The following is a 55,248-nucleotide window of genomic DNA, read 5'->3' as shown; positions in this document are numbered from 1 at the left end:
AAGCGCTGCGAGCGTATTTTGGGAGGTGGTGGACTTGCCGATCCCCCCTTTGCCGTAAAATGCGATTTGACGCAAATCTGACATATCGCCTTCCTTCTTTCGTTCCATCCATCGCTGAGTAAAAGGCAGGCAGCTCGCGCCGCCTCGCATGGCAATCTTCAAAACCCGTGCCATGTGGGCAGCAGCATATAAAACAGTTGTTTTGCTGATCTTCAGCTATTTAATTCCAAACTTTCGAAGGCGGGATCGACAAACTCTTGTCTCGAAACCGCCAAACTGGATGAAGCGGCTGCGAGGTCTTGTCGGTTGGAAATCGCTTGCGTCAAAGATCAACAAATCTCGTCCGTATCCTTACATCTCAGGCGAGGGACAGAAGTAGTGTGGCAAGTCGTAGAGCCAAACAGATCGGCACCGCATTGACGGCCAATCGGCTTCGCACCGCGCGTCGGAATTAAGGCCGGATGATCAGCAGAACGCATATGAAGGCACAGTAGAGATTGTCGCTTACAACAAGCTCGCTGTTATGCTGTCTCCACGAACAAATAGGAGGAATGCCGACAGCTTGGCAGCTGAAGTCTTGCAGGCCCGGATTGTTCCGCCATTGGCGAGATTGACAACGGAGCCGGTTTCGATCGTCAGCGGGCCAAATTCTGGAGGAAATGCTCGAAGGCTACAGCAAAGATCGTGAGCAAGCTATCAAGTTAAAGCGCTAGTCGCGGATGCTTTTTTCCGGCCGCACGCTCAGCTCCGACAAATTGTAGATCGCGTAGTCGAATATGGCGAAGAGCTTAAGGCAATTTTAGTAGGCGCTATAGAATGGACCGATGATCATTATCCGACGACGACATCACCGCTCATATTTAGGAAAGCGACATTTGCGCGTGCCCGCACAGTCGCAACATCGGGAGCAATAATCCCCCGTATCGGTTCAACGTCGCCGGACAAGCCCGCCAAGATTGCATCTGTGGCCTTTACGTTTTCAAGATCTCGTGCCCGACGAACTCTGCCGCTCCAGAAAGACTTCCGCTTTCCTCAGGGAGAAAGCATTCATTAAAATCGCCGCATTCCTTGCAGCTGGGAGCGCTACAAAGGGAAAAGCCTTCAGCTTCGCAAATCTTGCGGTAGAAATATTTTTTCCACCTCATGTTGCAGGTGTTGCCTGCCGCCAGCGCCGGAAAATGCGCGAACAGCAATCTCCTAAGTTCGGCTTTGTCATGCAAGCCGAGATCCCGCCAGAGGTGGTCTTCACGCATGGAACGTCGCGCAATGATCTTAGCAAAACGCACGCCCTCAGGGTCGCCTGGCCGCACATGCGCTAGGAGCATGTCGCGCAACAGTTGCTCCTCCGCATCAGGCACGCAATCACTCGCCTCTTGCAGGGCAAAGGCGCGGATAAGCCTTGCTGGGAAACTGCGGGTTGTATCCCGCAGCTCCCTAAGCGAAAGGCCGGTTGCCTCGGTCGCGGTGGCAATCCCCATCTCAATTTCTTCAAGTGCGCGCGAAAAAAAGCGGAAGAGCACATAGTCATCAAATAACTTGAGACCCATCTGGCATGGTCGGCTGAAATAGAGTGTTTGGCAATCGTCGCAGTGGTCGACGGCTAGGCCGGTTTGACGTGCGGCGTCCACAGTTGGTACCGCTACCGTCAAGACCCCGATGTGATGCACATTTGGCATGCGCTTCGTCGCTTTCTCCAATAATCGAATTCAGTTGGCTGCTTTGGTCCCCGGAAGGCGAACATTCAAAGGTTGTGCCAACTTGAGCAAGTGACAATTGAAGCCGGCTTTTCAATCACTCGATCGCCTGTGCAGCGGGAGGCGATCCCGCCTCCCGCTGTCGTCAAACGGACAAACGCAGGCTTTCAATCTGCGGCGCCGATTGAGCAGTCTGAGTGCGGCAATCTGAGGGAAGATCGAAGATCAACTGCTGCGCAACGACGCCTTAGCCGTCGATGAGAGTTATCATATGTCTCTTCGATAGTCCTCAGAGTAGTTGGAGACCGGGCCTGTTCGCCACACTCCGAGGGCCGCCGCCATAGCGAGCAACATGGCGGCGGCAGTATCTCTCCGGGATACGCAATAAAATCTGCCGCTTCCTATCTATTGCATTTTTTACGTTTCTCCGCTGACGTCGCGATCACCTTGTTTGGTTAGACGCTTTGATCATGCACCAAGGTCGCTAATCAGGAAAAATAGATTGATTGGATGCCGTCATCCGCGTTTTGAATAGCACTAAAAACGCGGCACCAAAAACGCCTGGGGACCGAGCGCGAACTCGCGACCGCGGCACTCAGCACACTTTAAGTAAGCCAACAGTGAGCGCGGCTGTTGCCCCGGTTGCGCTAGCCAAATGTCGTGATGCTCGGATGGAACTTGCCGATTGCAAATTTTCTTTCTGCTTCAGCGTCGCAAGGGGTGCCTTGATAGAAGCTCCACTCGTCAGCTTCTCGCGTCTGCAGCATGGGAGATGATTTCCAATTCTGCCGGGGTATTCGTACAGCGTACAGCTCTCGTCAAACTTGGAACACGCACCCGTTTGCATAGCCTGCCCAAGGTCGGGATCCCGTTCCGCAAATTTGGGACAAATGTCGAGCCATACGAGCGGCGACGCCGATGGCCGCCACGTTCGATTGCTGAACTCGCCTTAGTCCACTGCGCGGCTGCTGGTATGGTCCAACATCGTCGCGTACATGTTTGGCGCGGAATTGGTATGGGGGCGCGCCGGAATAAAACCACGCGTATTCAAATATCTAAATAAAGTCAACGATATGGGCGACATTGGAGCGACACGTCCGGAGCGTGACTTGAATTGAACCGAACCGAATTGGCGCAGGACCATTTACACAGCACGCTGAATCTGCATATTGCCGCGCGTTGTCGCTATCCCGAGTTGATGCACGAGTCGCTTTCGCTCCCGTCAAAAGCAGCTGGGCACGGGCTCTTTTCAAGAATTTAGAAGGCAAGGATATGGAAAATTTTGTGTATCTGTTGGAGCCGGAAAGTGCGATCTTTCGCGCCGCTGAGCTCCCTGATCGCAACAGCATTGCATCGATCTCCGGTTTAATTGGCAGTGATCTTATTCAGATGATCCGCTTCGACGACATGCACTCGCTATTTGTTGGGGAAGAAGCTTTGCGAGTTGGGTTAACCGCCTTCACGATCTTTGACGGGTACCCGATCCCTCTTGCCGGGCAGATAGCGCTTTTGGGAGGCGACGGTAGTAAACCTTATCGTTCACCGTCAATAACGATGACGGAAGCCGCGCGACGTTTTGAATGTTGCCGGCCGGTGCTTGATCCTGTGTTTGCTCCGATGGACCGAGTGGCGAACAAGGGCCTCATCGTTGCGGGCGCACTGGAAAGCCTGCAAGTGCGTATTGATCGCCGCTCCCCGGTGCTCCTATGAGCGCAATGACGAATGATAGGATCCAGGTCGCGCCGATTCGCTCAGAGTCCGCGAGTGTGCCGACATGGGCTGGAGAAACGGAAAGCTGACGCCTCAAAGCGGCGTTCACTACGTTGCCGAAGGCCTCCCGTTCAACTGGACAAAGGTCAACACTGAAGGGCGGAAGACGTTCAGTGCATTTGCCGAGTTGGAAGCCGCGAAGGAAAAAGTCGCCATTTTGGCGTGTTCGCGCTGACCCGGCTTTTGGCAACCTATGGCACCAGCTGAATGCCGAAGTAGTTGATCGCTGTCGACGGCGCAACCCGCTTTGCATGCAGACGCTGTTTCAACGCCTGCTCTCGGCGAAGTCATGCACGTTCATAGCGTAGACGAACCGGGCGAAATCATCGGCGTCGACGCAGTTGAAACATTGGACGAACGAACGGGAGCAAGACCTTGCCCTTTAGAACCTTTTTTTGCATCCTGCTGCTGGTCACGTGCACCAGCGCTGTTTCGGCCTACGCCGCCTCGCTTTCCATCTTCAAAGCGTTCGCCGTAACCTTAGCGGCTTCGGTTTTCCTTCAGGTCGTTTATTTCTTGAGCCTGCTATTTATGTCCTTCCGGCCCACGCGCGAGAGCGACAGATCGATACATTCAGGAACTCGGCAGGCAGACCAGCCACAAAAACGTGATCGCGATAAAACAGAGCAGTCCAACGTCCCCAAGCTTGACCCAAGGCGTAAACGGCGCACCCCTTAGCGGTGTAGGTATTGACCGAATTCATCAGGCGTAAGCTCAATTCGATGTCATGGAACTATTCAACAACCTCCAGCAACCGAGGACCGCTTTTTTCACCACGGTGCGGCGGTCCATGAGATGCTGCATTGGTCTCCCGATTGCTTCATCTTCGGCATGGATCGGGCATCGTCTGGTTTAGAAGGTCTCCGACTAAGGCGACTGCTGCCGACCGCCGCTTCTGATTAGATGACATGTTTCCGGAAGAGAACATGCCTCGAAATTTGATCGTTTCCCGTTGCCTTTTAGACCTACGCCGATCGAGAAGCTCGACCGTCTCGGTAAGCGCGGGGGTGGAAACATTGAGAACAACGTCAACGAGATGACTGCAAGCTCGGAACTTGCATCTGGCGGAAATAAGCTCCGCAAACTTTATTACCGGAGGGTCGAGGCGGGTCCAGTCAGATTTGCCCAAAGCCGGCGCTTTTAACGCGGCGGCGCAGTCGACGACGTTCCCGCCCATGGGACGAAAACTGGCGGGGCAACTTCGACGTCGAAGATGGCGCGGATTGTTGCACGAAAGCTCGCCTCGGGGCATCCCATGCAGGTCGCCGACTGTCGGACGCAGACCGGCGTTAGATCAGGCTTTTGTCAGACATGTACTCCGCGGTTGTCGGCATTGAGACTGAATGGCGGGAGCTTGACACTACGCGCTGCTACGAAATGCCTGCTGAGCCCACGAATTCACTTCGGCACGCGATTTGCTCTGGTCACGGTATGTCGCCAATCGCAGCGCGATGGTCTTCGGGCGGCGCGTCGCTGTTCGCGTCTCGTGAGGTCCGATGGTTTGCTGTGGCAATGATAGTGGCTCGGTTGTGCGCCGGGAAAATGTGAGGAGTGTTGGATGCGATCTAGAGTTCTTCGTTTGCGAGCCACACACGTCGCGAGCGGTACAGCCAAAGCGGCGGACCTTGAGCCAGGCGGGAAACCGGGCGTGTGGGACTGGTTTGGAAGTTATGTTTGCGGACGGGTCGGTGGGCGGGTGGGGTCGAACCTGCTGCGCGAATTCCTACGGTCGGCCGACCTATGGCGTTACCGACATGTTCGATTTCAACCGGCTGCAAAACCCGCACCTGCCCCTCGGCCAGGGGCCGCATCTGTGCGTGGGCGCTGCGCTGGCGCGCCTGAAATTGGGACGTGCCTTCCCCCCGCCGTTCGTGCGGCCGGAGGATCTGGCGCTGGCAATCGCCAAGGAGGACGTCGTCTACACGCTGTCTTAACTCATTTGCTGCCCGCAGTCCGCCCGTCATCTTCCGCCCCTTCCGGGCTTAAAGAGTGAAGCGTCACCATGTCCGAACAATCCTTGCCGACGCTGCCGATGTGGCGGGTCGATCACATCGAGCCCTCGCCCGAGATGTTGGCGCTACGCGCCAAGGGTCCGATCCACCGCGTGCGCCTTCCGTCCGGGCACGAATGCTGGTGGGTGACAGGCTATGACGAGGCCAAGGCGGTGCTGTCTGACGCGGCATTCCGGCCCGCGGGAATGCCTCCGGCGGATTTCACCCCAGATTCGGTCATTCTCGGTTCGCCGGGATGGCTGGTCTCGCACGAAGGGGACGAGCATGCTCGGTTACGCACGATCGTGGCGCCGGCCTTCAGCAACAGCAGGGTGAAGCTGCTTACGCAGCAGGTCGAGGCGATCACCGTGCAGTTGTTCGATACGCTGGCGGTTCAGCCCCAGCCCGCGGACTTGCGACGCCATCTCTCCTTTCCGCTTCCGGCCAAGGTAATCAGCGCGCTGATGGGCGTGCCCTTCGAGGAACACGCCTTTTTCGCAGGGCTCTCCGACGAGGTGATGACGCACCAGCATGAAAGCGGCCCGCGCAGCGCGTCCGGCCTGGCCTGGGAAGAGCTCCGCGCCTACATCCACGGCAAAATACGGGGCAAGCGACAGGATCCGGGCGATAACCTGCTGACGGATCTGCTAGCCGCGGTCGACCAGGGCAAAGCGACCGAGGAAGAGGCGATCGGCCTCGCGGCGGGCGTGCTGGTGGCGGGGCACGAGAGCACCGTCGCGCAGATCGAATTCGGCCTGCTGGCCATGTTTCGCCATCCGCAACAGCGCGAACGCCTGGTCCGCGATCCTTCCCTGGTGGACAAGGCGGTGGAAGAAATACTGCGCATGTATTCGCCTGGCGCGGGGTGGGACGGCATCATGCGCTATCCCCGGACCGACGTTAACATCGCGGGCGTGCATATACCCGCGGAGAGCAAAGTACTGGTCGGCCTGCCGGCGACCTCGTTTGATCCGCGCCATTTCAAAGACCCGGAAGTCTTCGACATCGGACGCGACGCAAATCCCCACCTGGCGTTCTCCTACGGGCAGCACAATTGCATCGGGGCGGCGCTGGCGAGGCTGGAACTGAAGGCCATATTCGGTTCGATCTTCCAGCGCTTTCCCGCGTTGCGCCTGGCCGTGGCGCCCGAAGAACTGAAGTTGCGCAAGGAGATCATTACCGGCGGGTTCGAGGAGATGCCGGTGCTCTGGTGCGGACGCCCCCCGGCATCGCAATCTTCTCATTTGGCGGCGCCTGGCGCGCACCGGTCAGATCAGCCACTCGACAGGTAATCAAGATGGACGTGCAAGACACCACGGCAGCATGCCACGACGCCTTCGCCGAGCTGGCGTCGCCAGCATGCATCCAAGACCCGTACCCGTTCATGCGGTGGTTGCGAGAGCACGATCCGGTGCACCGCGCGGCGTCGGGCCTCTTTCTGTTGAGCCGCCACGCCGACATCTACTGGGCGTTCAAGGCTACGGGCGATGCGTTTCGGGGGCCGGCGCCATCCGAACTGGCGCGCTATTTCCCGCGTGCGGCGAGCAGCCTGTCGCTCAATCTGCTGGCGTCTACGCTAGCCATGAAGGAACCACCGACGCATACGCGTTTGCGCCGGCTGATTTCGCGCGATTTCACCGTGGGCCAGATCGACAACCTGCGGCCGAGCATCGCGCGCATCGTCGCAGCTCGCCTGGATGGCATGGCGCCCGCACTGGAGCGAGGAGAGGCGGTGGACCTGCATCGGGAATTCGCACTGGCCTTGCCCATGCTTGTCTTCGCTGAATTGTTCGGCATGCCCCAAGACGACGTTTTCGAGCTCTCAGCGATCGTCAGCGCCATTCTAGAAGGCCTGAGCCCGCACGCCAGCGATCCACACCTCGCCGCGGCGGACGTGGCCAGCGCCAGGGTGAAGGCCTATTTCGGCGACCTCATACTGCGCAAGCGCGCCGATCCCCGCCGCGACATCGTGTCGACACTGGTCGGCGCACACACCGACGACGCCGATACGCTCTCGGACGCGGAGTTGATCAGCATGCTGTGGGGCATGTTGCTGGGCGGCTTCGCCACCACTGCTGCGACTATCGACCATGCGGTGCTGGCGATGCTGGCCTACCCCGAGGAGCGGCACTGGCTGCAGGGAGACGCCGCAGGGGTGGAGGCATTTGTAGAAGAAGTACTGCGCTGCGAGGCGCCGGCCATGTTCAGCTCCATTCCGCGTATCGCCCAGCGCGACATCGAACTGCATGGCGTGGTGATCCCGAAGGACGCGGACGTGCGCGTGCTGATCGCGGCCGGCAATCGCGACCCGGACGCTTTCGCTGATCCCGACCGCTTCGATCCGGTGCGGTTCTACGGCACCAGGCCTGGCATGTCGAGCGACGGAAAGATTATGCTGAGCTTCGGCCACGGCATCCACTTCTGCCTAGGTGCTCAACTCGCCAGGGTGCAACTGGCCGAGAGCCTGCCGCAGATCCAGGCTCGCTTCCCCACGTTGGCCTTGGCCGAGCAGCCGACCCGGGAGCCCTCAGCGTTCCTTAGGACGTTCCGCGCGCTGCCGGTGCGGCTGCACGCGCAGGCGGCGGCTGAGGTTCGCGTCGTGGTCGACCAGGACCTGTGCGGAACCACTGGTCAGTGCGTGTTGACGCTGCCGGGCACCTTTCGTCAGCGGGAGCCGGACGGCGTGGCGGAAGTGTGCATGGCGACGGTCCCGCAGGCGCTGCACGCCGCCGTGCGCCTAGCAGCCAGCCAGTGCCCGGTCGCGGCCATTCGGGTGATCGAAAGCGAAGCCGGCGATGACCATTGCACCAACCCCGGCCCTACGCCCTCTCCGGCAGACGCTGAGCGACATGCAGCGAAAGACCTACGCAATCCAGGAGAACATGATGGAACGATTTAAAGGCAAGGTGGCCGTGGTGACCGGCGCCGGCGCCGGGATCGGCAAGGCATGCGCCCTCGCCATCGCGCGCGAGGGCGGCAGAGTGGTGGTGGCCGACATTGATGGCCCCGCTGCCATCGCCTGCACCGCACAGATCGCAGCCGAAGCGGGCCAAGCGCTGGCCGTGGCCATGGACATCGCAGATGCGCAGGCGGTGGCAGAGCTGTTCAAAACGGCGAAGCGGCGCTTCGGTGGGGTCGACGTGCTTGTGAACAATGCGAGCGCCATGCATTTGACTCCGCACGACCGCGCGATCCTCGACCTGGACGTGGCGGTCTGGGACCAGACCATGGCGACCAATTTGCGCGGCACGCTCCTTTGCTGCCGGCAGGCCATCCCACAAATGATCGGCCGTGGTGGTGGCGCGATCGTGAACATGTCATCGTGCCAAGGGCTCAGCGGCGACACCGCACTGACGTCATACGCCGCGTCGAAGGCCGCAATGAACATGCTGTCGGCCTCGCTTGCCACCCAATACGGACACGCGAAGATCCGCTGCAACGCGGTTGCGCCAGGTCTTGTCATGACTGAACGTCTCTTCGCCAAGCTGGACGAGTGCATGCAACGGCATCTACACCGGCACCAGCTCCTGCCGCACGTCGGCCGCCCCGAGGACGTAGCCGCGCTGGTCGCGTTCCTGCTCTCGGAGGAGGCTGCGTTCATCACCGGCCAGGTGGTGTGCATCGACGGCGGCATGTTGGCGCATGTTCCAACCTACGCCGACGGTGGCAACAGCGCGGCTCGGCCGGCCGGTGACGCCGCCGAAGCAACCGCAGCGTCGCATTGGTGATGGACATGCTGCTCAACCCGCTGAACCGCTGGCGCCGGCTACGGGACGACATCCCGGTCATGCCTGGCGCTTTCCCCCTGGTCGGGCATCTCCCCGCCATCGTCTGCGATCTGCCGCGCCTGCTGCGGCGCGCGGAAAGGACCCTAGGCAGCCACTTCTGGCTGGACTTCGGCCCGGCCGGACACCTGATGACATGCCTGGATCCAGATGCGCTCGCATTGCTCCGGCACAAGGAAGTGTCCTCGGCACTGATCGAAGAGATGGCGCCCGACATCCTTGGCGGAACGTTGGTCACTTTGGACGGTAGCGCGCACCGGCAGGCGCGCGATGGGATAAAAGCGGCGTTTCTGCCGAGGGGTCTGACCGAGGCCGGCATTGGCGAGCTGTTCGAACCAATTATTAGGGCTCAGGTCAAGGCGTGGCGCGACCGCGGTGAAGTCGCTATCCTGCCAGACACACGCAACCTGATGCTCAAACTCACCTTCAGTCTCATGGGCATCCCCGCTCAAGACCTGTCGGAGTGGCATCGCAAGTACCGGCAACTGCTGCAATTGATGGTCGCGCCCCCGATCGACCTGCCGGGGATGCCCTTGCGACGCGGCCGCGCCGCCCGCGATTGGATCGACGCGCAGTCGCGCCAGTTCATCCGGGACGCGCGCGCGCGCGCCGCGCGCACCGGGTTGATCAACGACATGGTGAGCGCCTTCGATTGCAGCGATGGCGCGCTCTCCGATGACGTCCTGGTCGCCAATATCCGCTTGCTGCTGCTTGCCGGCCACGAGACCTCCGCCTCGACGATAGCCTGGATGGTGATCGAGCTGGCGCAGCATCCAGAGCTGTGGGACGCCCTGGTCGAAGAGGCGCAACGCGTGGGCGCGGTGCCGACCGGGCACGAGGACCTGGCGCAATGTCCGGTCGCAGAGGCGCTGTTTCGGGAGACGCTACGAATGCATCCGGCTTCCTCGCTCGTACCGCGTCGCGCGATGCAGGAACTACAACTCGGCCAGCGGCGCATTCCTGCGGGCACTCATTTATGCATCCCACTACTGCATTTCTCGACCTCGCCGCTGCTGCACGAAGCGCCCGATCAGTTCCGTCTGGGGCGGTGGCTGCAACGCACGGAGCCGATCCGGCCGGTGGACATGCTGCAGTTCGGTGCCGGCCCACACGTCTGCATGGGCTATCACCTTGTATGGCTGGAGCTGGTGCAGTTCAGCATCGCCTTGGCATTGACCATGCAGGAGGCCGGGGTGCGGCCGCGATTGATGAGCGGCGTCGAAAAAGGCCGGCGCTATTACCCGACCGCACATCCGTCCATGACAGTCCGCATCGGATTCTCATGAGCTGGGATCCTCTGCCCCGTGTCAAGAGGCAGCGGCGAAGACGATGGGCGGCATTGCTGCATTCGGCGCGCGCGCGCGGTGCGACGCCGGCAGCACCGCGGCGGCTCGCCGCTCGCCGCGGCATTCTCTGTCAGGTAGAAGGAGATGAACAACATGCAGAAGGGTTCCACGCTAAACGACGACCGAACTGGCGTTTCCCCGTTCGGCGGATCGGGCGCGCAGGCGTGCGGCGGATTGTTGGTGCGCGCGTCCATAGGCATGGGCGCGCTATGCGCCGTCGCGGAGGATGCCGCGCGTTACGCTGTACCGCGCACTGGATCGCTATCGCGCCTGTTTCGGCCTTGTATTGTAGGTGGTCGAGGATGACATGCCAGCGGATGACGCGACGCTGGGCAAGCCGCCGGCAAGCATGCGGCGGAGAAGAAAGCAACCGGCGTGCCGATCACGAAGCTGCATGCAGCGCCCCAGTCAGTGCCGGGCCTATGGCCAGAGGCCGAGGAAGCCATCACCTCGATGCGCCCGCGTGCGGAGCGGTTGGCGCAGGCCGTGCAGCGGGCCAAAAGGGTATCTGTTCAAGCACGCGCCGTGCGCATTGGCGCCGGTCCGCACGGAGGCGCCGCCGTACCGCTGCGATCGGCCGGCGGCACCGCTAGATGCTACATTGTGTTCGATTCCACGGCGCAGATCGGAGCGGTTGCCCACCGCGGACCGCCGCCAGCATAGGTGCGCTTCGCCGCGCTTCTCGTCAACTGCCTGCAGAGGGAACATCCCGCATGAGTGCGCTGTCCGAACAGATCCTTTCTGAATTGCGCCACTTGCTGAACGAGACGCGCGATGGCGGCAGCGTGAGTCCGTCCGTTTACGACACGGCGCGCGTTTTGCAGTTCAGCGGCAACGTCACCGGTCGGCAGAACGGATACGCGTGGCTCATGGCGCAGCAACAGGCCGATGGCGGATGGGGAAGTGCTGACTTCCCACTGTTCCGCCATGTACCCACGTGCGCGGCGTTGCTTGCATTGCGGCGTGCCGATTCTCTTCCCGGCGCTGCGGACGCAGTTCAGGCTGCAACGCGGTTCCTCGAGCGCCAGCCGGATCCCTACGCGGATGCGGTGCCGGAAGACGCGCCGGTAGGCGCGGAGCTGATCCTGCCGCAGATCTCCGGCGAGGCCACATCCTTGGTGGGCGACGTGGTGTTTCCGCGCTACCCGGCGCTGTTGCCGTTGCGGCAAGCGTGCCTGGTTAAGTTGGGGACGGTGGGACCGCTGCCGAGCGGCCATCCGTTGTTGCACTCCTGGGAAGCCTGGGGGACGTCGCCGACCACGGCATGCCTGGACGACGACGGCAGCATCGGCATCAGCCCGGCGGCAACCGCCGCGTGGCGTGCGCACGCCCTCACACAGGCGAGCGCGCCACAGGTCGAGCGTGCCGACAGGTATCTTCAGGCCGCATCGCGCGCGGCGCGCAGCGGCATCGAAGGTGTCGTTCCCAGCGTCTGGCCGATCAACGTGTTCGAGCCATGCTGGTCGCTGTACACTCTGCATCTGGCCGGGTTGTTTTCGCATCCCGCGCTCGCCGAGGCGGTGCGCGTGATCGTCGCGCAGCTCGATGCCTGTCTGGGCGTGCGCGGTCTGGGTCCGGCCTTGCACTTCGCGGCCGATGCGGACGACACTGCTGTTGCGTTGTGCATCCTGCGCCTAGCAGGACGCAACCCGGCTGCCGACGCGTTGCGCCACTTCGAAATCGGCGGGCTGTTCGTTACCTTCCCCGGCGAGCGCAATGCCTCGGTGTCGACCAACATCCACGCCCTGCATGCGTTCAGACTGTTGGGAAAGCCCACCGCCGGTACCAGCGCTTACCTTGAGGCCAATCGCAACGCGGACGGTCTATGGGACAATGACAAATGGCATGTTTCGTGGCTGTATCCCACCGCGCATGCAATCGCTGCGCTCGCGCAAGGCGCGCCCCAGTGGCGCGACGAGCGCGCGCTGGCGGCGCTGTTGCAGGCGCAGCGCGATGACGGCGGCTGGGGCGCGGGTCGCGCGTCAACATTTGAGGAAACCGCCTATGCGCTGTTCGCGTTGCACGTGATGGATGGGCGCGAAGAGCCGACAGGGCGCGCCCGCATCGCGCTGGCGGTCGCGCACGCGCTGGAGTGGATGCTCGCTCGCCATGAGGCGCATGAATTGCCGCAGACGCCGCTGTGGATCGGCAAGGAATTGTATTGCCCGACCCGGGTCGTGCGCGTGATCGAACTCGCCGGCTTGTGGCTGGCTCTTCGTTGGGGGCGGCGCATCCCGACCGAGGGAGCAGGAGGAATAGCGCAATGATCCCGACCGAAAGCGCGCTGCAGCAAGTACTGGAGTGGGGGCGTTCCCTGACCGGATTCGCCGACGAGCATGCCGTAGAAGCAGTTAGGGGCGGACAGTACATCCTGCAGTGTATCCAACCGAGCTTGCACGATATCAGCGCCCGCACCGGCCGAGATCCGCAGGACGAAAAGCTGATCGTGGCGTTTTATTGCGAGTTGGCGCTACTGTTTTGGCTCGACGATTGCAACGACCTTGGCCTGATCGCGCCGGAGCAGCTGGCCGCGGTGGAGCAGGCGCTGGGGCAGGGCGTGCCATGCGCGGTCCCCGGTTTCGAGGGCTGCGCTGTGCTGCGCGCTTCCCTGGCCGCGCTCGCCTACGATAGGCGCGACTATACTGAGCTTCTAAACGATACCCGGTGCTACTGCGCGGCGCTGCGCGCCGGACACGCGCAGGCGGCGGGGGCTGAACGCTGGTCGTACGCCGAATACTTGCACAATTCCATCGATTCGATCGCCTACGCGAACGTGTTCTGTTGCCTGTCGTTGCTATGGGGGCTGGACATGGCGACCCTGCGCGCGCGTCCGGCGTTTCGCCAGGTGCTGCGGCTCATCTCCACGATAGGGCGCCTGCAGAACGATCTGCATGGATGCGCCAAGGATAGGGCGGCGGGAGAAGCCGACAACGCTGCCATCCTGCTCCTGCAGCGTTATCCGGCTATGCCTGTGGAGGATTTCCTCAACGACGAGCTGGTCGGCCATGCGCGCATGCTGCACCGAGTGATGGTGAAAGAACGCTTTCCTGCACCATGGGGACCGTTAATCGAGGCCATGGCGGTCATTCGCGCGAAGTACTACCAGACCTCGATCAGCCGCTACGGCAACGATGCGGCGGGGGGAGGCCAGCGTGCGCCGGCGTGAACGCGCGGGAGGCGGCGGCGTGCGCGCGGCGCCCTCGGTCCGATCCGACGCAACGCCAACGCCCAATACGGCGGATCGAGCGAGCGGGTGCGACGACGCCCTGACCCGGCGCAAGGACGACCATCTGGACCTCGTGCTGGATCGGCGAACGGCGCCAGCCACGGTCGCTGCCGGCTGGGAGCAAATCCGGTTCGAACACTGCGCACTGCCCGAGCTGGACCTGACGCAGATCGAACTGCGCACATCGCTGTTAGGCAAGCCCATGCGTGCGCCGCTGCTGATCAGTTCCATGACCGGCGGAATGCCACGCGCAGAGGCCATCAATCGGCACCTGAGCGAGGCGGCGCAAGCCTTGGGGATCGCCATGTGCGTCGGTTCGCAGCGCGTGAGCCTGCAATCGCGCAATTCCCAGGGGCTGACGCGCGCCCTACGCCGCCTGGCGCCTGACATTCCCTTGCTGGCTAATATCGGCGCTGCGCAACTGCGCGAGGCCGACGGCCTTGATCTGGCGCGCCGGGCTGTCGATGCGCTGGAGGCTGATGGGCTGATCGTCCATCTCAATCCGCTGCAGGAAGTGCTACAGCCGGATGGCGACCGCGACTGGCACGGCGTACTGGCGCAGGTGGCTCGCGCCGCGCGTAGCGTGGGCGTGCCGATCGTGGCCAAAGAAGTCGGGTGGGGCCTGTCCGCCTCGGTGGCCTGCGCGCTCGTCGAGGCGGGTGTTGAGGTGATTGATGTCGCCGGAGCCGGCGGCACCAGTTGGGCCGCGGTGGAGGGCGAGCGCGCCCGCGATGCCGCCGGCCGTGCAGTGGCGATGGCGTTTGCCGATTGGGGGATCCCGACACCGGCCAGCTTGCAGGCGGTCCGTCGGGCACTGCCAACGGTGAAGCTTATCGCGTCCGGCGGGATCCGCGACGGCGTCGACGTGGCCAAGGCCATTCGCCTCGGAGCGGACATTGCCGGGCAGGCAGCCGGCGTGCTGCCGGCGGCTACGGTATCGACCGAAGCGGTCGTTGCGCATTTCGAGGTCGTCATCCGCCAGTTGGCCGTCGCCTGCTTTTGCACCGGCTCACCTGATCTGGCGACGTTGCGCCAGGCGCGCTTGTTGCCCTCCGCGCACTTGTTGCCCTCCGCGCATCCGCCAGTCGGATGATGCCGGCGTCGCCCGCTCTGTCGGCCGGCCCTCCAAGCTGGTTGCAAAAACCGTTAACGCTAAAGCTAGACCTCTAATCCACCTTGGCCCAGCGGTTCGATGCAGGGAACGAAGTGTTCATGAAGCAGCTGTTGACGATGAAGCGGTAATGATGCCGCCGGCTAGGTTATGCGTACCGTAACTCGGGCTTACAAAGGCGCGCAATCCAGCGCCGTTTGTTGAATCAGACCGGCTTTTCCCGGTCCAGCCACGCCTTTGCAAAGTGCATGATTAAGCCAGTCAACGAAGGACCGTTTTTGAGGGCTGGCAGGAATGGCGTCACCTATCTGTTCGAGATACGCATAAAATCTGGCGGCTGCGCTGTCCAATCCTTGGCCGCGAACGATACTGGGTCGATTCAGCTGCGTGTCCACGGCAGGCAATTTGCCAAGCACTTCTGCGCGGCCGACTGTATCTGCGATGTCGTCGGCGATCTGATACGCGTGCCCGAGCAATTCCCCCACCTTAGACCATGGGGCCGGATCTGCACCACTTGCCAGGGCACCGCAAGTGGCCGCCGCGACAAAGAGGGAGCCGGTCTTGTAATGGTGATAGCGGTCGATTGGGACGTGCGTCATTGCCTCCATCGACTGTCCGGCGATCAGTCCGTGACTGGGGCCGACCGCCTCCGCAACCACCTCGATCATGCGCGCGCCCAACTCAGGTGTTAGCGCAGCCTGCAAGCTGAGGTATTTGAAAGCCATCACAATCAAGGCATCGCCGGTCAAAACGGCGATAGGCTCTCCGAAAAGCCGGTGCACCGTTGGTCTGCCGCGGCGTAGCGCCGCGTTATCGAAGCAAGGCAAGTCGTCATGCACCAACGAGGCACAGTGCAGCAATTCAATTGCTGCCGCGGCTCTTGTCGCCAGCTCAGGATCTTTTTCGCCGCACACATAGGAGACTTTCAAGCAGAGCTTGGGGCGCATCCGGGAGCCCCCTGGAAACACTGCCGCGTCCAGCGCTCCACGCAGGTGAGCCGGCGCAGCCGGACTTAGAGCAGTATCCATGGCAGCTCGCAGTGCTTGCTCGATGAGCTTGTCGCTATCGCCAACCACGTCGGCTTGGTGATTCGAAATCATATCGCATCTCCACTTTTGAGACGAAAACGAAAACGGGCCTAGTCCAACCGGTGCCAAACAAAAGGCCGATTTCGCTGTGTCTCTTCAGGTTCTAGGGCACCGTTAAGTTTAGCGGATTGCGGCGGCCAACATGCGGCACCGGCGTGACCAATGAAACCGTGTGCCAGTGGGAGCCTTAACTCGGCAAGGCGATCTCCCACTGGAATCCCTTGAAGCAGTCTCATTCGCGGCGACATGACATCTGAACGTCGGTTACTTCGATCGCGCGCGAAGAACATTGGCTCCGGCGGAGCTGTCGGCCAGAATGGCATCGCTCTCAACGTCTTGATCCAAAGCTGAAGAGGCTCCCGCGCTGAGCAGTGGCTGGTGACAAAGCTCTTTGGATCGGCTGCACGCCGCCGCGCGTGATGATCGCTGACGAGCTCCGTTCGTACGGTACGACATGCGCGAAGATGGGCCTTACATCTAAAGGTGTTGGTCATCGTCGATAGTAGCCACTGGAGCTTGGACCGGAACCATTGCCGGCAGAGATCTGGGCTCCTACAAGCAATTGGTGTGCCACCAGATCATTGTTAGTGAATGTTTCAATGGCGACAGAAGGCGCCTTCCGGTGCTCCGTGTGTCGGGAGGCGCGGATTATGCCACTCCGCCTAGTATTTGAACAGCGTCAACCTTGCGAGCGATCCGTCCGAAGGCCAACCCAGCATTGGAGTGATTTGGGTTGAGGTCACAATGCACGTCGGCGCTTGCATCATGCCAGCCTGTCAATGTGCGCGATCGCACACGACTGTCAGCTTTGCGTCAATTACGATCGAACCGGTGCTTTTGACGTTTCCGAGGTTACGCTGCCGATAGACCCAGCGTGAGAAGACGACTGAGCCCTTCCAGTTGTTCTTCGGCGCGATGTTGCCGAAGCCTTACACTCGACCGGCTTGGCGAGGATTTCAGCGCTGCCGTAGCCCTTGTCGGCCGGCAGGAAACCGCTTCGAGAAGTCGGTCCCCTACCGCCTTTTGCTAGCGGACTAAAAGGGCGGAGCAGGTGGATCTATACAGCGCTTTCTTTCAAAGCCCTGGTTGCGCCTTGTGTTCGTCAGCGATCAGGAGCGCCTTCGGCTCGACATGCTTGGCGACGGCCGCCCATGCATCCTTGCCGTTCTCGTCCAGGATCACCCGCGTCACCGTTCTGTTCGGTGCATGGCGGTTGGCCTCCCTCAGCGCCAGAACTCACATGCGCTTGCCGTTCTGATTTTCCTTCTTGCGCCCGTCCTTGCGCTCTTCCTTCTTGTCACCTTGCGGAGGACGCCGCCCACATACTTGCCGTCGATCTGCACCGTACCGTGCAGCTTGATCGCATCACGGCGAAGGTCGGCTGCCTCCCGGAGCTTCTGCAGCAGGAAGTAGGCGGTCTTATACTGGACGTTGACCTTGCGGCTCAGATGGAGCGCCGCCATGCCCTTGGCGGCCGTGATCTCCTCCCAGATTGCCATGATGATCTTCTTGAATGAAAGCTTGCGGTTGGCGAAAACCGAAAATTCGGCGCGGCATTCCGGCTCCGAGCATCAGAACGACGACGCCGTACGGCTCCAGGCAGCCACAGCGAGGGCAATATGGCTTCCCGACGTTCTTGGGCCAACGGAAGTCGACGAACAGGCCGTAGGTGTCGTCCTCGGCTGCCCGAAGCCTCTCTCGGGTCAGGCCAGGCGCACTGGTCGTATTTCGAACCTCCGGTCTCCTGCGGAGAAGGCGTCGTAGGAATTCGGTCTCAGGATGGGAATTCGCTCCTGCAGCATGTTCAGGCTTCCGGTCGATACGCGAGACATAAGCAGACAACTCCGTCGTAAGGACGGAAGCGAAAGGTCAGTGCTCTATTCGTATCGATTTGAACATGAAAGGGCCCTTACCAGGAGAACGAAACCACGTTCAGGGGTTAGCACTTTCGTAAGGTTGTCAAACCCGTGCCCTTATATCGGGAGAAAATTCAATGTCTCAGAGCCAGACTACCCAGCGCAATCACTAATCCAGTTCAGTGAATGGGTCCAGATCGTGAGAGCTGTCTTCGGGTGACCGCGCCTCATGACGACTATTAACGACTCCTTCCCAACAATCGAACATCCGCAAGGTAGATTCACGTTCGAGCATCTTGTGCCTACCTCTGTATGCCTTACTGGGCAGGTAACCTTGCCGTTTCAGGCCCTGTCCTGACCTCTGGCCTTAATGATCTTGTTGTTTATTACCTTTTCCCGAGCAGATCAGACGAACACAACGTAGAACTGGTGGTAAAAAGCGCTGATCAGAAAGAAATTAATTTCAGCCGCATCAAGCGAAGGTGTAGCGTCTGCCAACTCGTAATAAAGGCTCATTTCCAGCAAATAAGGGTGCCCTAGAAACAAAAAAGGCCCCCTAAAGAAGCCTTCCCATGGCGTTTCCGCCGAACGCGTGTGCCTTACCGTGGTGTACCGACCTCTAAGGGTGCACCTGCAACAGCGACCTTTCGGAAGCCTCGTTGTCTGCTGCTTACAATGATGTAACCCTCACGGTCGACTATTTCAAGCCCTTTGTGTGGATGCGATAAGGTGGCGGCTTCGTTTAGCAAAGTTCACGTTTGTGGCACTTGCTCCATGATGCCGGAATTTTCAGAGAGCATCGAACCTACACGCTAGCGGGAGCGGTAACTGATATGGGTTCTTGGCTGAGTGATTTCCAGCACGGCGGAGCTTTCCCAGCTAGCCAAATGGGATATCGTGGGACGGGGAAATGGATCGGTTTTCGAGGATTATGTCTTATCGTCCTCAACGAAGACCGCTTAGAAGATGTTGAGCATTGAATGTGAATTTTCGCTCAAATTCGACGCAACCTAGATGATTCAGTGCCGGGTGCGGCCATAGCCGACTCATCTTTCATGGAACTGGGCCACCGGTCTAGCGAGACTGTTTTGAATGCATTCATGAAGCAATTTGGCTAAACTCTCAAATATTTGCTATAACGCAAAAAATGCCCAAAATGGGTATTTAAAACGGTTGTAGTCTGGCGATGGCAAGTGGTTCAAATCGGTTCAGGTTGGCTCAAGTCTACAACGAGTGGCAGGAAAATAGGGACGTGCGGTGACGGAAGATCTAGCAAGCTACAGAAGTTCGAGAGGCCTCGTCAGCACCGCCGATCCGGAGGTTGACAAGGCGATCTATCGAAAGCCAGGTTTCGGCGGCGAAATTACATCGTTGGGTCACATGGAGGAATTGATCAGCGCGTTCCTGAAAAAGACACGCGAAGCGCAGGGCCTGTCCCGCGCAGACGTTGCTCCAATGCTTGGTCTGTCCATCCCTGTATACGGACGCTACGAGCGGGCATTTTCCAAAATGACTGTTACTCGGATGATCCATCTGTGTGAGATTCTTGGCTTCATGCCTATCGATATGATCTTTGAAGCTGCGCCACATCTTTGGGGCCGCACATCGGAGGAGGCCGAGGATTGTCTCACACTGGCGAGGATTCTTAGGAGACTTCCGAACGGCACGACGCGCGATCTTATTCGGCTCCTGCAGCGAATGACCCCCGATGACGACGAGAGCGACAGAGGTATCAGTGATGTAGCGGAGCCCGTGAAGTGAGCTGGGTTTGTCTATGACGCCCCCAGTAGTTAGCAGTATTGGTGATAGCTGTCGCAGCCGACGCGCTGTCGTCGGTGTGCAGACACCCGCAATCTCACAACTTAGTTTTTCACTCGAATTTCCGTCTGATCAACAATACGCGCCGATTGCCCAATTTTTCGATCTTTGGTTGGCGTTGATCTCGCTCGATGCTCGAGCGATTCGTCGGCGAGCGACGCCAAGTCTATTTGCATGCGCTTTGCTTCGACAGTAGGGGCTGTGTTAAACTCCCTCGTTGGGTTTTCCCGCTCAATGCCATGTGGGTATTCGAGCCGCCGGCGCGCATGCTTTGATTTCGATTGCTGAATCTAAGCCCGTCCTCTCCGCGCCTCCGTTCCATCGCGCCGATCCTTTTTGCCATTCGGCTCGGAAATAGCCTTTTGACATCACGATCAGGTTCCGCGAAAACGGGGTCGAGTCGCTGAGACTGGAAACGCTGTTCATGGCTGTCGCCGTTCAGGTAAGGGCATCGCCTAGATGTTTAGTCCCGGCATTTATGGATGGGGTCGATGATGAATCGATCCGGCTCCAAAGTCCATTGTCTGCAGATGAACTCGTAAGGCGTAAGGCCCTTTAGCGTCTTGAGCCGGCGCCCGAAATTGTAGGCGTCGATAAAGTCAGCCAGATGTTTTTTCAACTGCGCATGATCGTCGTAGTGGAAGCGCTTGACGGTCGCCTCCTTGATCGTTCGGTTCATCCGTTCGACCTGTCCGTTGGTCCAGGGATGCTTCACCTTGGTCAGGCGATGCTCGATGCTGTGATCGTCGCAGACCCAATCGAAGATGTGCTGGAAGGCATTTCGATCACAAGCTCGGTTGGTGAACTGAATGCCATTGTCGGTCAAAACGGTGTGAATGGTGTAGGGCACTGCCGTGATCAGATTGCGCAAGAACTGAGCGGCATTCATCTTGCCGGCTTTGGTGTAGAGTTCCGCGAACGCGAACTTGGATGTTCGGTCAATTGCGACAAAGAGATAGAGCTTGCCCTCGGCCGTCTGCACCTCGTCAATATCGATGTGGAAGTAAGCGACCGGATAGCTTTTGAACTTCTTCTTCGGCTCCTTGTCGCCTCTGACCTCCGGCAGACGTGAAATGCCGTGGCGCTGCAAACACCTGTGCAACGACGAACGCGTCAGATGTGAAATGGTCGGCTGATGGTACCCATCCGGCGAAGGCCGTCTGTCCTGACTTGCTGATTGGCTTTAAGTCCATGCCTTATGTTATGCGCTACAATCATTTCCCCCATTGAGGTCTTGTCCGTCGACGATCTTGATCGCCGACGGGATTGGTCGGACGAAGAGAAGGTTCGGATCGTCGAGGAAAGTCTACAAGGCTTTCGGCAAGGCTCGGTGACGGCGCGGCGATATGGATTGTCACGGTCATTGTTGACCCGTTGGCGTTGGGAATACCGTAGTGGTCTTCTGAGCAGTTCCGCTACAACGGGCTTCGTGCCACTTACGATTTCGCCATCGGCGGCGGCATCTTGCGAGGTAGCCTCACGGCTGCGATTTGAAGACGACATGACGATCGAGATCGGCCTGCCGAATGGCCGACGGCTGACGATCCCAGCCTCGCTTGATCCGACCATTCTTGCCCGCCTGTTGCCCGTCGTGGATGGGTCATGATCGCGTTTTCCGCGGGGGTAAAGGTGTGGATCGCGGGCGGGGTGACGGACATGCGTTGCGGCATGAACAGCCTGGCGCTGAAGGTTCAGCAAGGTCTTGGCCGCGATCCTCATGGCGGCGAAGTCTTCTGCTTCCGGGGTCGCAAGGGTGACCTGATCAAGGTCCTCTGGCATGACGGCGTCGGCATGTCGCTTTACCTGAAGCGGCTGGAAGCTGGAAAGTTCATCTGGCCGGTCAGCCAGAATGGCTCCGCCGTGCCTGTATCGTCGGCGCAGCTCGGCTATCTCCTGGAAGGGATCGACTGGCGCAACCCGCGCTGGACGCAGCGGCCTTCGAAGGCAGGCTGGCCGCCTGCATTCCTCTGTTTTTGTTGGGCTTTCGGCATGCGGCATGGTAGCTTTCGGCCATGGATGATGCTGCTTCGGAGATAGCCAGACTGCGCGCCGCGCTTGCGGCATCGGAAGCGCGTGCCGCCTCTGCCGAGGCCGACCTCGCACAGGTGCGCGCGGTCGTGACGACGTCTGAGGCGATGATCCGGCATCTCAAGCTCGAGATCGCCAAGATACGTCGCGAGCAGTACGGCCAGAGCTCGGAGCGCCGCGCCCGGCTGATCGAGCAAATGAAATTGCAGCTCCAAGAACTTGAAGCCGACGCCACCGAAGACGAGATCGCTGCGGAACGCGTGGCGACGAGAATCACAAATGTCTCCGCTTTCGAACGCCGCCGGCCGGCCCGCAAGCCGTTTCCCGAGCACCTGCCGCGCGAGCGCCTGGTCATCGATGCCCCGTCGACCTGCACCTGCTGCGGCTCGCCCCGCATCGTGAAGATGGGCGAAGACATCACCGAGACGCTGGAGATCATTCCGCGCCAGTGGAAGGATCCAGACGGTGCGCGAGAAGTTCACCTGCCGGGACTGCGACAAGATCAGCCAGCCACCGGCCCCCTTCCATGCGACACCACGCGGATGGGCGGGACCCAACCTGCTGGCGACAATCCTGTTCGAGAAGTTCGGCCAACATCAGCCATTGAACCGCCAGGCTGAGCGCTACGCCAGGGAAGGCGTCGCTCTCAGTCTCTCCACACTGGCCGATCAGGTCGGAGCCTGCACGACGGCCCTGCAGCCGATCCATGACCTGATCCGTGCCCATGTTCTGGCCGCCGAACGGCTGCATGGTGACGACACCACCGTGCCGCTTCTGGCCAGGGGAGCAACAAAGCAGGCGAGGCTCTGGACTTACGTCCGCGATGACCGCCCTTTCGCGGGCGGCGCGCCTCCCGCCGCACTCTTCCACTTCTCTCCCGATCGCGAGAAGACCCACCCCAACACGTATCTCGCCGGATGGCACGGCACCCTGCAAGCCGATGCCTATGGCGGCTACAACCACCTCTATCGTGCCGACCGCCGCCCCGCGCTGGTGATCAGCGCACTTTGCTGGAGCCACGCGCGGCGCAAATTCTTCGAACTCGCTGACATCGCCGGCAACGTGCGCAAGGGCAAACCTGCCCACGAGATATCGCCTGTCGCGCTCGAGGCCGTTGCCCGCATCGACGCGCTCTTCGACATCGAGCGCGGCATAAACGGAATGCCTGCCGAGGATAGGCTCGCAGCGAGGCTGCAACATGCTCGCCCGCTCGTCGAAGAACTGCACGATTGGCTCATGGCCCAGCGCGGGCAAATGTCGAAGCACAACCCCGTCGCCAAGGCGATCAACTACATGTTCGAGAAGGAGGGTCGCTGGGAAGCCTTCGCCCGGTTCCTCGACGACGGCAGACTGTGTCTGACGAACAATGCCGCCGAACGAGCCCTGCGCGGCGTTGCTCTCGGAAGAACGGCATGGCTATTCGCCGGCTCCCAGCGTGGAGGCGAGCGTGCCGCTTTCATGTATTCCCTGATCGTCTCGGCAAAGATGAACGATATCGATCCGCAGGCCTGGCTGGCGGACGTGCTCGCCCGCATGCCCAGCCTTCCAGTATCAAGGCTGCCGGAACTATTGCCGTGGAACTGGTCCGCCGTAAGCGCCCGGCAGGTGGCGGCCTGATGGCGCGCCCGACGCATGTCTACACGATCGACTACGTTGCCACGCTGATTGGCGAGAACCTCGAACTCATCCAGGAGGTTGCCAGCAACTCCGACAACATCGACTATGGTGAGATGATCCATGCCCATGACGGCAGCGAAGAGGGCATCACGACCTTCACCGACCGGGGCATCGAAAGCTTGAAGGAGTTCCTCGCCGATATCCGCACCTGGGAAGGAGGTGTTCGGCAGTTCCTTGTCGACGAGCAATGCGATCGCGACAAGATCGAACGCATCATGGCAGACGAGCCGAAATCATAAGCCCTCGCGGCCTTCGCCGGATGGATACGGCTGATGAGCGTAGAGGCAATCATCGAGCGGCAGCAACGTGTGCCGGCGGAAGGCGACGATAGCGGCCTCTTCTTCGAGGGAAAGGGTCGTCGAGTGTGGGTCCTTGGGCCTGTAGGAAGGTCGACCAACGATGTCCGCTTCTTCCATTTCGCCACGGTTTTCTGGTTGATCCCGTATCGCTTCGAAAGCGTTCTCAGGCTCTCTTCACTATTGCTCGACGGATTGCCTCTGTCGTCGTGGCGCTCCCGTGTAGAACCTGGCCCATAGTGCTTCCCTCCATGCCAAGGAAAATATTGCACCATCAAATGCCGGAACCAAACACCAGAGCAGCCAGCGCGCGGAGCCGTGATTGGTTTGCCGTGAACCGAGAGCTCCGCGTGCAGGACAAAAGGCCACCATGCCCGCACACGACGTCCCGGGAGCTAGACGAGGAAATGAAGCGACCGTTATCACCAAAATCACTGAGGGTCATAGCCAATTTGGCGCAAGTGGATAATCCTTGCGTGAAGCGATTTCGGTGTGATCTATGTGTATGTACTTGCAATCACTGATATATTTTGGTGAACGATAGCTATCGGGTGAGGTCCGCGTGGCCCAAAATGCGCCAAATGAGATCGAAACGAAACATTGGTGGTTCCAAGCACATCACTTTCCGTATAAAGAGCTTCGGCGCATTTACCTCAGTCGGAGCAATGTCAGGACCACCATTGAAGCAATGGATTAATGAACTCGGTTTGCAACAAGTCGATGATCCAGGCATAGACAAGCCGGTCTATCGAAAACCTTTTGACGGACGGATTGCACTTAGCGCCGAACTCGAAAACTTGATCAGCATCAGCCTTCGCGAAGCCCGCGATAAGCGAAAACTCCCGCGCTCGAAACTGGCGCCCTTGCTTGGCATCACTAAGCAGGTCTACGGCCGGTACGAAAATGGAGTATCCCGCTTGACCGTGAGCCGACTGATTCATCTGTGTGAGGTTTTGGATGCCACTCCGGAAGAAATTATCGCCCCGGCGGCACCTTATCTTTGGGGCGAAACGGAAACCAAAGCGGTTCTGCTGCTGGCTACTATCGTGAAGTTGCGGACTTTCGATGAAGAGATCTTGCAAGATATTTTCAGCTTACTAAGCCGCATAGACGAGACCGGTAGCGATAGCGGCGATCGTGCCATGAAAGTCGCGTCTACCAGCGCCACTGCAGACGATCGCGAATAGGACGTAGATCGCTAGCTTCAATAAACAGAACGTGCGTCCCTGATGAAGTTCCATCAGAAACCGCGACCAACCGCTCGCGCCGTTGCAGGTTGCCGAAGCGAGCTTTGCGCAGGCGGTTAGGACTAGCTGGCGACCGTTCATCGCCACTCCGGGACATAGGTGGGTAAACCGGGGAGGGCGCAGTTGGGTCAACTGGTCCAACGTATCCCTGCTTTCGGCCGCTGGAGGGGACGCGCGGTCGTCTTTACGCCGCGAGTGCCAGGGAGGTCACGTCAAAGTCTAAGAAACCCGTATATTCGACATACAAAGCATCGATAATTCCATTCATACAATCCATTTTACCAATCTCCCGTGATGATGCATTAGGAATGATCTCAGACGCGAGTGACGGCGAAACATTTGACGATCCGGACTGGCTATAGCGCGAACCCGAGCAACGGCGCCGACATGCATCGGGGTGGCCACTGCTTCGATCGCACAGTGCGTGCTTCAAAAACAGCAGCAGGAAATACCAAAGGAGGTCTTTGCATGCGTTCTGAGGTGCGGTGGAAGCTGTGCTGGGAAAACGAGCTGGAACTCATCGACCACGTCGATCCTCCCGAGCTCTTTCGCAAAGCCCAAGGGCCGACCGGGGTCTTCAATTTCAGTGGCAGCCAAAGCTGGGCAAGGCGCGCCGACAACCTGCATTGGCAGGCGACCGACGCTGACAAGGGCGCGCGCGGCGATGAAGAGTCAGCAGCCAGCCGTCCTCCTTTTGTTCACTGGACTTTCCGGCTCCGGCAAGTCGACAATCGCCAATGCGCTCGACCGGCTGCTGCATGCCCACGGGAAGCACACCTACATCCTCGACGGCGACAACGTGCGCCACGGGCTCAATCGCGACCTGGCTTCAATCAACCCGATCGCGTCGAGAACATCCGCCGCGTTGCCGAGGTCGCCGAGCTGATGGAGGAGGGGAGCTTATTGAAATCCTCGTCGACACGCCGCTTGAGGAATGCGCGCGACGCGATCCGAAGGGGCTTTATCGGAAGGCGCTCGCCGGCAAGATCGCCAATTTCACCGGCGTTTCCTCGCCGTACGAAATCCCTGAGGGCGCTGAATTACATCTCGAAACGGTTGGCCACGACCCTGCGGCGTTGGCGTTTGAGATCGAACAGTTCCTCGAAAGGCGAATGGAGCAAGTGACGCATGAGTGTGAGAGTGGGGAGGCTTGACCATTGGCGGCTTGAAGCGGCCGCGGCGGTCCCTGGCCTATCAACTACGCGGCGACCGTAGCAGCCCGCAGGCGGGCCGCGCCAACGTCCGATGTGGCTTCAACAGGAGACAGCCGATCACGCGCTCACGACTCGGCTTACTGAAACGGAGAAAAGATATGGCTGATGCAAAGCTGCAAGCCGTGCTTTCGGCTCTTTCGCCGATGGCGAGACAGCTAAATGCGCTACCCTCCAATCAACCGGGGCGAGATGCGAACTGCGTTAAACTAAACACGAATGAGAATCCGTTTCCGTTGCCGATGATGGTGATGCAAAGTGCGCTGGCGGCCCTCGAACGGCATTATCTGTATCCCGAAGATGACAATCTGAGCTTGCGCGACGCAGCCGCCAGCGCGTATGGCCTCTCCCAGGATCAGGTGGTCGCCGGGAACGGCTCGTCGGAGCTGCTTGGGCTCATCTACAGAGCATTCCTCGACCCGGGAGATAGCGTTGCGATGATATCGCCAGGTTTTTCCTTTAACCGCAAACTGGCCAAGTTGCAGGGTGCCAGATTTCTCGAAATCGAATGGGGCGAGTCTTATTCTCTGCCAATCGAGCAGCTGCTTCTTGGTCCAGCAAAAGATGCAAAATTCATACTGCTGGCCAATCCGAACAATCCAACGGGAACCTTCGTTCCGGTGGCTGAAATCGACCGCCTCGTCGCGCAATCGGACCAGTTGATAGTGGTGGATGAAGCGTATGTCGACTTTGCACCCGATGATGCCCTGCGCCTTGTCGATCGTCATCCAAACCTTCTAGTATTGAGAACACTTTCGAAAGGCTTTGCAGCCGCGGGAATTCGCGTCGGTTTCGGCTTTGGTCATCCTGAACTTATTGGGAGGCTACGCAACCTGCAAAATGTCTTTAACATGAACGTGATCGGCCATGCGGTGGGCATTAGTATCCTTTCGCACCGCGCCGACTACGACGAGAACCACAGATATATTAAACATGAAAGACACAGAACGACCACTGCCTTGTCTCAATTGGGCTTTTCTGTCATTCCCTCCCACACAAACTTTTTGCTAGCTCGGGTGCCACCCGGACGAGATGGCAAATGGTGGCAAGCGTCTTTGGATAGGCAGAACATACTTGTAGCCGTCTTTCCCGATGCCGGTTTGGAAAATTTTATCCGCGTCAGCATCGGCACCAGAACCCAAATGGACGGGTTCCTTTCAGCCGCCAGGGACATCATTTCTGGAAGTATGAAGACGCAGAGCTAGGCGGTTAGAATTATTGGCCACACTGCTTGTCACTTGGAAACACCAGGTATCGAAGTCCATATTGTGGGATAAAGATCACAAATAAGCGCAAGACCGTAAAGCGTGTGCCGTCTCGATCCCGTTGATTACGCGTGTTATTGGCGCACGAGTGGAGCACCCGGTGGCCGATGCGAGGCTTATTTCTGGCGATTCCGGCCGCGGCTCTGCCGCTGTATTGGGAATGGTTTAGGTTTCTTCATAATCGGTCCTTCGCATTGACATTGAGCGAACAGTAATCTGCGGTCGTCGCCGATCTTCCGTCGATCACCTGCGACAGAACCTCGATCCGCTAAAGATCACGCTCGCTCATCGCCATTGATCCCACCCGCAATCCCCTACGCCAGCAAACGTGGGCAGTATGGCATTCGAACTTGGCAGAAACAGAACTTTTTCAATCTGCGGCACTCTAGCTGTGAGCTTCCAATAGGTTGTCCATTCGATCCGGACCGGGAAAGCTGAGGTTGTCGAAGCTTCAGTGATTCTCGGGGGACCGAATGGACATCCATATGAATGCCCGCCTCACGCCGCTCAGTCGAGCGGTAATTGCGCACCGCGTGCTGATGGAAGGACAGCGACCGATGGCCGTCGCTGCGGCTTTCGGCGTCTGCGTGAAGACTGTCTATAAGTGGGTAAGGCGCTATCGACGGGAGGGCGAGGCCGGTCTCAATGATCGCAGTTCCCGACCGCACCGCCTGTATCATCCGACCTCGCAGGCCACCGCCGCCCGGATCGAGACGTTACGCCGCCTGCGCATGACCGGCCAACACATCGCCAAGGAGACGGGTGTCTCGCCAGCCACAGTCAGCCGCATCCTCAAGCGCCTTGGCCTGAACAAGCTCAAGGCCTTGGCCCCGGCTGAGCCGGTGCGGCGCTACGAACGCGACCAGCCCGGCGAACTCATCCATATCGACATCAAGAAACTCGGCAAATTCAACCGAACCGGCCACCGCATCACCGGCGATCGCACGGGGCAGAGCAACAGCCGCGGCATCGGTTGGGAATACGTCCATCTGGCCATCGACGACCACTCACGCCTGGCCTATTTGGAAATATTACCCGACGAGACGCGACGCTCCTGTCTGCGCTTTCTCTTCAATGCTTTGCGCTTCTTCAAAGCCCATGGCGTCAAGGTCCAGCGCGTCATGACCGACAACGGCACAAGCTTCCGTTCCCATCGATACGCCAAGGCGCTGCGGCGGCTCAGCATCAAACACATCCGCACCAAACCCTATACGCCGAAGACAAATGGTAAGGCCGAACGCCTCGTCCAGACCGCACTGCGCGAATGGGCATATGCCAAGGCCTACGAAACCTCGCAGCAGCGCGCCGCCGACCTGCCGCTCTGGCTCCACCGTTACAATTGGCATCGCCCGCACGGCAGCCTACAATCCAAACCGCCCGTCAGTAGCCTCGGCCTGATCAAGGACAACCTGTTGAGGCTCCACATCTAGCCGCTACAGAGATTCGAAGCGGGAGCCGTGCGGCCATGGTCACCATCCGCCTTGCTACCAAATGGTACAAGCAGAGCCGCGGCTTCGCCGATCGGCAGGTCGACCACCGTGATTCCGCTTGCTGCAAGGAAACGGCGCTCGTTTTTGGTAAGGCCTTCCGCATCAAGTACTGCAAAGTGGGGGCCGTGAGAGCGCTTGATGATCTGTCGAGCGTAGATCCGGAGCATCTGATCGTTGAAGCGGCAGCCAATGAAAAGAAAACCGCGATCTATACGCCGTTCTTTCACCATTCCAGGTATTGGCGTCTGGATATCGATTTCGGTTAGGACTTCCACGTAATCGGAATCGGACACCAGAAAGTTCGAAGCTGGTATAACACTGCCGTACGGCGCATAGAGGACCGTCTTTGGCGCTGCGACGCATTCGACGTCTCTCCCGGACAGATCGTAAGTTTTTGTCCAAATGTCGCCGCCGCCGTTTGCACGCGTGACGCCCTGAATCTCGACGACATCCGTTCGACCGGTCTTCGCGAAAGCCGCACGCATTGTCCCGTCGTACCAACCGTCGACGATAAGGGAGAGCGGCAGCGTTGCGAGCCAGTCGTGGAGGGCGGTCGGCGCCACGGGTGCTCCAAATATTTCTGCCATCCAGGCCTGAAGCGTCCGGCGATGCCGTCGCTGTTCAATAAACTGCGCGACTGACCACATATTGCTGCGTATCCTGGAAGGGGCAGGTGTGCGTTCGTTGAGTGCCGCGGAGACGGCTTCCGGGGTGTCCGGTACAGGTGGTTCCGTGGATTGCAGCCGAAGGAGATCCGGACCGAGATAGGGAACGATCCGATCCGCAGCGAGCGCTTCCTGAAGCAGCCTAAGTCTTTTTTCGGCGTCACCGTTGCGAATGATCAGGAGACGGTCCGAGGTCAAAATTTTATTCATGCTGTTTTCTCTTACCTCTCGTTTGCAGCATCAGTCCTCGTCAGGAATCTTCCTTGCGTGGACGGTGATCGGCAGAGGCGTATCCCGCGATAGCTTGGGCAAGACGAGTCTCCAGCCGTTCCTGAGAGTGATCGTGCCGCCCCACATGTCATCAGCCTCGACATCTACGATCGGCTCTTCGAGATCTTTCTTTGGTACGTAAGCCGACAAGCCGGCGCTCGTTCTCCGAATCATTATCTTCATGTCGCTATTCCTCCGTTGGGGGCCCCGCGATTTCAGCAGCGCCGCAAGCAGCGGCGTTGTCTAGACTCGTCAGTTCACGGGCACGCATGCCGACGATAGTGCCACGTTCGACCCATTCGACGGCATAGATGTAAAACTGCTGGAGAAAGGTGCCGATGTCGCGCACATAGCCTTCGTCGCCCTTCCGCACCAAATTTTCCCCAATTTTTTTGCCAGCATAGGTGCCGTCATTCTTTACGTGAAGTCTGGCCCGCACCCGCTCGCCGGGTGTAAATCGTGGAGGCCTGTGGATTTCGACCTCCTGTTCACGTCCAAGGCCCATGGGCATTCCTCCTTGCAGGATATCATTGAAGGCTTCTCCGCAGGAGCCCCGACCATGCTGAAGGTCAAATCGCAGGTGCGGCGGGGACGCAGGTCTTCGGCACGGGGCAAACCTCCGCGCATTGCTGCGTTTCGAAGGTACCCTTGCATTCGGTGCATTTTTCCGGGTCGATAACGTAGATCTCACCTTTGAACCTGATCGCACCGGAGGGGCATTCGAACTCGCAGGCACCGCACTGGGTGCATTGGGACGCTATGATCCTGAAGGCCATTTTTAAACTCCTGAAGATGTTGGATTAAGAGCGCTCACGCCGTCGCCGCTTGTGGTTCGACGCCAAACTTGGCGGCGTAGAGGGTGCCGATGGCGGTCTCGATGTAGTCATAGCAATAAGCATCCGTTGCCCGAACCCCGGCCTCCATGAGCTTAGTCTTAGGGCACTCCCCGATCTTGGCGCATAGCACGACGTCAATACCGACCAGCGCAGTTATGATGCCGTCGAGGGTGGCTTCCTCGCCCCTGCCTCCGAGGCAATACTGTTCGATCTTGCGATGCCCGACGTAGGTGATGCCTCTCGACGAAGCTTCGTATACTTGGAACTCCTTCGCATGGCCGAAGTGCTCGTTGATGCGACCGCCACCCTTTGTCGCGACCGCGACGTGGAGGGACCCATCGCCGGCTGCTTTGACTGTCTCGATTGCCTCGCTCTTGGCGGTCGCGTGATCGCCGCGTTCGCGGGCGATCACTTCCCGATAGGCCTCGCGCTTACGGGCGTCATAGGTGATCTCTCCGGGAAGCTGGTCGAGTGCGAACTCCTGGCCCCGATCATCCCCAAGCAGGCCGACGGCATCGGCCCTACATTGCCGGCAATGGCGCATTAGCTTTGCGCCGCCTTCGAGACGATCCTGGAGCGCCTTCAATTCGAGCGCCCGCGGGCCGCGCTGTCCGGTCAAGCCGTAGTAGGTGCCATGGGCCGGATCGGAAATAAGCGGCATGACGTTGTGCAGGAACGCCCCCCGCTCCTTGACCCATTTATTTACCTCGACCAGGTGTTCGTCGTTGACACCAGGAATCATCACCGAATTGACTTTGGTGATGATGCCGCACGCGGTCAGCATCTCCAGGCCCACCATTTGCCGCTCGTGCAGAATTCTGGCAGCTTCGATGCCGGTGTAACGACGGTTGCGGTAAAAGATCCAGGGATAGATCTCTGCGCCGATTTCAGGGTCAACCATGTTGATCGTAATTGTCACGTGATCGACATTCATGTCGACAAGTTCGGCGACGTGATCCGGCAGCGCAAGCCCGTTGGTGGAGATGCACAGCTTGATGTCGTGGATCTCCCCCGCAACTCGTTCGAACGTTTCCTTTGTCTTCTTCCAGTCGTAACAGGCATCGCCCGGTCCGGCGACACCCAGCACGGAAAGCTGCGGCACTTCGTTGGCGACGGCAATGACCTTGCGCAGCGCCTGGTCTGGCGTCAACTTTTCCGAGACGACCCCAGGGCGGCTTTCGTTGGCGCAGTCATATTTACGATTGCAATAGTTGCACTGGATATTGCAGGCTGGTGCGACCGCGACATGCATGCGCGCGAAATAATGGTGAGCCTCTTCTGAATAGCAGGGGTGGTTTTTGATCTTCGCCCAGATAGCCTGGTCCACGTCGGCCGGTTTTGTGGACACGCCACATGACGAGGATGTGCAGCCACTCGGTTTCGCGGTCGCCAGCAATTGATCCAAGGATGTCGTGCTGGTCGCACTTTCAAGCGAAATCATCGGTGCGGACATTGAGTGCTCCGTTGCTAGTTGACGTCGCCTTTCAAAACGCAAAAGCCATGCCATCCCAAGGACGGGATTTGCTTTAAGAATTTGCGTTTATTGCTCTATTCCGACCGTGTTCGGACACAGACTTGTCAAGCTTCCGACAGTCGACAAAAGAGTTGTCCGTAAGCCACCAAACCAGGCATTGGAGATCGAGAAGGTCCAACATCACCCAGGCGCTTAAAGCTTTTTCACCTCGATGCGATGCTGGCGTAGAGCATAGCCGACCTGACGAGGCGTAAGGCCGAGAATACGAGCCGCTTTGGCCTGAACCCACCCGGCCTTTTCCATCGCCTCGATCAACCGGTCCCGTTGCGTGAGGCGCGACTCCATTGCGGGACAACCGGAACCGTGCGGATCACAAGCCTTGACGGAAGATACCTCGTCCGACGCACCGATGCTCCCGCCCGAGCGCGGCGATGAAGTCGGCATCACATTGCTCCGGGCATGCCCATCGACGGTGATGCCGCCGGGCGACCCGTCGGTTTTCCAGAGGAGCGACGAAAGGCACTGGCTGTTCTTGCAGGCAAAATCAGACGAAACGATCGAGCTTGAACGCGCAAGGGTGGCAGTCCTTCGCACGCAGTTTTCGAGTTCCCGGACGTTACCTGGGAAATAGCATTGCGACATCACCTCGATCGCCGACGACGAAAACGTCAGCTCGCGTTGGTTCTCCTTGTTGAATCGGTCAAGAAGAGCGTTCGCAAGGCGTGGGATATCGCCGGGTCGCTCTCGAAGCGGCGGCAGGACAATTGGAACTACGCTGATGCGGTAATACAGGTCGGCCCTGAATTCGGCGTTTGCAACAGCCATCTCGAGGTTCTTATTCGTGGCGCATATGAGCCGGACGTCGACCGCAAGCGTCTTGGTTCCGCCCACCCTCTCCAGTTCGCCTTCCTGCAGGACGCGCAGCAGTTTGGCTTGAAAGGCGGGCGAAATCTCGCCAATCTCGTCAAGCAGAAGCGTTCCGCCATTTGCCAGTTCGAAGCGTCCGGCGCGCTGCGCGATGGCCCCGGTGAAAGCCCCTTTTTCATGCCCAAACAGCTCCGATTCCAGGACGCCTTCGGGCAGCGCGGCGCAGTTCAATTTGACGAACGGCTTGTTTTTACGAGGGGAAAGTTCATGGATCGCCTGTGCAAAAAATTCCTTGCCGGTGCCGCTTTCGCCCCGCAGAAGCACGGTGGAATTCGTCCTCGCCACCACCGAGACGGTTTCAACCACCTGCTGGAGAGCCGGGCTATCCCCGATAATCCCGTCGATTTTGACGGGTGGATGTCGGCCCGGCGCGCCCCTTTGCGCGATGATCGGCTTCTCCGATCTCTCCTGTTCGCCGATAGGTCGCCGACCCTCCAGGTTCAGGAAACGATGAAGCCTGATCGTCCGACTGACCAGATTGGCGACCATGGTCAGAAAGCGAACGTCCTCGTCGGCGGGGAAGGGGGCGGCGTCGTTCCTGACGCGATCGATCGATATTGTGCCAAGTATTTTATTATCGGCTTTTACCGGAACGCCAATAAAAGAAATTGGGACGGTGCCGCTGCTCCAAGGCGGTTGCGGCTCAGCCTGAAATAATTCGGACTTGCTGACATCCTTTACGATTAAGGGCATACCGGTCGTCGCGATATGGTCGATTACGGCCTTAGGTATAACGCCTCGAGCGGCTGATTGAGAGGATGGGGGGATGTCGCCAGTTGCGGCAATCTCGGGCTGACCTTCAGCGTCTAGAACAACGATTGCTCCGCATCGAATCTGCAGAAAGGAAGAGAGGACGTTCACGACGTTGGCAAGCGTAATCTCTAGCCGGGCGGGGGCAGTCAGTACCTTTGATATCTCGTAGATTCCGCTGCGCTGCGTGCCCGCTTGGCGCATAGGTCCAGCAGGTAGCGCAGATAGGGGTTCCGCTCCATCGACCGGTCGGGCGGGCATGTGGGTCATTATATGGCCTTGGGTTGTCTAACGTTTCTTATAACCCTTGCTTGCATGTATATATAGTAATTTCTAATGCCAATCTGCAACGCGCACCTCTGCAAGTTTCCGATGCGCCCGTCTGCAAACCCAAGTTAGTTCTGAATCGTGGAGTTGCAAACCCTTATCCGAACTTGAAGAGAACGCCGAAACCGCCTCTCGGATAGTTCCACTCGATATCTCCACTTGCCTCGCAGAGTACGCGGCACGTGCCGCACTCCATGCACCCATCGGCGATAACCTCCACTTGGCCCTGGTCATTCAATTCGTAGCACTTGGCCGGACAGACACTTGTGAGGGCATACAGATTTACGCTTGGCCAATCGTGTGGACGCACCCTAATATGCGGGCGTCCGGCATCGACCACGTATCGATTTTGGTAAAGCTTGTCCTCTACGCGTATGTTCGTCACTGCAACCGTCATCTCATCTCTCCTTTATCGCCACGCGCGCGCCAAGCGAACCGCGTCACCAAACAGCCCCCAGCGGGAGCGTGCCTTGATGAAGGTGCCCGTGGTCGCCCGTTCCTTGTCGATCTTCGGGGTGCCATCGACTCGCACAAAGTTCTGTGCGGCCTGCGACAGCAACCTTGGATAAGTCGTGAAGAAATTGCGGGAATTGGTGTGCAGCAGGGCAGGCATGTCCTTGTATTTCCGCAAGTCTTTGATAACGAACGACTTTTCAAGCATCGACTTGTAAAGGGAGAGGTTCTCCTTGACCATCGGCTTTTTGCGATTCTTGATCTGGACGATTGCTTCGCCGGCGATGCGCCCCGACGTCATGGCGAGGTTTGACCCCTCGCGGTGCACCGCATTATTAAGTTGTGCCGCGTCGCCGACGACGACCCAGCCGTCACCAAAAAGCTGCGGAATTGCCTTGTAACCACCTTCTGGAATGAGATGCGCCGCATATTCCTTGACTTCCGCTCCTGCGATCAGCGGCTTTACCGACGGATGGCTTTTGAATTTTTCGAGCAGATCATAAGGACTTTCCATTGTTGCCGCGAATTCGGAGACAAGGCAGCCAATGCCGATCGAGATCGATTCTTTGTTGGTGTAGAGGAAGGCAAGCCCGGCCATGTTGCGAGAGATCGTGCCAACTGCCTCGATGACGCAGCCTTCATTGGCCTTGAGGCCGAACCGCTGGTCAATTACCTCTTCGGCCAGGAAATGCATTTCCTTGACGGCGAGCGCGACAGTTTCCGGTTTTGGCGTGTCACGCAATCCAGCACGCGTGCCGAGCAGCCCATTGACGCCCTCTGCGAGAACGACCACGTCAGCAAGAATCACGTCGCCGGCGCGGTCGGTGCGAACGCCAATCACCTTGCCCTTTGGATCACGAACGAGTTCCGTCACGGTCGTCTCGCATAGAAGCGTCGCTCCGGCCTCGCGCACCTTGCGTGAAAACCATTTGTCGAATTGGGCGCGAATGACCGTGTAGCGATTGTGTCTCGACTCGTTGAAGTCGTCCGACCGGTATTGCATACCGATGTGGGACGAGTCGTCCATCATCCAGAAGCGCTGCTCGACTAAGTGCCGCTCCAGAGGCGCATCATCCCGGAAATCCGGCAGGATTTTCTCCAGCATGTCCGCGTACATGATGGCGCCCTGCACATTCTTGGAGCCCGGATACTCGCCACGCTCCAACTGCAGCACCTTCATGCCGCGGTTCGACATCGTGTAAGCAGCTGCGTTTCCGGCCATGCCGGCCCCGATAACTATGGCGTCGAAGTTTTCCTCAGTCATGGGGCGCCCTCAGTTTGCAAGCTTATCGCGACTGTGCGGCGACAGTCGATGGGTGAAGAGTTCCGTTAATGACGGCAGTAAACGGATCGCATCGGTGACGACGCCGAGGTGGGCGAAATCAAAAATCGGCGCGTTAGGATCGGTGTTAATGGCTAAAATAAGATCAGCTCCCTCGACGCCAACGCGATGCTGGATGGCGCCGGAAATGCCGGCTGCTATGTAAAGCTTCGGCCGGATAGTTTTGCCAGTTTGGCCGATCTGCCGATCAGCAGGCATCCAGCCCTTTTGGACGAGGGGGCGCGAACAGCCATAATCGGCCCCGATCGTCCGCGCGAGTTTCTTCATAAGCTTCACGTTCTCCACCGCGCCGAGACCGAGGCCTCCAGCAACCACGACGTCCGCATAGGCGAGATTCGCCGTCGCCGACTGGCCATCGGACAAGAAACCGAGGACCTTAGTGACGATCTCTTCCTCGATCATCGACACTTTGTGTTGAATGACGCGTCCGATCTTATTATTCCCGCGCGGAGGCATGGCCATGACCCTCGGCCGGACCGTTGCCATCTGCGGCCGGCAGTTGAGCGTGTAGATCGTGCAAAGCAAGGAGCCGCCGAAAGTCGGCCGGGTCGCCGCAAGCGAGCCGTCCGCATCCACATCAAGTTCGGTGCAATCCGCCGTGAGCCCTGTCAACAAGGTCGTCGCCACGGAACCGGCAAGGTCGCGCCCGAGCGTCGTTGCCCCTAAAAGAAGGATTTCCGGTTTGTAGTTAGTAACCAGATCCGTCAATGCTTTGGTGAAAGGCTCATTTCGGTAGTCGGCGAGCAGTGGGGCCTCGACGAGGTAGGCCAGGTCGGCGCCATAAGCAAAAGCCTCGGCGATGGCAAACCACGTGGCCTCTCCCGGTGGTCCGAGAACGACGCCGGCAAGCTGGACGCCCAGCTTGTCGGCGAGCTTGCGGCCTTCGCCGAGCAGCTCGAAGGAGACGGGATGCACCTGATCGCGCTCCAGCTCGATGAAGACCCAAACGTGCCGATGGTCCTTAAACTGATCGGGCAGCTCTTTCTTCATGGCGGCACGGCCAGCGGCTGGAGGAGGGCTCTCTCGATTCGTGCTCAACATCGTCGCTCCTTGCCTTCATTCGCCGTCAAAGGCGAGTTCGCTTTCGAGCGCCGGCTGGCGCAAAAAGATCCCAGCGATCAACTCCTCCGCGAGATCGCGCGGTGTTTTTTCCGCGGTGTCGATCTGCTCCGCCTTTTCCGCCCGCTCAGGAGGGGCAAAGACCCTCTTAACGACGGTTGGCGAGCCACGCAGGCCGCACTTGGTGAGGTCCTCTATGCCAGCGTCGGCCGCATTCCACTTCACGATCTGGCTGCGCGCGGCCCGTAGCGCGTCATCGAGCGAGCCGCGGCGGATTTCGTTTGTGCCTTCGAGCATTGTAATTAGGCAAGGGAGCTTGCTCATCAGCGTCTGCGTGCCCCCTTCCGAGCGGCGCTCCACCGTAATCTCGCGCCCATTGATGTCGACAGAGACGATTTTGGCAACGTAGGTGAGCTGCAGGAGGTCGAGGCGCTTGGCGATGCCAGGCCCAACCTGGGCGGTATCGCCGTCGATGGTCTGTTTGCCCGTAAAGACGATATCGGGCGTACCGAAGGCCTCTCCGATCTTCGCGATGGCTCGCGAAAGAGCAAACGAGGTCGCCAGAGTGTCGGAGCCGGCAAAATGACGGTCGGTCAAGAGTACGGCGCGGTCGGCGCCGTAGGTGAGCGCCTTGCGCAACGCGTCCTCTGCCATGGGCGGCCCCATGGTGAGCACGGTCACCTCGCCGCCATGGCGGTCGCGCAACTGGAGCGCCTCTTCAAGGGCGAACAGATCATAGGGGTTGATGATGGTTGGCACCCCCTGACGCATGATTGTGTTCGTCACCGGATGCACTCGTATTTGTGCGGAGTCCGGTACCTGTTTGATACAGATAACTATGTGCATGGCGGTTTCTTACTCCCTCCCTCTATGGGTGGCGGGCTTGTCAGTACACATGCTTGCGTGCATCATTCGTGCCAACCGTTTGGCGTTCTCTATCACATTGAAATGGCTTCGATTCCGACGTTGCTAGCATATGACTGAATTGTAAGCTTCCCGACATTGTCGTGTCGCAACCGTGCTCACTTCTTTTCGAACGGCTTCAGGAAAGAGTCTAACGGGACAACGGTGCGGCCGGGTGTGACAGGTCTGTTCGGATTGTGGTCCTTGAGCACCTTGAAGACCCGGTGCGAGAGCGGCGCGGAGGTCGCGAAATCACAGTAGGCCCTTTCCAGTATGGCACGGGCACGAGCAGCGATTACCCGGTCTGGGAGATGGGAGAAGTCCTCTGCCGCGAGGTATTGGCCCATACGCTTCATGATATGGAGTCGTGAGACATCGAGAACCTTCGGGTCATAGGGGACCCCTAGGGCTTCGAAGAACTCCTCCGCAGCCGAGAGAGATTTCAGCCGATTGAGGATGTCTTTGACATCGACGGGACTGCTGTCAGCGGAGCAACGGCACATAAGATTCCCCCTGGTCGTGAGCGGTGATCGCGAGATCGTTCTCCCGTAGCTTAAGCTGCAACGTACGGAATGCGTGGTTCGACGCGGCTAGGCGCAAGGCAGTCGCGTTGCAACTGGAGTCGGCATAGGCTGATGGTCGGATGCGATCCACCGATGGTGTCGAGAGATTGATTAAGATGATATGGCGCTGGGCCCCCTCCATGAACACGCATGGGCGGTGAACCGGCGATCTATGTGACTGAGAGCCCCGGCTTTTACCTGATCGTTCATACGATGCCGGTGCCGTCATGCAGGTCGTATCGGTGAAAAGGAATTGCCGTTTCATGAGCGTGCCTGCTCCTACTCCCCTGAACGAACCCGGCTGCTCGTGTCGGCCACGTGGCCGGAACGGGATTGGCTCCGGAGCCTTTCAACGATGCCCGGTAAAACTTCGAGCACCCGGTCGACATCCTCGTCACAGTTATCGCGCGAGAACGAGAAGCGGATTGTTCCGTGCGCCATAGCATGAGGGATATCCATTGCCCTCAAGACATGGCTCGGCTCCAGCGAACCGGAGGAGCAAGCAGAGCCGGAAGAGCAGGCGATGCCATAGCGGTTGAGAAGAAGGAGCATACTGTCTCCTTCGACACGTTGAAAGGCGATGTTCGCCGTGTTCGGCAACCTCTTAAGCCTATCGCCGGTTACGAAGGCGCCTGGAACACGCTGGACAATGCCGTTCTCCAATCGATCTCGGAGCGACTTTAATCGGGTGCTCTCGTCGTCTATTGATTTCAGGGCGAGTTCGGCAGCCTTGCCTAAACCGACAATCCCGGCCGTATTTTCTGTCCCTGCGCGTCGGTCGCGCTCCTGATGACCTCCCTTGATCAGTGAGGAGAAAGATAAGCCCCGCCTGAGATAGAGTGCACCAATGCCTTTTGGTCCATGGAATTTGTGTCCGGACAACGAAAGCATGTCGATTGCAGTAGGTTGGAGGTCCATTGGAACCTTGCCGACCGCCTGGACCGCGTCGGTGTGGAAAAGTGCACCGATTCTCTTGGCCATCTCGGCAAGCTTAGCGACCGGGAAAATGGTTCCCGTCTCGTTGTTCGCCCACATGATCGAAGCAATCGCTACACGATGAGTGAGGGCGGTCTCATAGGCGTCAAGATCGAGACGTCCATGTCGATCCACTGGGATCCTGTGTACCTTAATGCCGCGCGTCTTCTCCAGATGGCCGCAGAGTGTCAGCACCGCTGAATGCTCGACTGCGGAAGTCACGATCTCTGTGCGCTCAGGCATCACCTCCAGCGCCGAAAGGATCGCCGCATTGTCGCTTTCCGTCCCCCCCGAGGTGAACACGATCTCATGATCGAACTCGGCGCCGATCAGCGCTTGCAATTGCCGGCGCGCCTTCCTCACCGCCTCGCGGATAGAGGAGCCAAAAGCGTGCGTCGACGAAGGGTTTCCAAACTGATCCGCAAAGAACGGCAGCATGGCTTCAACCACTTCAGGATCGACTCTGGTCGTTGCATTATTGTCGAGATAGATCGCTCTCATGGGTGGATCTCGACTGAGGGGAAGCGGTGACAATGCTGCGGCGTCTTGCACATGCTGTTGTTTGCTAACCTCGGGCAAGCAGCGCGGGGTGGAGTCGTGCGATGGCGCGTCATGCGATCTTGTTGGCATCGATAACGTCGCATCGCCGCCATCAGTAGGAAGGGAAGAACGTTGTGCGCTCGCGCCTTTTCCAACGGTTGGATTCGCCGCGGCTGCTTAACTAGATGGGTCGCCAGCTTAGCTTGTCGCTGAGAACTGAACTGTTGCAGGCTGCGGCGATTTTTAGACCCTGTCCTACGCGATTGCCGGCTACAACATCGATTTCGACCCTGCCAATTTCTCCAGGCCTCAGATTTCTGTTGTGACGGTCTGATCGTCCTCCTCTGCCGGAGCGAGGCTTTCGACGACCAGTACTGTATAAACCGCTGACACGTCTTCGACGGCTTGAACGAGTGTCGTCCGTCTACTGCCAGATCTAGCGAAGTGAGCGACTTGGTCATGAAATCAAGCCTCTTGACACGCACGCGTCTTCGCTCACCTTTCCTCGGCGCGGAACTGCTTGCAGAGGGAGCGTCTCCTTTGGAATCCTGGCCCGGATGCCCGCCAAAAAATTTTGCTGCCTCAGGATAATCCGTTGATGAGCAGACCTTTTTCTCCGGCAGCAAACCGCTTAAAAAGCCTGCTGTCTCCTGACGGACGTTTTGAGGCGCTTCGGCGGGCTTTAGGGTTATGAGTTCGGCCAGCGCTGGCGAGAAGGCGGTCGCTGGGTTGGAACGCAAGGACGACGGCGTCACCAGAAACGCTCCCACCGTTGGATCGACTCCAATTATCAATTCAGGCCCTCTACCGTAGGAAACTGCCGCGGTCTCGCTGAGGGGATTTTCCTGCACGCCGTCGTTCTTCGGATTGAAAAAGGAAACCATGACCTTTTCGCAATAATTCCGCATGGCTCTCTCGCTTTCTCGGTGATCAGCCGAAGGATTTGCCGCAAGTGCAGTTCTGGTGCGCATTGGGATTGTCGAAGACAAAACCGGAGGTTTCTGGTCCCGTCACGAAGTCGATCGTCATGCCGTTGATGTGTGCTTGGGAGTCTGCGTCAACGAACACCTTGACCCCATTTGTTTCGATCACCGCGTCGCCCTCGCCCTGGACGCTTTCTAGCCCCACCAGGTATTTGTAGCCGGCGCATCCACCTGCCTCGACCGCGATGCGAAAGCCTTCCGCCTGCTCGGCTCGGGAAAGCGTTACGTTCATGATGGCGGCGGCATTCTCTGTGAGCTTGATCATGGGATGATTCCTTTTTGTTCGATGGCGCATTTTCGGATTACCGTGCATGCGTCGTGCCAAGCGGTAAGGAAGGCCAAGAGTTCGATCAGCCCGCGTGTTGTATTCCTGCGTCGTCGAACATCGGAGATCTCGAAAGCGCGCCAACTCCAGAACGTCTGCCCGCGTATCTCCGTCTATCATTTTCGGTTGAGGCTCTCGTTGCCGCCGCACCGAAATCCCAGCGGTTCGGCGAAAATGAATGGGAGGCGACAACTGCTTCTAGATTTGTCGCTTGCGCGACATAAAAATTCTGCACGAGTTTCGTGATTAACCGCTTAGCCCCTAAGCGCTTGGGCTATGGAACAGACATCTAATCTTTTCTGGAACGTCAGCTTAAGCGGCCGGAACAACTTTTGAAGCTCCCGTGACGAGGCTGCGGTCGCCAGCCCATATGAAGTCGATCCTCCATGGAGAGGACTAAGCACAATGTCACATGTGCCTCAGTTCCGCGGTTTTTGGGAAAAGGGCATCACCTACGGTACAAAGGACTTATCCCTCCGCGGCCGCCAGTACAAACCGTTTCTCCCGCCGGCGTTGCGCGGACGAGGGGATGTTCATCGCCTCGCGATATTTGGCGACTGTGCGGCGAGCAATGTCGACGCCTGTTTCCTTGAGCTTGGCAACGATGCCATCGTCGGACAGCACATCATGGAGCGTCTCTGCGGCAATAAGTGCCCTTATCTGATGGCGCACAGCTTCGGCCGAGTGCGCGTCACCGCCTTGTGAGGACGGGATCGCGACGGTGAAAAAATACTTGAGCTCGAACACGCCGCGGGGCGTGAGAATGTATTTGTTCGACGTTACCCGACTTACAGTGGACTCGTGCATGTCGATCGCGTCAGCGATGGTCTTAAGATTGAGAGGGCGAAGATGAGCAATGCCATCTTCCAAAAAGACATCCTGGTGGCGCACGATTTCGGTCGCCACCTTAAGGATCGTCGTGGCGCGCTGATCGAGACTCCGAACCAACCAGCTCGCGCTCTGGAAGCATTCGTTGAGGAATGACTGATCTTTCGAGCTTTGGGCGGTTAGGCGAGTAACTTGCGCAAAATAGGTTTGGTTGATCAGTACCTTGGGCAAAATCTCCCGATTAAGCTCGACGTGCCATCCGCCTCCCGGCGAGGGTAGGACGAAGACGTCGGGTATGATGGATTCCGACCTTGCGGACTGGAACTGGTTTCCAGGCTTTGGGTCAAGTGCACGAATTTCGTTCAACATATCGAGAAGGTCGTCTTCATCGACCCGGCAACGTCGCTTCAGTGCTCGAAAATCGCGTCGCGCAAGCAACTCGAGATTTGCGACCAGAGCTGCCATGGCCGGGTCGAACCGGTCTCGTTGGCGCAACTGAATCTCGAGGCATTCGCCCAGACTTCGCGCAAATATGCCCGGCGGGTCAAATAGCTGCAAAGCCTCAAGAACCCGCTTCACTCCAGCCTCAGGGCTATTTAGCCTCTCTGCTAGCTCCTGAAGGTTCACTTGCAGATACCCAGTGTCATCCAGATGGTCGGCAAGCGCGCCAGCAATCAGCCGCTCCTGGGGTGTGAAGGCAGTGAGGGCGATCTGATGGGCGACATGTTCGTGCAATGTCTCAGTTGAGGCGGCGAACTCATCCAGGGAAGGCCTTTCCCCCGGCGAAAGGTTGCCTGTGTCACGGATTGATTTCCAGGGACTAGACAGCTCAGGCATGTCCGTCCTGGCCGGTCCATCAACGTGGTCTTCGCGTGCGCTGATATTTGGATCATCCGCCGCAGTTGGCGATACGCCAGAAGCCCCGCCGTCATTCGACGCCAGGTCGAGAAATGGGTTCTTCTCGATTTCCTGTTCCACGAACTGATTCAGTTCGGTGTGCGCCAGCTGCAGCAAGCGAATAGACGCGATGAGCTGGGGCGTAATAACCAGCGATTGCTGCTGACGCTGATGAAGGCTTGTAAAGGACTTCATGGTTCGAGCAAAACTCCTATCATTCGGCGCAGGTGTGCACGACAAGTCGTAGCTGCTGGTCGTTGGCTTCAATGCTCATACGAAGGCTGGGGCCTTAAGGCATTTCAAAATGTTTTGCGGCGAAGAAACGCCATACGGATCGGTCGCGCAGTTGTCGCCAAAGCCTTCTTCCTCGAACCACCCCTCCACGACGCCATTATTGATCACGGCAGCGTAGCGCCAGGAGCGCAGACCGAAACCGAGATTGTCCTTGGCGACGAGCATACCCATTTTCCGAGTGAATTCTCCCGAACCGTCCGGGATAAGCTTGACATTTTTCAACCCCTGAGACTTGCCCCAAGCATTCATGACGAAGGCATCGTTGACGGAGAGACAGTAGATGTCGTCAATGCCATTCTTCTTAAACTCGACATAAAGACTTTCGAAATCAGGCAGTTGGAAGGTGGAGCAGATTGGCGTGAAGGCGCCCGGCAGCGAAAAAAGGATTACCCGCTTACCGCTGAAATAGTCGTCGGTCGTCTTGTCTTCCCAGCGGTAGGGGTTGGGACCGGATATAGACTCGTCGCGAACCCGCGTGCGAAAGGTGACAATAGGGACCTGCTTTTCCATGGTCATCAATGAAGCTCCTCTAGGAAAATTTATTTGCGGCCTCTCAGTCACGGCTAACACGAATCCGACCTCGGCCCACACGCCAGGGCAAGCAAGCGTCATGCCATTTGGCCTGAAGGAGATGGACTTGCGGTCAGCACAGGGCCTTCGTCGCCGCACTCGTGCGCTGCTCGTGCGGGCGAGCGAATTGTGAAGCCGTTGTGCCGCGCTGACGGCCGGGCGCTGTTTCGGCTACTTCCGACCGCATCTCGATCAAGGTTTCTCTGTCGCCTTTTAGAACCTTAGCATACTGCCCGCCAGTCCGGTCGCGGCGGGAAGGCGCGGGTCACGGGGCTTGAGGTTCTGCTCGTGCGTATGTCTACCCGCGCACGTTTTCTTGTTTGAAACTGCACAAGAAAGTTTGAGGTCCGACAAAAGGGGGCGCCAGGCTCGGACCGCGCATCGAAAAATGGTGAAACGCAAACGGCTCCGATAATTTCGTCACAGAAGACGACGATGGCGGATATCCGCAGGTTGGGGGCGTGAAGAGCTCGCAGCCGCCAATATCGATCGGCTGATGCCGACCGGCACCCGGGTCGCGCTATGTAGCCTTTGGCCTACGAGCATTTGTTGCTCGGCTGACGTCGCCGCGGAGCTGATATTTTGTTCCATTCACCACTCACCGCTCAGCTCGCTGGCGACGTGCTGGGCGCCCGGCGCCGATGGCGACGCCACCCACCTGCCCGGCGGCTATCCCGAGCTGCAAGCCGGCGGCTCCGGGACTAGAAGTTTTCTCGCCCGGAATGCTCGATGTGGTAGCGCCCGGCACGTCCGTCTGCATCCCGACAATGCCGCCTAGTTCTTTACGCTGGCGATACGCGGGTGGCAATTACCCGCTGATTTTCTTTGCGAGCGCATCCATGTCGGGCACGGTGATATGCCGGATGTTCTCGATGCGGATGACGCCCTCTTTGCGAAGCCGGGTCAACTGGCGGCTGACGGTTTCGATCGTCAGCCCGAGAAAGTCGGCAATCTCGGCACGCGATAGCGGCAGATCGAAGGCAGTGCTCGTCGCCGTCTCGGCGTGGGCGGCAATGAGGTGGAGCAGGCTTGCGACCTTCTCCTCGGCGGTCCGCCGGCCGAGCGTCAGCATCCATTCGCGCGCGGCATCCAGCTCGTTCAGCGCCTGAGCGTGCAGGCTACGCTGCAATTCCCTAGTCTCCAATATCATGCGTTCGAGCAAATTGCGGGGGAACACGCAGATCTCCGCATCGGTCGCGGCCTCGGCCGACAGCGTGCTTTCGCGCACGAAGGGGCGGCCGACGAAATCGGGGGCGAATTGCAGGCCAACGATCTGCTGGCGCCCGTCCGACATCACCTTGCAGAGCTTCACCACGCCGCGCGTGATGTTCGAATAGAAAGAGTTTTCCGATCCTTGTGCAATGATCTCGCAGCCTGCGTCGACCTTGCGGCGCAGCGAGTGGCGGCCAAGTTCGCTAAGCTGGCCAGCCGACAAGGCGCCGCAAAAGACGCCGTGCCGCGCCTGGCAGGAACGGCAAGCGACGGAAGTGCTAATCACGAGAACCTCACCGCGTGCGACGTCCATGTCCTGATCCCTTCGAAAACCGCCTATGCCGGACATGCCCGAGACGACCACGCGGCCGTTGCGACTTCGGCTATCCCTATTTCTTCCAGCGCGTCTTTGATGGCTATCAATTTCATCAGGATTGCGATTTGATCCAGATCAAATCTCCGTACCCACGCTCTTGCCGTGCCAGGCAGGGCAGTTTTGTGGATTTGTTTCGGACGGCATTTTCGGCCCGCCGCTTGAGCGGGCTTTCTGCGGCCATCGCCTTCCGTCTCGGCGGACGGTAGGCCACCATATCCATTGCTGTCAGACAACACCCAATCGGCAGATTGCCGCCGACTCTTAGGGTGGTGTCGTCGGGCTGGTAGAACTGACATTCAGGACAAAGGAGTAGCACGCTTCGAGCTTTTCCCGGAATTCCGCCGCTAGCTCGATGCCACAATTCAAAGCTACCCACCCTCAAGCTATCCCACTGCATCGCAGTACATCAGGACATTCGTTGCTCGTCGCGCTGTCTCTGGCCCCCGGCTGTGGTGGCTGGGAAAAAGTCGCACCTGAATAGATGGCATCCGGCACCTGATGTCGGGTTTTGTTAGATGCGCGACACGGCCTTGATCAGCCAATCTTTGTTCTGCCTTGAGCCAAAGCGCTGAAAGGCAATTGAAAAATTTCTTTCCGGCCAAATCAATCAAATTGGCATGAACTTTGAAGTTCTTCTTGCGGGGCGGCAAGGACTGTCGGCCGGTTTCTTTGGTGACCGCCATGGAGCGGAGGAAATCAAAATGCATCTGTGCTCAGAACGCATTTACCGGAAGAGAGGTACCCGTGAAAATCCGATGTCGACCGGAAGGGCGGGCGAGGCATCCAAGAAATTTCGACTTCGGCCAACAAAGCAGCGTGGATTTCGAGCCGCACGGCGATCTGATCGCTGCATCGCATGTCATTGGCGCCTCGCGCTGCTGAGATTGGAAATCTGGCGCTCAACGATTTTGCTCGCTCCCTCTCCGAGGAGAATTCGTTCTCGGCGAAGGGGCTTTGATGACAGGAGAAAAGCAGTGGCTACCATTAGGGTTCCAGAACATGTCCCTCCCGAAATGGTGAAGGACTTCAGCCTGTTCACGTCGCCCGGCATGGAGCGCATGCCAAATGGGGATCCGCACGCAGCTGTCGCTTGCCTCCATAATGGACCGAGAATCTTTTATTCTCCCTGCAATACGCGCGATGGCCGAGGTACCTGGGTCATCGTTCGCGCTCAGGACCAACGCAAATTGCTGCAGGACACCGGAACCTTTTCCAGCCATCGGAGCCTTTTCGCCTCGGCGCTTGGCGAAAACTGGCCGCTGATCCCGCTTGAACTCGACCCCCCGGCTCACAGCGTGTTTCGCTCACTTCTCAATCCGCTGCTTTCGCCCAGGCGGATAATGGAGCTTGAACCGGCGGTCCGTGATCGGGCGATTGCGTTGATTTCCAAGATTTCCGCGTCGAGCACAAGCTGCGACATCTTGACGGACTTCGCCTTTCCTTTTGCGGTTAGTATCTTCCTCCGTTTGCTCGGCTTATCCGATGAGCGCCTCAATACATTCGTGGGCTGGGGGAAGGACCTGCTCCACGGCGACGGCATCAGACGAACCGCAGCCGCCCGAACAATTTTGGCGTTCATCGATGAACTTGCAGCGATGCGCCGCAAAGAACCGGCCGACGATTTCATGACCTTCGTCGTGCAGGCAAAGGTCGACGGCCGCCTGTTGAGAGACCAGGAAATCCATGGAATAGGCGTGCTTCTATTCGTCGCGGGACTGGACACCGTGGCAACGGCGATCGGCTTTGACCTGGCCTATCTCGCGCGCAATCCGACAGAACAGGAATTGCTGCGGAGCAAACCGGATCGAATTGTGCTCGCAGCCGAAGAACTGCTTCGCGCCTATTCGACCGTGCAGATGATCCGTGTGGCGACGAAAGATATCAATTTCGAAGGCGCGCCGATCCGTAAGGGGGACTACATTTCCTGCGCCACGATGATTGCCAATCGTGATCCGGTGGAATTCGAAAATCCGAACACGATCGATTTGGCACGAGAAGACAATCGCCACACCGCTTTTGCGTACGGTCCCCATCGCTGTCTTGGATCACACCTTGCCCGGCGAGAGATCGTCATCGGCCTGGAGGAGTGGCTGTCGCGCATCCCTGACTTCCGTATCAAGGATGGTACGGCGCCCATCACCTATGGGGGCCACGTGTTTGGAATAGAGAATCTGATCCTGGACTGGTCCTGATAATTGAGAGGAGGAAAGACATGGAGTACCGTATGCGCGTCATAGTGCACACTTCCAAATGCCAAGGTCATGCAAGATGCTGGGCCCAAGCGCCCGAAATATTCAATCTTGACGACGAGGGATACATACTGCCCGGTGCAATCGATGTCGAGGAGAGGGACGAACTGTTCGCGTCGCGAGGCGCTCGATCCTGCCCTGAACGTGCGCTGGAGATAGATTGCGTTTCGGATGCGTTGCTCGATCGCCTTTTGTTCAACCAACATTGTGGGGGTTGAAACGCAACGCAACTGGTGCATGACGGCGCCGTCGCTGTCCAAACACCTTACCCGCAGCTCTCCCATTGATGTCTACTTCTAAGGGCAGTTGTTTACATGCATGCCTAAGCAGAGGGAGGGTTTTTCCTTACGTCAGCCGAGCAGTTGAAAGCTGGCTGCGTCACTGGATGGGTAAGCGCCCCAATATCAGATGTGCGACAAGCGATGAAACACAAAAAAAATTACCGAATTGCTCGACCGCGAGGCGCTCCGCGACTGCCTCTATCGGTATTGCCGCGGTATAGACCGCGCCGATGAAAGGGCGCTGCGCAGTTCCTACTGGCCCGATGCACGTGACAATCACGGGACCTATTCCGGTTCGGCCGAGGGCTTCATCGAGTTCGCCCTTGGTGTCTTCAAGACGGGACCGCGCAACATCCATCAAATCACGAACATTCTGATTGAGTTCAGCAGCCCGGAAAAAGCCGCCGTCGAAAGTTACTTCGCCGCACTGCAACGCGCACCGAACAAGGCCGGAACGCTAAGTCAGGCCCTGATCTGCGGCCGCTATTGCGATCTGTTCCTGAAAAAGGGAGGGGATTGGAGAATTGCCGAACGGACGGTGGTCTATGATCTAGTCGAGGAGCAGATCTTGGCCGCGGCATCCGAGACTGAGCAGTTCGGCCACCGGCAGCCGATCGGAGCATCATGTCCCGATGACCCCGTCTACGCATTTAGGAAGACTGCATTCCTTCAAGAGGGTGAAAGTGAGACTTGATCGATCAGGATTCAGCCTCGAGATCGTCAACGTTGGTCAGGGAACTTTTACGTGCGCATGCCGATGGTTTCGGAACTTGAACGCGCGGGCAAGATAGACCTCACCGCGGTGCGCAGCCGGGTGCCAATGGGTCGCGTGGCGCGTCCAGACAAAATTGCCCGAGCGGTGCGCTTTCTCGCCAGCGCGCAAGCGTCACCGGGTCTGTGGTGACCGTCGACGGTGGCTGGAGATCGTTTAGTAACCGGGGTAGGCGCACCCGCCATGCCCGGGACGCCACGAGCCGAACTCTTCCCTCCTGCCGAGCACTCCACTGCGCGCATTGCGCTTGTCATGGCGGGGCGGACTGCATAGGCGCTGCCGTTGTGCGCCGCTTTGCGGAACACGGCGACGCGCTTACCAGAACACTGCCGGAGCTGCTCGGAGTTTTCTCCCTCGTCTGCGGTTGATTGGCGCGCATGCGGCGCTGCCGATTTGTTGAAACGCGACGCGATATTGTTCGGGCGCTGTTGATGCAGTTGCATTTAGGCTCCGAGCAAATAGGAAAACTTTTCCTAGGCTCTTTTTGCAGCTGGCACGATTTTTGGATCTACCACATGCCGAGAGATTGGAGTTTTGTTTATCAGCAATGGGCGCCGAGTCGACCGTAATGGTGAAGTGGGGCTTCATACGACCGTATGGGCCTCCCGAAGCCGCCTTATACTTCTTGACAAGCTGGAAAATCGCCAGCGATGGGTTGGGCCAAATGAAAGGCTCGAATTGGAAGGAATCCCAGAAATCAAGAAAGATCATCCAATCTCCTCCGCCTTGGGTCGCCGGTTTGGTTTCGAAACTGGACGGCGAGCATACACTACCAAGGATACTGAGCGAGCTTAAATCAGAACGGTATGACGTCACCAAATGCGACGTTCACGATTTCGTCTCTGCCCTTGCTAGCTGTGGCCTCATTGAAGAGAGCTGAGCCACTTAAGTTGGAGACTGGGGTCAATCGGGCAATGGTTGCCCCATGTCCGGCCGCGGCGTTGGAACTGGCTAAAAGGGTTTCTCATCAAGGGCGATCACGCAACGAGCGTTCGACGACAAAATGGGGTTTCGATTAAAGAGATCATGCGGAAGATTGTCGAACAGCCCTTTGATGTCGAATTCCAGAACCCAATCGTACTTCCAGCACCGCTGACGCGTTACCCCAACGGCATCCAAAGCCGACTTCATCGGCCTGTAGCCATAGGAGTCTGGCAAGAAGAGCGGCTCTAAATCCGGCTCAATCATCTGCTTGACCACCATCTGAGCGATCCGATCACTGACCGTCGGCACACCCAAAACCCTTTCGCCTCCGGTCTTCTTTGGAATGGAGACGACGCGCACCGGCGGCGGAAAGTAAGCCCCAGCCACCACGGCTCTTTACCGCAGCAGCTCGGACTGGTTTGAGACCCGCTCCTGAAAGCCGATCCCGGAGGGCCATCCTCCATCATTCACGCAGCTTCACGTTACGGGGTTAGCTCATACTGAACTCCTTCCGTGCCTCTGCAGCACACTTTCGTCGATGAAGATCAGCTGTTCTGGATCGAGATTCAGTTGGCCGTCGAACCAGACACGCCGGCGCTTTAGGACATCCGGCTGGTTCCGCAAAGCCAATTTTTTCGCCGATACCAAGCTCGACGAATACCTCAAAGCCCTTTTCTGTGTAGTACGGCACTTCATTCGGCACGATCATAGTGCGGAATTCAGAAGGGTATTTTTCGCGCACGAAAACGATTTGTCTAGACATGTTCCGCCTCGATTTCGGAGAATACTTTCGGCTAAAGCGCTTCCACAATATTTGGATGCGTTATTCTTGTTCCAAGAAGACGCTTGTGCTCGCTAATATCGATCCGGGATGGACGAAATACGTCGCGCAACGCGGTGATACTCGCGTACGGGTCTAGCGAACCACAAAAAAATACGTCTATCGCGACCATGCGTTCTTCGTGCCAGGTATTTACGCAAATGTGCGATTCAGCGAGAATTGCGAAGCCCGTGACGCCCCCATCTTCGCTATATTTTCTATAACTCGATTCCAACATCGTTGCGCGGCAGTCATGAACGGCTTGCGCTACCGCCGCCTCAATCGCTTCAGCATTTCCCGTATTTTCTGCATCCCACATATCGATAAAGAGATGGGTTCCGGCGCATACTCGGTCTGAGCTAGGGTAATTTATTCCGCCTTTAGGCGCTCCGTTCAGCATATATATGCTCCGCTTCTTGATCGTGTCCAATGGAGTGGTGTAACTGGATTTCATAGCCATCGGTGATTTCCGGTAGGGTCGGGTTGCTTGAGCCAACCTGAGGGACACCACCGATGACCGACGACATGATGAACCTGCGCTCACTCGTTGAGAAGAGCGCCGATGCCGATTTGCTGCGCGAGATGATCGGCTTTACTGCCGAGAAGCTGATGGCGCTGGAGGTCGGCACGAAGACCGGCGCGGGCTATGGCGAGAAGAATGGCTTCCGACTGGCCCAGCGTAACGGCTATCGCGACCGGGATTGGGAGACACGGGCGGGCACCGTCGAGCTGCGCATTCCCAAGCTTCGCACAGGCAGCTATTTCCCGAGCTTTCTCGAACCACGCCGGATGGCCGAGAAGGCCCTGACTGCGGTCATCGAAGAAGCCTATATCCAAGGCGTTTCGACCCGATCCGTCGATGACCTCGTCAAGGCCATGGGCATGAGCGGCATCTCCAAAAGCCAGGTATCCCGGCTGTGCGAAGAAATCGATGAGAAGGTGAAGGTCTTCCTCGACAGGCCCATCGAAGGAGAATGGCCCTACCTGTGGATCGATGCGACCTCCCTCAAGGTTCGGCGCGGTGGTCGTATTGTCTCCGTCGCCGTAATCATCGCCGTCGGCGTCAACACCGACGGTCGACGCGAGGTGCTCGGCACGTCCGAGGCCGAGGCGACCTGGACGGAGTTTCTTCGAAAGCTGACCAGGCGGGGTCTGCGTGGCGTGAAGCTCGTTGTCTCCGATGCGCATGAGGGCATCAAGGCCGCAGTATCGAAGGTGCTCTCCGCCACCTGGCAGCGCTGCAGGGTCCACTTCATGCGCAATACCTTGGCCCATGCTGGAAAGAGCGGACGCCGAGTTTTCTCCGCCTTCATTGCCACGGCCTTCGCTCAGGACACGCCGGAGGCGGCAAGCACTCAGTGGCGCAACGTCGCCGACCAGATCAGGCCAAAGGTACCGAAGCTCGCCAGTCTTATGGACAGCGCCGAGCAAGACGTGCTCGCCTACATGTCCCAAGCAGCATTGGGCCAAACTTCACTCGACCAACCCGATTGAGCGATTGAACGGCGAGATCAAGCGGCGGACAGAGGTCGTCGGCATCTTCCCCAACGACGACGCCATCGTGCGCCTGGTCGGTGCGCTGCTGCTCGAACAGAACGATGAATGGGCCGTCCAGCGATCCCGCTACATGACACTTGAGACAATCGCCACAATGAGCGATGATCCCCTCATCAGCCTGCCAGCAGCAAGCTGACACTCATCCGGCTGGGATGAGCCGTGGTCGTCTAAGCTACACCACGTCCTGGGACATGATCCGCTTCTTGCTTTTGCATTGGGTGTGCAGGCGGCATAGCCATGATCTCCGTGGTGGCTTGGAGAATATCCTTTACGGAGGCTTCGTCTGGGCTTGTACCGCCGGCAATTGGATAGATCTCAGAGGACTCGCCAAAATTCCTTAACAACGACAGCATGGGACCGGGCGACACCGCCCAATCCAAATAGGTATATTCATTCCCCTGAACCGTGTTTCTCAAAGGGTGTTGGACGGCCCAGTTCATGCTGATTGTGATCAGAGAGCCCGTTTTCCGCCAGCTTTCTAAGGCCGAAAACAATTGCTGCCTTTCAGCAGCTCCCTCGCCCATGCCAAATAGGAGGGATACCCCAACCTTGATTCCGGCTTCGGACAAGATCTCAACTGCTTTGTCCCCGCGTTCCATCCACGAACCCTTCTTGGTGGCGATGTTCTTGTGAAGACCTCCAACAAGTTCTGGGCGCGGTGTCTCGACCCCGATGAAAAGATATTCCAGGCCCATGCGGCCTAGTCTTCGTGCAAGGGCTGGGTTATTGACAATTTGGTCAATGGTCGCTTGTCCGCCAAGCCGCACAGGATTTTCGAGTGGGTCGAATACCTTTTCAAACTGGGCTACGAGGGCCGAATTCCATCCAAGAAGAGTTGAGTCTTCAATGAACGCCGAGACAGGAAAGTTTTCGCCGTAATCTGCCTTGACTACGCGGCGGGCTGCTGCGAGTTGGCCGCATAACCGGTGGGGGCTTATCTTGAACTGTCGAGGAGGCCCGACAACGCTGATCCTCTCACTGCAGAAGATACAATCATAGATACAGCCACGCCCGATGTCGCTGAAGACGTGCGCGGTAGGCGCGCCACCAAACACGTCAAAGCTCGTTGTAATTCCGAACATTTCGGCTGGGGATGGCATCCCATTATAATCGAGCGGCATGCCCGAAGAGCACACAGTGTGGACCTGATCGTCCATGATTGTGCCGGCGATCCAGTGCCCCGGGGTGGTCGTCAGGTGGCCCAATGAGAATTTCGCCTGCCTTGGCGAAAAACCTCTTGCTTCCAAGGAAGCTACGACGCACCCAATTTCCGCGATAAAGTGTTCACCATCTCCGGAGAGCACGATGTCGAAACAGCTGGAAACTTTTCCGTCAGCAATTAGCCGCAGAGGGGACGCTAGATGATGTCTTACACGATTTTCGTCATCCCGATATATTGTTTCGGTGGCGTGGCGACCGCCAAGAACGATACAAACGTCATCGCCTAGAAACTCTCTGATGTATTTCGCTGTCTCAATCGCACCGCGGAAGCATATCGACATCGCTCCTATGAGAACTAAATTGGGCCGGACCCGGACTAATAGCGGCGTTAGCCTTCGCTGCACATCGTCCATGTCAGATAGCAGAAGCGTTGATTGTCGCCTGTCACTCCTGGTGCCGCGCCAATTGCTTTCGCCCCATGCACCTTCCGCCTTGGATGCCAGTGACGCAGCATATCTGCAGGCATTGTAGAGGCTTGCCGGATCGGCGCTTGATAATGCCATTTCGCCCGCCTCGCCGTGAGAAAACTGGGGAGCAGAACACGCGATTACACGTAAGCCCACGGGCTTCCTCCACTATCTGTAATATTTTTGAAATGATTCGGGCGGTTAAGCGATCTTTTCTCCGGTATTAGACTCGGTCGTATCCGATGGCATAAGTATTGATACAACAAATATGGCTAGTATAACCGCGAAGCACGCAGAATACACCAAGTGGTAATGCCCGGTATATTTGATAATCCGCCCTCCGCCGAAATTGCCTAAGAGCCCGATTTAAAAGAAGTTGAGCGATAACAGGCAGTTGTGATTCCCTATTGGTGCTAAATCAAATGGGGTTTCGATGAGCTGGACTGCTATCGCTCGCCGTGAGCATAACCGAGACGTGCTTCGTTTTCCAAGTGATTTGAAGGACCTGGAATGGGCGTTGATCAAACCGCTGATCCCGCCAGCGCGTCGTGGCGGGCGGCGTCGGACGACGAATATGCGCTCGGTCGTGGAGGCGATCCTCTATATCGCCTCGAGCGGCTGCCAATGGCGCATGCTGCCGGGCGATTTTCCGCCGGTTTCGACAGTGCGCGGTTATTTTTATGCTTGGCGCGCGATCGGACTGTGGCAGAGCATCAACCAGCTTCTGGTGATGGCGGCGCGGGAAATCGAGGGACGGGAGGCGCAACCGACGGCAGGGATTATCGACAGCCAAAGCGTAGCGACGGCGCACCCCATGTCCTCAAGGCGATCCGCCGCCGTTTTCCGTGGCTGCGCCACATCTTCGCCGATGGTGGCTACGCCGGAGCCAAGTTGAGGCGAGCAATGTGCGGCCATGGTGACTGGACGATCGAAATGGTCAAGCGTTCGGATCACGCCAAGGGCTTCGTCGTCCTGCCCAAGAGATGGGTGGTGGAAAGAACTTTCGCCTGGCTTGGACGCTGCCGCCGTCTCGCCAAGGATTGGGAGAAATCGATCGAAAGCGCAACCGCATGGGCGCAAATCGCTTCAATCAGAATGCTCACAAGGCGCATCGCAAGATAACGGATATACGAATGAACTTTTGAATCGGGCTCTGAGACGCGGGTGCGCTACGGCTATCGTCGCGTGCATGTGCTTTTGGAACGCGAGGGTTGGGGCACCAACATCAAGCGAACCTACCGCATTTACAGGGACTTGGGGCTACAGTTGCGGAACAAGACACCGAAGCGGAGGGTAAAAGCCCAGCTTCGCGAGGATCGGCACATGGCCGTCGGACCCAACGACGTCTGGGCGATGGACTTCGTTCACGACCAACTCGCAACGGGTAAGAAACTGCGCGTGCTGACGGTGGTCGACACCTTTTCGCGCTACGTGCCGGTGCTTGATCCACGTCATAGCTATAGAGGCGAAGACGTTGTGCAAACCCTTGAACGGGTGTGCCAAAAAGCCGGCTATCCGAAAACGATCCGTGTCGACCAAGGGACCGAGT

At 58.4% G+C, this 55,248-nt stretch carries 47 protein-coding genes and 10 pseudogenes; 27 read left to right on the top strand and 30 right to left on the bottom strand.

What is annotated here, in order from left to right:
• The coding region (locus tag K6N12_RS31570) for a hypothetical protein (protein ID WP_157214173.1) at positions 1–84 on the bottom strand (84 nt) is incomplete at its 3' end.
• Between the two features lie 887 nt (positions 85–971).
• Entirely contained in the window at positions 972–1,676 is a 705-nt protein-coding gene (locus K6N12_RS31565) for a nitrogen fixation protein NifQ (RefSeq protein WP_004673813.1), read from the bottom strand.
• Positions 1,677–2,966: 1,290 nt separating this feature from the next.
• On the opposite strand from K6N12_RS31565, the gene K6N12_RS31560 reads away from it, so the two are divergent.
• The 10 genes from K6N12_RS31560 (at position 2,967) to fni (ending at position 14,905) form a co-directional block, all read left to right on the top strand.
• Complete coding sequence (locus K6N12_RS31560; protein WP_004673815.1) at positions 2,967–3,404, top strand: DUF3846 domain-containing protein; 438 nt, start codon at positions 2,967–2,969, stop codon at positions 3,402–3,404.
• Between the two features lie 64 nt (positions 3,405–3,468).
• A complete protein-coding gene (locus tag K6N12_RS31555; protein ID WP_004673816.1) occupies positions 3,469–3,639 on the top strand; it encodes a CCE_0567 family metalloprotein in 171 nt (56 codons plus the stop codon).
• A gap of 1,579 nt (positions 3,640–5,218) precedes the next feature.
• Positions 5,219–5,398: a hypothetical protein gene (locus K6N12_RS31550; protein ID WP_004673817.1), complete on the top strand. Its 180-nt coding sequence runs from the start codon at positions 5,219–5,221 to the stop codon at positions 5,396–5,398.
• A 68-nt stretch (positions 5,399–5,466) separates the two neighbouring features.
• On the top strand, positions 5,467–6,747 hold the full coding sequence (locus K6N12_RS31545; protein ID WP_004673818.1) for a cytochrome P450: 1,281 nt from the start codon (positions 5,467–5,469) through the stop codon (positions 6,745–6,747).
• 5 nt (positions 6,748–6,752) lie between these two features.
• On the top strand, positions 6,753–8,354 hold the full coding sequence (locus K6N12_RS31540; RefSeq protein ID WP_004673819.1) for a cytochrome P450: 1,602 nt from the start codon (positions 6,753–6,755) through the stop codon (positions 8,352–8,354).
• The gene (locus K6N12_RS31535; RefSeq protein WP_018247209.1) at positions 8,341–9,183 is read left to right on the top strand and encodes an SDR family oxidoreductase; all 843 of its coding nucleotides are present in this window, start codon (positions 8,341–8,343) and stop codon (positions 9,181–9,183) included. The genes K6N12_RS31540 and K6N12_RS31535 overlap by 14 nt, the downstream gene beginning before the upstream one ends.
• Entirely contained in the window at positions 9,183–10,526 is a 1,344-nt protein-coding gene (locus tag K6N12_RS31530; protein WP_018247208.1) for a cytochrome P450, read from the top strand. Before K6N12_RS31535 ends, K6N12_RS31530 begins: the two co-directional genes overlap by 1 nt.
• 773 nt (positions 10,527–11,299) lie before the next feature.
• Positions 11,300–12,853 (top strand): hypothetical protein, encoded by a 1,554-nt coding sequence (locus K6N12_RS31525; RefSeq protein ID WP_018247207.1) that lies wholly within the window; start codon positions 11,300–11,302, stop codon positions 12,851–12,853.
• Positions 12,850–13,752, top strand: coding sequence for a terpene synthase family protein (locus K6N12_RS31520; protein WP_004671966.1), 903 nt, complete (start codon positions 12,850–12,852; stop codon positions 13,750–13,752). Before K6N12_RS31525 ends, K6N12_RS31520 begins: the two co-directional genes overlap by 4 nt.
• On the top strand, positions 13,739–14,905 hold the full coding sequence (gene fni, locus K6N12_RS31515) for a type 2 isopentenyl-diphosphate Delta-isomerase (protein WP_018247206.1): 1,167 nt from the start codon (positions 13,739–13,741) through the stop codon (positions 14,903–14,905). The genes K6N12_RS31520 and fni overlap by 14 nt, the downstream gene beginning before the upstream one ends.
• Before the next feature lie 188 nt (positions 14,906–15,093).
• On the opposite strand, the gene K6N12_RS31510 is transcribed toward fni, so the two are convergent.
• From K6N12_RS31510 to K6N12_RS31495, 4 genes and pseudogenes are all read right to left on the bottom strand, one after another.
• The gene (locus K6N12_RS31510; protein ID WP_004671969.1) at positions 15,094–16,023 is read right to left on the bottom strand and encodes a polyprenyl synthetase family protein; all 930 of its coding nucleotides are present in this window, start codon (positions 16,021–16,023) and stop codon (positions 15,094–15,096) included.
• A gap of 836 nt (positions 16,024–16,859) precedes the next feature.
• A pseudogene (locus tag K6N12_RS31505) lies at positions 16,860–16,999 on the bottom strand (IS5/IS1182 family transposase); the annotation flags it as partial.
• An 86-nt stretch (positions 17,000–17,085) separates the two neighbouring features.
• The gene (locus K6N12_RS31500; RefSeq protein WP_008536526.1) at positions 17,086–17,202 is read right to left on the bottom strand and encodes a transposase; all 117 of its coding nucleotides are present in this window, start codon (positions 17,200–17,202) and stop codon (positions 17,086–17,088) included.
• Between the two features lie 32 nt (positions 17,203–17,234).
• Positions 17,235–17,510 (bottom strand): hypothetical protein, encoded by a 276-nt coding sequence (locus K6N12_RS31495; RefSeq protein WP_004671970.1) that lies wholly within the window; start codon positions 17,508–17,510, stop codon positions 17,235–17,237.
• Between the two features lie 1,614 nt (positions 17,511–19,124).
• On the opposite strand from K6N12_RS31495, the gene K6N12_RS31490 reads away from it, so the two are divergent.
• Complete coding sequence (locus K6N12_RS31490) at positions 19,125–19,628, top strand: helix-turn-helix transcriptional regulator (RefSeq protein WP_018247203.1); 504 nt, start codon at positions 19,125–19,127, stop codon at positions 19,626–19,628.
• A gap of 512 nt (positions 19,629–20,140) precedes the next feature.
• Here K6N12_RS31490 and K6N12_RS31485 read toward each other — a convergent pair.
• Positions 20,141–20,820: pseudogene (locus K6N12_RS31485) on the bottom strand (IS481 family transposase); the annotation flags it as partial.
• Between the two features lie 63 nt (positions 20,821–20,883).
• Here K6N12_RS31485 and tnpA point away from each other — a divergent pair.
• From tnpA to K6N12_RS31465, 4 genes are all read left to right on the top strand, one after another.
• Positions 20,884–21,291, top strand: a complete 408-nt coding sequence (gene tnpA, locus K6N12_RS35120; RefSeq protein ID WP_074063725.1) for an IS66-like element accessory protein TnpA — start codon at positions 20,884–20,886, stop codon at positions 21,289–21,291.
• Positions 21,288–21,722: an IS66 family insertion sequence element accessory protein TnpB gene (gene tnpB, locus K6N12_RS31475; protein ID WP_018247201.1), complete on the top strand. Its 435-nt coding sequence runs from the start codon at positions 21,288–21,290 to the stop codon at positions 21,720–21,722. The genes tnpA and tnpB overlap by 4 nt, the downstream gene beginning before the upstream one ends.
• Positions 21,698–23,330, top strand: a protein-coding gene (tnpC, locus tag K6N12_RS31470) for an IS66 family transposase (RefSeq protein WP_100225622.1) whose coding sequence is annotated in 2 segments (ribosomal slippage) — positions 21,698–22,170 and positions 22,169–23,330 — 1,635 coding nt in all. Because the reading frame shifts where the segments join, the coding sequence is not laid out codon by codon here. Before tnpB ends, tnpC begins: the two co-directional genes overlap by 25 nt.
• Positions 23,330–23,629, top strand: coding sequence for a hypothetical protein (locus tag K6N12_RS31465; RefSeq protein WP_004671980.1), 300 nt, complete (start codon positions 23,330–23,332; stop codon positions 23,627–23,629). The genes tnpC and K6N12_RS31465 overlap by 1 nt, the downstream gene beginning before the upstream one ends.
• Positions 23,630–23,656: 27 nt before the next feature.
• Here K6N12_RS31465 and K6N12_RS31460 read toward each other — a convergent pair.
• Positions 23,657–23,924, bottom strand: a pseudogene (locus K6N12_RS31460) (IS481 family transposase); the annotation flags it as partial.
• A gap of 442 nt (positions 23,925–24,366) precedes the next feature.
• Here K6N12_RS31460 and K6N12_RS31455 point away from each other — a divergent pair.
• The 5 genes and pseudogenes from K6N12_RS31455 (at position 24,367) to K6N12_RS31440 (ending at position 28,839) form a co-directional block, all read left to right on the top strand.
• A complete protein-coding gene (locus tag K6N12_RS31455; RefSeq protein ID WP_004671987.1) occupies positions 24,367–24,873 on the top strand; it encodes a helix-turn-helix domain-containing protein in 507 nt (168 codons plus the stop codon).
• A 447-nt stretch (positions 24,874–25,320) separates the two neighbouring features.
• A pseudogene (locus K6N12_RS35115) lies at positions 25,321–25,497 on the top strand (hypothetical protein); the annotation flags it as partial.
• A 42-nt stretch (positions 25,498–25,539) separates the two neighbouring features.
• Positions 25,540–26,087: pseudogene (locus K6N12_RS31450) on the top strand (adenylyl-sulfate kinase); the annotation flags it as partial.
• Between the two features lie 158 nt (positions 26,088–26,245).
• A complete protein-coding gene (gene hisC / locus K6N12_RS31445; protein ID WP_004671991.1) occupies positions 26,246–27,349 on the top strand; it encodes a histidinol-phosphate transaminase in 1,104 nt (367 codons plus the stop codon).
• A gap of 533 nt (positions 27,350–27,882) precedes the next feature.
• Positions 27,883–28,839: an IS481 family transposase gene (locus K6N12_RS31440; protein WP_010030077.1), complete on the top strand. Its 957-nt coding sequence runs from the start codon at positions 27,883–27,885 to the stop codon at positions 28,837–28,839.
• Here K6N12_RS31440 and K6N12_RS31435 read toward each other — a convergent pair.
• From K6N12_RS31435 to K6N12_RS31355, 17 genes are all read right to left on the bottom strand, one after another.
• Positions 28,836–29,774, bottom strand: coding sequence for an SIR2 family NAD-dependent protein deacylase (locus tag K6N12_RS31435; protein WP_004678511.1), 939 nt, complete (start codon positions 29,772–29,774; stop codon positions 28,836–28,838). The genes K6N12_RS31440 and K6N12_RS31435 overlap by 4 nt on opposite strands.
• Positions 29,775–29,804: 30 nt before the next feature.
• Positions 29,805–30,017: a putative nitrogen fixation protein NifT gene (gene nifT / locus K6N12_RS31430; protein ID WP_004678514.1), complete on the bottom strand. Its 213-nt coding sequence runs from the start codon at positions 30,015–30,017 to the stop codon at positions 29,805–29,807.
• Positions 30,018–30,021: 4 nt separating this feature from the next.
• On the bottom strand, positions 30,022–30,339 hold the full coding sequence (locus K6N12_RS31425) for a nitrogen fixation protein NifZ (protein ID WP_004678515.1): 318 nt from the start codon (positions 30,337–30,339) through the stop codon (positions 30,022–30,024).
• Positions 30,340–30,403: 64 nt separating this feature from the next.
• Positions 30,404–30,610, bottom strand: coding sequence for a 4Fe-4S binding protein (locus tag K6N12_RS31420; protein ID WP_008536545.1), 207 nt, complete (start codon positions 30,608–30,610; stop codon positions 30,404–30,406).
• Positions 30,611–30,644: 34 nt separating this feature from the next.
• Positions 30,645–32,123 (bottom strand): nitrogenase cofactor biosynthesis protein NifB, encoded by a 1,479-nt coding sequence (gene nifB / locus K6N12_RS31415; RefSeq protein ID WP_004678520.1) that lies wholly within the window; start codon positions 32,121–32,123, stop codon positions 30,645–30,647.
• A 213-nt stretch (positions 32,124–32,336) separates the two neighbouring features.
• Complete coding sequence (nifA, locus tag K6N12_RS31410; RefSeq protein WP_018247198.1) at positions 32,337–34,025, bottom strand: nif-specific transcriptional activator NifA; 1,689 nt, start codon at positions 34,023–34,025, stop codon at positions 32,337–32,339.
• A 220-nt stretch (positions 34,026–34,245) separates the two neighbouring features.
• A complete protein-coding gene (locus tag K6N12_RS31405; protein WP_004678523.1) occupies positions 34,246–34,545 on the bottom strand; it encodes a ferredoxin family protein in 300 nt (99 codons plus the stop codon).
• A gap of 12 nt (positions 34,546–34,557) precedes the next feature.
• Positions 34,558–35,865, bottom strand: coding sequence for an FAD-binding protein (locus tag K6N12_RS31400; RefSeq protein ID WP_004678525.1), 1,308 nt, complete (start codon positions 35,863–35,865; stop codon positions 34,558–34,560).
• Positions 35,866–35,874: 9 nt separating this feature from the next.
• On the bottom strand, positions 35,875–36,984 hold the full coding sequence (locus K6N12_RS31395; protein ID WP_004678527.1) for an electron transfer flavoprotein subunit alpha/FixB family protein: 1,110 nt from the start codon (positions 36,982–36,984) through the stop codon (positions 35,875–35,877).
• Between the two features lie 15 nt (positions 36,985–36,999).
• Entirely contained in the window at positions 37,000–37,848 is an 849-nt protein-coding gene (locus K6N12_RS31390) for an electron transfer flavoprotein subunit beta/FixA family protein (protein ID WP_004678528.1), read from the bottom strand.
• Between the two features lie 176 nt (positions 37,849–38,024).
• Entirely contained in the window at positions 38,025–38,408 is a 384-nt protein-coding gene (nifW, locus tag K6N12_RS31385; protein WP_004678534.1) for a nitrogenase stabilizing/protective protein NifW, read from the bottom strand.
• Between the two features lie 339 nt (positions 38,409–38,747).
• Positions 38,748–39,944: a cysteine desulfurase NifS gene (gene nifS / locus K6N12_RS31380; RefSeq protein ID WP_004678544.1), complete on the bottom strand. Its 1,197-nt coding sequence runs from the start codon at positions 39,942–39,944 to the stop codon at positions 38,748–38,750.
• A 969-nt stretch (positions 39,945–40,913) separates the two neighbouring features.
• The gene (locus K6N12_RS31375; protein WP_004678546.1) at positions 40,914–41,231 is read right to left on the bottom strand and encodes a HesB/IscA family protein; all 318 of its coding nucleotides are present in this window, start codon (positions 41,229–41,231) and stop codon (positions 40,914–40,916) included.
• A gap of 528 nt (positions 41,232–41,759) precedes the next feature.
• On the bottom strand, positions 41,760–43,211 hold the full coding sequence (gene rpoN, locus K6N12_RS31370; protein WP_004678547.1) for an RNA polymerase factor sigma-54: 1,452 nt from the start codon (positions 43,209–43,211) through the stop codon (positions 41,760–41,762).
• A gap of 75 nt (positions 43,212–43,286) precedes the next feature.
• Complete coding sequence (locus K6N12_RS31365) at positions 43,287–43,826, bottom strand: peroxiredoxin (protein ID WP_004678566.1); 540 nt, start codon at positions 43,824–43,826, stop codon at positions 43,287–43,289.
• Positions 43,827–44,688: 862 nt separating this feature from the next.
• Complete coding sequence (locus K6N12_RS31360; RefSeq protein ID WP_222149136.1) at positions 44,689–45,405, bottom strand: Crp/Fnr family transcriptional regulator; 717 nt, start codon at positions 45,403–45,405, stop codon at positions 44,689–44,691.
• Positions 45,406–45,851: 446 nt separating this feature from the next.
• Complete coding sequence (locus K6N12_RS31355) at positions 45,852–46,175, bottom strand: hypothetical protein (RefSeq protein ID WP_132662505.1); 324 nt, start codon at positions 46,173–46,175, stop codon at positions 45,852–45,854.
• A 306-nt stretch (positions 46,176–46,481) separates the two neighbouring features.
• On the opposite strand from K6N12_RS31355, the gene K6N12_RS31350 reads away from it, so the two are divergent.
• From K6N12_RS31350 to K6N12_RS31340, 3 genes are all read left to right on the top strand, one after another.
• Entirely contained in the window at positions 46,482–47,660 is a 1,179-nt protein-coding gene (locus K6N12_RS31350; RefSeq protein ID WP_018247194.1) for a cytochrome P450, read from the top strand.
• 20 nt (positions 47,661–47,680) lie between these two features.
• Positions 47,681–47,935 (top strand): ferredoxin, encoded by a 255-nt coding sequence (locus tag K6N12_RS31345; protein WP_004678571.1) that lies wholly within the window; start codon positions 47,681–47,683, stop codon positions 47,933–47,935.
• A 229-nt stretch (positions 47,936–48,164) separates the two neighbouring features.
• Complete coding sequence (locus K6N12_RS31340) at positions 48,165–48,692, top strand: nuclear transport factor 2 family protein (RefSeq protein ID WP_004678573.1); 528 nt, start codon at positions 48,165–48,167, stop codon at positions 48,690–48,692.
• Between the two features lie 393 nt (positions 48,693–49,085).
• Here K6N12_RS31340 and K6N12_RS31335 read toward each other — a convergent pair whose 3' ends face one another.
• Entirely contained in the window at positions 49,086–49,481 is a 396-nt protein-coding gene (locus K6N12_RS31335; RefSeq protein WP_155774533.1) for a hypothetical protein, read from the bottom strand.
• On the opposite strand from K6N12_RS31335, the gene K6N12_RS35110 reads away from it, so the two are divergent.
• A complete protein-coding gene (locus tag K6N12_RS35110; RefSeq protein WP_348646384.1) occupies positions 49,435–49,650 on the top strand; it encodes a hypothetical protein in 216 nt (71 codons plus the stop codon). The genes K6N12_RS31335 and K6N12_RS35110 overlap by 47 nt on opposite strands.
• A 140-nt stretch (positions 49,651–49,790) precedes the next feature.
• Here the strand turns inward: K6N12_RS35110 and K6N12_RS31330 are convergent.
• The 3 genes and pseudogenes from K6N12_RS31330 to speD all read right to left on the bottom strand — a co-directional run.
• Positions 49,791–50,078: pseudogene (locus K6N12_RS31330) on the bottom strand (reverse transcriptase domain-containing protein); the annotation flags it as partial.
• Between the two features lie 138 nt (positions 50,079–50,216).
• A pseudogene (locus K6N12_RS35105) lies at positions 50,217–50,315 on the bottom strand (IS630 family transposase); the annotation flags it as partial.
• 173 nt (positions 50,316–50,488) lie between these two features.
• Positions 50,489–50,974 carry an adenosylmethionine decarboxylase gene (gene speD, locus K6N12_RS31325; RefSeq protein ID WP_018247191.1) on the bottom strand — a complete coding sequence of 162 codons (486 nt, stop codon included), beginning with the start codon at positions 50,972–50,974 and terminating at the stop codon, positions 50,489–50,491.
• Between the two features lie 53 nt (positions 50,975–51,027).
• Here speD and K6N12_RS31320 point away from each other — a divergent pair.
• A pseudogene (locus tag K6N12_RS31320) lies at positions 51,028–52,207 on the top strand (IS256 family transposase).
• Positions 52,208–52,238: 31 nt separating this feature from the next.
• Here K6N12_RS31320 and K6N12_RS31315 read toward each other — a convergent pair.
• The gene (locus K6N12_RS31315; RefSeq protein WP_225881315.1) at positions 52,239–53,573 is read right to left on the bottom strand and encodes a hypothetical protein; all 1,335 of its coding nucleotides are present in this window, start codon (positions 53,571–53,573) and stop codon (positions 52,239–52,241) included.
• A 559-nt stretch (positions 53,574–54,132) separates the two neighbouring features.
• Between K6N12_RS31315 and K6N12_RS31310 the strand changes: the two are divergent.
• Positions 54,133–54,821 (top strand): annotated as a pseudogene (locus tag K6N12_RS31310) (transposase).
• A gap of 33 nt (positions 54,822–54,854) precedes the next feature.
• A pseudogene (locus K6N12_RS31305) lies at positions 54,855–55,248 on the top strand (DDE-type integrase/transposase/recombinase); the annotation flags it as partial.

It is taken from the genome of Rhizobium redzepovicii (assembly GCF_019793435.1).
GTDB lineage: Bacteria > Pseudomonadota > Alphaproteobacteria > Rhizobiales > Rhizobiaceae > Rhizobium > Rhizobium redzepovicii.
This window is presented reverse-complemented; position numbering and strand designations above follow the sequence as displayed.

What these genes read in the sequence shown, in the direction of transcription:
- K6N12_RS31565 (WP_004673813.1), bottom strand. Translation starts at nt 1,676, where the DNA reads ATGCCAAATGTGCATCACATCGGGGTCTTGACGGTAGCGGTACCAACT.
- K6N12_RS31560 (WP_004673815.1), top strand. Translation starts at nt 2,967, where the DNA reads ATGGAAAATTTTGTGTATCTGTTGGAGCCGGAAAGTGCGATCTTTCGC.
- K6N12_RS31555 (WP_004673816.1), top strand. Translation starts at nt 3,469, where the DNA reads ATGGGCTGGAGAAACGGAAAGCTGACGCCTCAAAGCGGCGTTCACTAC.
- K6N12_RS31550 (WP_004673817.1), top strand. Translation starts at nt 5,219, where the DNA reads ATGTTCGATTTCAACCGGCTGCAAAACCCGCACCTGCCCCTCGGCCAG.
- K6N12_RS31545 (WP_004673818.1), top strand. Translation starts at nt 5,467, where the DNA reads ATGTCCGAACAATCCTTGCCGACGCTGCCGATGTGGCGGGTCGATCAC.
- K6N12_RS31540 (WP_004673819.1), top strand. Translation starts at nt 6,753, where the DNA reads ATGGACGTGCAAGACACCACGGCAGCATGCCACGACGCCTTCGCCGAG.
- K6N12_RS31535 (WP_018247209.1), top strand. Translation starts at nt 8,341, where the DNA reads ATGGAACGATTTAAAGGCAAGGTGGCCGTGGTGACCGGCGCCGGCGCC.
- K6N12_RS31530 (WP_018247208.1), top strand. Translation starts at nt 9,183, where the DNA reads ATGGACATGCTGCTCAACCCGCTGAACCGCTGGCGCCGGCTACGGGAC.
- K6N12_RS31525 (WP_018247207.1), top strand. Translation starts at nt 11,300, where the DNA reads ATGAGTGCGCTGTCCGAACAGATCCTTTCTGAATTGCGCCACTTGCTG.
- K6N12_RS31520 (WP_004671966.1), top strand. Translation starts at nt 12,850, where the DNA reads ATGATCCCGACCGAAAGCGCGCTGCAGCAAGTACTGGAGTGGGGGCGT.
- K6N12_RS31510 (WP_004671969.1), bottom strand. Translation starts at nt 16,023, where the DNA reads ATGATTTCGAATCACCAAGCCGACGTGGTTGGCGATAGCGACAAGCTC.
- K6N12_RS31495 (WP_004671970.1), bottom strand. Translation starts at nt 17,510, where the DNA reads ATGGCAATCTGGGAGGAGATCACGGCCGCCAAGGGCATGGCGGCGCTC.
- tnpA (WP_074063725.1), top strand. Translation starts at nt 20,884, where the DNA reads ATGTTATGCGCTACAATCATTTCCCCCATTGAGGTCTTGTCCGTCGAC.
- tnpB (WP_018247201.1), top strand. Translation starts at nt 21,288, where the DNA reads ATGATCGCGTTTTCCGCGGGGGTAAAGGTGTGGATCGCGGGCGGGGTG.
- K6N12_RS31465 (WP_004671980.1), top strand. Translation starts at nt 23,330, where the DNA reads ATGGCGCGCCCGACGCATGTCTACACGATCGACTACGTTGCCACGCTG.
- hisC (WP_004671991.1), top strand. Translation starts at nt 26,246, where the DNA reads ATGGCTGATGCAAAGCTGCAAGCCGTGCTTTCGGCTCTTTCGCCGATG.
- K6N12_RS31440 (WP_010030077.1), top strand. Translation starts at nt 27,883, where the DNA reads ATGGACATCCATATGAATGCCCGCCTCACGCCGCTCAGTCGAGCGGTA.
- K6N12_RS31435 (WP_004678511.1), bottom strand. Translation starts at nt 29,774, where the DNA reads ATGAATAAAATTTTGACCTCGGACCGTCTCCTGATCATTCGCAACGGT.
- nifT (WP_004678514.1), bottom strand. Translation starts at nt 30,017, where the DNA reads ATGAAGATAATGATTCGGAGAACGAGCGCCGGCTTGTCGGCTTACGTA.
- K6N12_RS31425 (WP_004678515.1), bottom strand. Translation starts at nt 30,339, where the DNA reads ATGGGCCTTGGACGTGAACAGGAGGTCGAAATCCACAGGCCTCCACGA.
- K6N12_RS31420 (WP_008536545.1), bottom strand. Translation starts at nt 30,610, where the DNA reads ATGGCCTTCAGGATCATAGCGTCCCAATGCACCCAGTGCGGTGCCTGC.
- nifB (WP_004678520.1), bottom strand. Translation starts at nt 32,123, where the DNA reads ATGTCCGCACCGATGATTTCGCTTGAAAGTGCGACCAGCACGACATCC.
- nifA (WP_018247198.1), bottom strand. Translation starts at nt 34,025, where the DNA reads ATGCGCCAAGCGGGCACGCAGCGCAGCGGAATCTACGAGATATCAAAG.
- K6N12_RS31405 (WP_004678523.1), bottom strand. Translation starts at nt 34,545, where the DNA reads ATGACGGTTGCAGTGACGAACATACGCGTAGAGGACAAGCTTTACCAA.
- K6N12_RS31400 (WP_004678525.1), bottom strand. Translation starts at nt 35,865, where the DNA reads ATGACTGAGGAAAACTTCGACGCCATAGTTATCGGGGCCGGCATGGCC.
- K6N12_RS31395 (WP_004678527.1), bottom strand. Translation starts at nt 36,984, where the DNA reads ATGTTGAGCACGAATCGAGAGAGCCCTCCTCCAGCCGCTGGCCGTGCC.
- K6N12_RS31390 (WP_004678528.1), bottom strand. Translation starts at nt 37,848, where the DNA reads ATGCACATAGTTATCTGTATCAAACAGGTACCGGACTCCGCACAAATA.
- nifW (WP_004678534.1), bottom strand. Translation starts at nt 38,408, where the DNA reads ATGTGCCGTTGCTCCGCTGACAGCAGTCCCGTCGATGTCAAAGACATC.
- nifS (WP_004678544.1), bottom strand. Translation starts at nt 39,944, where the DNA reads ATGAGAGCGATCTATCTCGACAATAATGCAACGACCAGAGTCGATCCT.
- K6N12_RS31375 (WP_004678546.1), bottom strand. Translation starts at nt 41,231, where the DNA reads ATGATCAAGCTCACAGAGAATGCCGCCGCCATCATGAACGTAACGCTT.
- rpoN (WP_004678547.1), bottom strand. Translation starts at nt 43,211, where the DNA reads ATGAAGTCCTTTACAAGCCTTCATCAGCGTCAGCAGCAATCGCTGGTT.
- K6N12_RS31365 (WP_004678566.1), bottom strand. Translation starts at nt 43,826, where the DNA reads ATGACCATGGAAAAGCAGGTCCCTATTGTCACCTTTCGCACGCGGGTT.
- K6N12_RS31360 (WP_222149136.1), bottom strand. Translation starts at nt 45,405, where the DNA reads ATGGACGTCGCACGCGGTGAGGTTCTCGTGATTAGCACTTCCGTCGCT.
- K6N12_RS31355 (WP_132662505.1), bottom strand. Translation starts at nt 46,175, where the DNA reads ATGCATTTTGATTTCCTCCGCTCCATGGCGGTCACCAAAGAAACCGGC.
- K6N12_RS31350 (WP_018247194.1), top strand. Translation starts at nt 46,482, where the DNA reads ATGGTGAAGGACTTCAGCCTGTTCACGTCGCCCGGCATGGAGCGCATG.
- K6N12_RS31345 (WP_004678571.1), top strand. Translation starts at nt 47,681, where the DNA reads ATGGAGTACCGTATGCGCGTCATAGTGCACACTTCCAAATGCCAAGGT.
- K6N12_RS35110 (WP_348646384.1), top strand. Translation starts at nt 49,435, where the DNA reads ATGAAAGGCTCGAATTGGAAGGAATCCCAGAAATCAAGAAAGATCATC.
- K6N12_RS31335 (WP_155774533.1), bottom strand. Translation starts at nt 49,481, where the DNA reads ATGATCTTTCTTGATTTCTGGGATTCCTTCCAATTCGAGCCTTTCATT.
- speD (WP_018247191.1), bottom strand. Translation starts at nt 50,974, where the DNA reads ATGGCTATGAAATCCAGTTACACCACTCCATTGGACACGATCAAGAAG.
- K6N12_RS31315 (WP_225881315.1), bottom strand. Translation starts at nt 53,573, where the DNA reads ATGTCGATATGCTTCCGCGGTGCGATTGAGACAGCGAAATACATCAGA.